Here is a 55859-nt window from a genome sequence, read left to right as displayed (position 1 = left end):
CTCGTCGAGGCGGTACCGCCATCCGCTCACCGCCGGCACCGCGGTACCGGCCGAGATCCGGTCCATCCCGGCCCAGTCGGTCACCCCCGCCACCACGTACGGGTCACCGTCGAGCAGCGGCACGGTCGGGTCCAGTGCCGACCGCAGGTCGTCCCAGACCGGGTCGGCGGCGTCACGCGGTGTGAACACCCCCACCACACGGGCCGGTGCCTGCCGGTTGCCGTCGGCGAACCACAGGTCGGTGCCGGGTCGCAGCGACAACGTCTCGGCCACCTGCACCGACACCGCCAGTTCCGCCGGGCCGCCCACCTGCGTACGCGGCCACCGCCCGGCGGTCACCTCGGCCGCCTCCTCGACGCCGGTCTGGGCGCGTACCCCGAACTCCTTGCGCGCGCCGCCGTCCATCGGCGGGGCGTCGCCGGACGCGAGCAGTTGCTCCGGGTCGATCGAGGACGCGTACCACCGGCGGTCCACCAGGCCCGGCAGTGGCTGCGGCAGGGCGGCGGCGTACCGGTCCAGGTCGTCTCGCCCGGCGGCGGCCGGTGCGGGGCGCGGCACGCTGAGGGAGATGTCACGGACCAGGTGCGGCAGGTGGGCGACATCGGCGCGCAGCCCCCGGTCGGCGTACCCGTCGGCGAGTCTCGGCGCGGCCGTCACCAGCATCGCCGCGACCAGCCCCAGCATCGCCAGCAGCGCCACCTGGCCCGCGTACACCCGGATCCGGCCCGTCATCGGGTCTCTCCGTCCGTGACGGTCAGGCGACGGCGTACACCGGTGGAGACGGCGGCGCTGAACGCCAGGGCCAGGGCGAGCAGGCCCACGCCGGTGGCGAGCACCGGAAGCCAGTCGACGCTCAACAGCGGCGGTGGATGTGGACGCTCGGCGGACGGGGTCAGGATCACCAGCGGGGCCGTCGTCGCGGCCACCCCGACCCCCACCAGCAGACCGACCAGCACGCCCATACCGGCGAGGAACGACTGCTCGGCCAGCAGGGAGCGGGCCACCAGGCGTCGTCCGGCGCCGAGGGTGTGCAGCACCGCCAGTTCGGTGGCGCGCCGCCGCGCGGTGGCGCTGACGTCCACGGCCACCCCCACGGCGGCCAGCAGCACCGCCGCCAGGGCGGCGGCGAACAGGGCGCCCCGCGCACCCACCCCGAACGGGTCGCGGGCCAACTCGGCGGCGACGTCCTCGCGGGCCAGCACCGTCAGGCCGCCGAGCGCACCGGCCGCCTCGGCCACCCGCTCCGCCTCGCCGGGCCGCACCGCCAGCCACCACTCCTGCGGCGACCGGACGAGCCCGTGGTCGTGGAAGAGCCGGGCACCCAGCGAGGGCAGGTCGACCAGCAACGCGGCGTCCTCGGCACCACCGGGCAACGCGGCCACGGTGTCGACCAGCACCACGTCGACCTCGGCCCCGCCCAGGAACAGCCGGGTCTGCGCACCGACGTCCAGGCGCAGCGCGCCGAGGGCCGCCGGGGTGGCCGCCACCGGTACCCGGGTGGCGTCGGCGGTACGGGCCACGGCCACCTGCACCGGCGTGCTGCGGGCGAACCAGCCGCCCGGCACGTCCCGCGCGTAGCGGGCGGTCAGTCCGGCGCCGGAGGCGGTCGACCCGGTGGCGGCACCGGTGCGGTCGACCAGGTGCCACGGGCCGTCCCCGGTCAGCTCGACCGGGCTGCCCGGGGAGGTGTCCGGGCTGGCCCGCAGGTCCGACAACCGCCAGTCCAGGCTCATCCGCGGCGCGCCGAGGGTCTCCGTGGCGAAGCCGGCCAACCGCCACGGGCCGGCACCGGGGGGCAGGTCCACGGTGAACCGTGACGGTGTGCCGTCCCGGTCACTCTCGCCCAACGCCAGCCTCAGATGGGTGCCGTGCGGATCGAGCAGCACCGCGTGGTGGCGGACCGGGGAGTTCGTCCCGGTGTCGTCGACCCGGGTGCTGACCCGACCGGTGAGCTGCCGGGTGCCGGCCGGCAGCGCCGTGCCGGGCGCCTCGACCCGGCCGGCGGTGAGCGTGTCGAGCAGGTCGGCGGTCGAGCCGCCGGCCAGGTCGGCCCGCAGCCGTACCACCGGGCCGGCGGCGTCGGCGTCGACCGCCAGCATGGTGGCCGGGACGGCGGCCGGACCGAGTCGTACCGTGTCGCGCCAGACCGGCAGCGGCACCTGCACGCCCGGCAGCCCGGCGAGCCGGTCGGCCCGGTCGGCGGCGGCGGAGCCGTTGACCTCGGTGAGACGCAGGTCCGCGCCGACCAGATGCGCGGCCTGGTCGTCCAGCGAGCGTCGGGAGGTCCCGGCGAGGGACCAGGCGAGGGTGCCGACCGCCACGGCGAGGGCCAGCAGCAGCACCGGTCCGGCGTGCGGTCGTCGCCCGGCCTGCCAGGTGCCGAGCATGACGGCGGTCCACGGTTTGCGGTCCACCCACCGCTCGGCGAGCCGGACCAGCGGCGGCAGCAGACGCAGCGCCAGCACCGCGCCGGCCAGGACCCCGAGCGTGGGGGCGGCGGCCAGCAGCGGATCCACCCCCAGGTCACCGCCCCGGGACCGGGACAGTGGAGACGAGTAGCGGCTGAGCTGATACCAGGCGAGCAGGGCCAGACCGACCAGCAGCACGTCCAGGCCGGCGCGCTGCACCATGCCGCGACGGCTGGGCCGGGAACGGCTGGCCAGGTCGGCGACGTAGCTGTCGCCCCGGCGCAGGCTCGGTCCGATCATCGCCAGCGCGCAGCCGGCCGCCGCCGCCCCGGCGACCAGCCACACCGTCGCGTCGGGCACCACACCCGGTCGCAGCGACACCGCGCTGAGCCCCGGCAGGCGGCCGACGAGCCCGAGCGCCTGACCCGCGAGCAGCGGGGCGAGTACCGCGGCGGGCAGCACCACCAGGGTGGCCTCCCGGGCGGTCAGCCCCGCCAGTTGCCGACGGGCCGCACCCCGGGCCCGCAGCAGCGCGGTCTCACCCCGGCGGTGCTCGGTGAGCAGCACGGCGACGAGCAGCAACGCGTACCCGCCGAGCACCACCACCAGCAGCATCGGGGTGACCAGCGCCGACCGGCCGACGAGGGTGGCCTGTTGTAGCCGGCGGACCAGGGTGGCGAGGTCGCTGGTGACCATCGCGGACTCGCCGAGCCCGGCCTCGGCCGCCGTGCTGGTGGTGATCCGGCCGGCGGCGTCGGCCACCTGTTCCAGGGCGGTGGGACCGACCGCGGTCAGGTCGGGTTCGACCAGCCAGCCGGCGGAGGCGTTGGGCAGGAAGTGGGTGACGAAGTCCGCGCGGGCCACCGTCATCGGCCCGTACGTGGCCGACTGCGGCAGCGCGCCGGTGGCCGTCTCCGGTGCCAGCCGCCAGTACGCGTCGTCCCGATCCAGTGGCGTGAACAGGCCGGTGACGGTCACCTCGGTGATCCGCCCGGTGAGGCCGTCGGTGATCGGGACACGGTCACCGACGTCGACCCGCAGGGTCCGGGCCGCCGCCTCGGCGAGGGCGGTCTGCACCGGGTCCGCCCCGGCCTGCGGCCAGGTGCCGGCGGCCAGTCGGGCGTGCGCGGGCAGGTCGTCGAGGAACATCACCGACGCGTACACGGTGCCGGTGCGGTCGGCGACGGCGTCGCCGGTGTCGCCGCGCAACTGCCGTCCGGCCGCGTAACCGGCGGCGGTCACCTGCGCGGGCAGCCCGCCCAGGTCGGTGTCGACCTGGGCGCGCAGGGCGGTGTCGCGGTCCCGCAGCGCGTCGGCGGTGCGCCCGGCGGAGGCCCGCACCAGCAGCGACCGTTCCGCGGCGGTGGCCCCGGCGAGCACGTTGCGGGTGCCGGAGTCGACCACGTCCCGGTTGTAGGCGGCCAGTCCGGTCAGGGCGACGGTCGCCACCAGCGCCGCCCCGGACGCGGCGAGCAGCAGGCCCTTCGTGCCCCGGGCACGTCGCCACGCGAACCTCATCCGTCCTGTACCCCCGCCGGTCCGCGGGCCGGTACGGCCCGTGTTCGCCACTCGTCACGCACCGAGAGCGGCGGGCCCCTGGGAAAGGTTCGCAGCAGTGATCGTTTCGTTATCCGACGTGTCGCCGTCGACGGCTCAGGACTCGGGGCAGGTGGCGGCGCGCGGGCCGAGGTCGCCGCTGCGGTGGTGGCGTCGGCACAGCACCTGGTAGCGCACATCGGCGTCGTCGACGGTGTCGCCGATGACCACCTGCTCGCCCTCGCGGACGATCCGTCCGCCCACGACCCGGGCGTTGAGCAGACCCTCCCGGCCGCACCAGCAGAGCACCTCGACCTGGATCCGGGCCACCGAGTCGGCCAGCTCGAACAGCCGCCGGGCGGCCGGGAACAGGCCGGACCGGAAGTCGGTGGCCAGCCCGAAGGCGTACACGTCGACGTCGTAGCTGTCGACCAGGTCGGCCATCTGCTCCACGTGCTCGACGGAGTAGAAGCTGGCCTCGTCGCAGATCAGGTAGTCCACCCGGACCCCGTCGGCCCAGGCGTCGCGGACCAGGGCGCACAGGTCGAGCGCGTCGGTCACCTCGATCGCCTCGTGCGCCAGCCCGATCCGGGTGGTGACCTGCGGGCCGAGCGAACGGTCGATGCGGGTGGTGACCAGTCCCCGGCGGCCCTGCCGGGAGTGGTTGTAGTTCATCTGCAACGCCATCGTGGACTTGCCGCAGTCCATCGGACCCCAGTAGAAGCGCAGCGCGGCGGCGTGCGCGGGCCGCCCGTCGACGCCCCGGGCGGCCACGCACCCACCCGAGGGGTCGCCCGGGGCGGCCATCCGGGGACGGGCCAGGCAGGTGGGTACGGGGTCTGGGGCGCTCGTCACGGACCGGCAGCCTAGCCGATCGACGACGTCCCCCGGTCCACCGACGGCCCGCCGGTGTGCCTCACAGCACCCATGGCGGCGTGTTGCCGGCGGCCACGATCGCGCGCCGGATCGGCACCGCCAGCAGCAGCAGGAACCCGACCACGAAGAAGATCAGCAGGGAGACCAGGCCGACCCGGTAGGAGTTGGTGAGCTGGAACACCAGACCGAACGCGAGCGGCCCCAACCAACTGGTGCCCTTGTCGCTGATCTCGTAGAAGCCGTAGTACTCGCCCTCCTTGCCGGCCGGGATGAGCTGGCTGAACAGCGACCGGCTCAACGCCTGGCTGCCGCCGAGGACCAGACCGATGGCGGCACCGAGCACCATGAACGGCAGGGGCGCCTCGGCCGGCAGCCGGAACGCGCCGAGGATCACCGCGGTCCACAGCACCAGGCTCAGCAGGATGGTCTTCCACGCGCCGATCCGCCCGGCCAGCCACCCGAGGCCGAGCGCGCCGCCGAACGCCAGGAACTGCACCAGCAGGATCGTCACGATCAGGGTGCTCTGGTCCAGCCGCAGTTCCTCGGTGCCGTACTGGCTGGCCAGGGTGATGACGGTCTGGATGCCGTCGTTGTAGACCAGGAACGCCAGCAGGAAGAACAGCGTCAGCGGGTACGCCTTGATCTCCCGCAGGGTGCGGCCAAGTTGCCGGAACCCGTCGGTGAGCACGTTGCCGCCGGGCCCGGCGGCGAGGGCGGCGGCGGTGGGCCGTTCCCGCAGCCAGCGCAACGGCACCAGGGTGAACACCGCCCACCAGACGCCGGCCGAGACGATCGACCAGCGGGCCAGGTCGAGGGTGCGTTCCGGGGTGCCGTTGTCGAACGACTGCACCGCGACCAGGTTGAACGCCAGCAGCAGACCACCGCCGAGGTAGCCCAGCGCCCAGCCGCGACTGGAGATGCCGTCGCGTTCGTCCGGCCCGCCCAACTGCGGCAGGAACGAGTTGTAGACCACGATCGCCGCACCGAAGCTGATGTTGGCGATCATGAACAGCGCGCCGCCGAGCAGGTACCGGTCGCCGGTGACGAAGAGCATCCCGATGGTCGCGCCGGCACCGGTGAACGCGGTGGCGGCCAGCAGCCGCTTCTTGTGCAGCGACCGGTCGGCGATCGCCCCGATCACCGGCAGCACGAAGACGGTCAGCAGCACCGACAGCGAGATCAGGTACGGGTAGTACGAGCCGGCGGCCACCTTGATGCCCAGCGGGTAGACGTACCCGCTGCAGTCGTCGGCGCCGAGTTCGCAGCCGGCGGCCATCTTGGCCACGCTGGTCAGGAACGGGCCGAGGAACACCGTGATGACGGTGGTCTGGAAGGCCGAGTTGGCCCAGTCGTAGAAGTACCAACCGGTGCGCTCGCGGCGCGTGCTGGCGGGTTGCGGGGTGTCGTCCTGCGCGGCAGGGGTCGCCGTCTCGGCCATGTGGGGGTCCTTTGCCCGGAGTGTTCAGGCGGCCCAGTGGCCGCGGCTGCGGTAGACGTCGCGCAGCACGCCGACGTGGTCGGTCATGATGCCATCCACACCGAGATCAAGTAACTCGTGCATCTCGGCAGGTTCGTCGATCGTCCAGACGTGCACCTGCAACCCGAGTCGATGTGCGGTGCGCAGCAGGCGACGGTCCACCACCGGTATCCGGCCGAAACGCACCGGCACCTGCGCGGCCACCACCGACGGCGGTAGCCGCAGCGGCCGACCGGTCAGCGAGGCCCAGCGCAGCCGGGCCACCCCGCGTGCGCCGAGGCTGGTGGCGACGCGCCCGTGGGTGAGGGCACGCAGCCGGGTCAACCGGGCGTCGCTGAACGAGGCGAGCAGCACCCGGTCGGCGGCGCCGGCCCGCGCCACGGTGGACACCGTCGGCGCCACCCCGGGGTCGGACTTCACGTCGATGTTGAAGCGCACCTGCGGCCACGCGTCGAGCACCTCGTCCAGGCGGGGTACGGCGGCGGCCCCGCCGACGCGCACCGTGGCCAGGTCGGCCCAGCGCAGCGCGGACAGCCGTCCCCGCTGCCCGGTGAGTCGTCCGAGGGTGTGGTCGTGGAACACCACGGCGACGCCGTCGGCGGTGCCGTGCACGTCGGTCTCCACGTACCGGTAGCCCAGCTCGACGGCGCGGGCGAAGGCGGCCGTGGTGTTCTCGTCGCCGTCGGCAGCACCGCCCCGGTGCGCGAAGGCCAGCGGCGTCGGGGCGTCGAGGTACGGGTGACCGGGTGCCACGCAGCGCAGTATGCCCGGCGTCGGTGGCCGGCGGACGACCGGCCGGTGACCGGCGCGTACCCGCCTGCGGTGCCGGATTCCGGACAGTGACCGTGCGGGTCCGCTGTGCGACGGTCACCATGTGGCGGTGATGCCGTGGCCGCCGTCCCCGCAGCCCGGGCCGTCGACCGCGCCCCGGTCGACACTGACCGCGCATCCGGTCGACCCGTTGCCGCCCCGGGTCACCCCGCCGGACGAGTCGCCGCAGCCGCGCCGGACACCGGCCGGCGCCTGGTTGTTCGTGGCGGTGGCCGGCGGTAGCCGGTGGGGAGCCGAACTGGTCCGGGGGTGGGCCGCCGACCTGCCCTCCGCCGACGGCGTGCCGGGGCTGGCGGCGGAGCTGCTTCGCGTCCTGCTCTGGGCGGTGACCTGGCCCCGGTGGGAACTGGCACCGGCGCAGCCGCCGATGGTCGGGTACTGGCTCTCGGAGAACCTGCGCACGCTGCTGTTCGTCGTCGGCACGGTGTGGCTGCTGCGCTGGCTGGCGGACCGACCCGCGCCGTCTGCGGCCTACCGGATGTGCGCGGTGGTCGGCGTGGTCGGCGTGGCCACGGTGCTCGCCGCGCTCGGCGGGGCGCTCGTCGGCATGCTGCTCGTCCCCGACGATCTCGTGTTGTCCAGCGACCCGCAGCGGTGGATGAGCGTGACGGTCACCGACGCGCTGCAGGCCGGGCTGTTCTACGGCCCGCTGCTGGCCGTGGCCGCGACACGATCCGAGGCGCGTCCGCGCCGGGTGGACGGGGGATGGCCGGGATGACCGCACGGACGGATCCACCGACGGTACCCGGGCAACGCCCGGCGTCCCCACCGGTGACCAGCGAGGCGACCCGGTACCTGTGCGTGGCCGCGCACACCGACGAACGGTTCGCCGAGCGGGTGCTCGACGAGGTGCTCGGCGACGAGGTGCGGGCGGTGGCGCCCTCGGTGGGCTTCGACGTGTCGCCGGTGGTGCGCCACTGTCTGGTGGCCCGTCACCGGCGTCGCCGCCGGGACCTGCGGCTGCTGGTCTTCGGGGGCCTGGCGGTGCTGCTCGCCCCGCTGTGGACCCTGCTGGTGGTCGGTGCGATGTGGGTCGGCACCTCGCTGGCCCCGTTCCGCCCGACCCGGGAGCGGATGCTCGGTCCGCTGCTCGGCATGATCGTCGCCGCGCTGAGCGCCCTGGTGCTGCTGATCCGGTTCCACCTGATCACCGTCGAGGAGTCCGGCCCGGCCGGGTGGCTGGTCGGGCGACCGTGGCTGGCCCTGCCGGCCGGCATCGCCGCGTTCCTGACCCTGGCGATCCACCTGCACGGCACCCGGTGGCTGCTGGTGACCCGGCTGCGCCGGAACGTGTTCGTGGCGAGCGCACCCGACGAGGTGTCCCTGCCGTCCCGGTACGCCGACCGGCTGGCCGTCGTCGACGAGGCGCAGCACGGCAACGTCACCGTCTACGGCGGGTATCTGCCGTTCGTCGGGCACGGCACGCCGGTGGCCGGGTGGTCGTTCGCCCTGCCGATCCGTCCCGCCGAGCAGGTCGCCGGGTGGAGTCGACCGGAACGGCCGGAGCCGGCCCCGTTCACCGTGCTGGAGCTGATCGACCACGTACGCGGGCGGCTGGCCTCGCTCGACGCCGGGCTGGGGGCGGACCGGCTGGCCGGGCTGACGTTGGAGGATCGGATCTTCGTCGGCGGCCACCTGTTGACCGGGGACCACCGGTTGCTGCCGGACCAGGACCGGGCGCCGCGTCAGCGCTTCACCCCGGAGGAGGTCCGCCAGGTGGCGGCGAACCCGCAGGGCGCGGCCCGGCACTACCTGTGCGCGCTGGTGCCGTCCTGGGGTGCGGAGGTGGTGGCGGGCACGTTCCTGCACTTCTCCACCGACGGGAAGCTGCTCTATCTGGAGTGCGCCCGGACCGTGCTGGAGCCGCCCCGGTGGGCGTACCACGAGGTGGACCGGCTGACCGACTGGATGTCGGCGCGGCAGTTGGTGCAGATGCTCGCGGTCGCCACCGACCGGCTGGTGCCCACGGCCGTCGGTGCCGCCGGGCGGTTGCTGACCGACCTGGGTCACGCGGTGCGCCACCGGCCGCGACAGGCACGCCTGCGGCGGTTGGCCCGTGAGGACCTGGGGTACGACCACGGCGCGCGGGTCGGGGTGCGGGAGTTGGCCACCGGCAGCGACTACCACAACTACTTCCAGGTGCTCGACGCGGCGAAGCACCTGAAGGTGGTGGAGCGGCACGTCCTCGCCGCGATCGTGGACTTCCTCGACGAGCGGGGCCTGGACACCGCCGAGTTCCGCAGCCGCCAGACGATGATCCTCAACCAGGGCATCGTGCAGACCGGCGGCCTCAGCGTGGTCGGCAACCAGGCGGTCGGGTCCGGTGCGCGGGCCGAGCAGCACGGCCAGCCGGCACCGGCCGGTGGTGGTGAGCGGGCACGACCGGTGTGAGACACAGGGGAGAGGCGCATGTCGGAGACGTCGGCGAACTACGGCATCCAGCAGTCCGGCGGGGTCAGTCAGGTCGGTAACCAGGCCGTCGGTCCGGCCGCGTCGGCGGTCGGTGGCACGCTCTGGGCGACCGCGCCCGGCGTGGACGTGGCGGCGCTGGTGACCCGGCTGGTGGAGGTGCTCGACCGGCACCGCGACGAGTTGGACGACCCGGCCCGTGCGGTGGCCGCGGAGTTGCGCGCGCACCTGGCCCGGCCGCATCCGGAACCGGCGCGGGTGACGGCGTTGTTGCAGCGCCTGGCTGCTCTCGCGACGCCGGTCGCGCCGGTGGCCTCGGCGGTCACCGAGGTGCTGCGCGCGATCCAGCAGGCCGGCTGACCGCGACGGCCCGGCGGCGCGCCCCGGCCGGTGGCGGGTCAGCCGGTGGCGGGGCCACGTCGGTGGGAGCGGCCGGTGTCCACCGGTCGGCCCGGGTCGACGTGCCGGGGCCGGTCGGGTTCGTCGGGACGCAGCGGCACCAGGGTGTCGGTGAGGGCGTCGACGATCCGGTCGGTGGCCTGGCGGGCGACGCCGGGCGCACCCGGACGCAGGTCGGTCAGGTCGACCGGGTCGCCGAAGTGCACCCGTACGGTGGGGCGGCGGACCAGCGCGCGGGCGACGCCGCCGAGCAGGCCCTTGGGCGCCCGGTAGGGCAGCACCTCGTGCGAACCCCACTGCGCCACCGGCACGACGGGGGCGCCGCAGGTCAGGGCGAGTCGGGCGGTGCCGGTCTTGCCGCGTTCGGGCCACAGGCCCGGGTCGAGGCCGATGCGTCCCTCGGGGTAGACCAGGATCGGCGCGCCCGCGGCGACCGCGGCGGCGGCGTCGTCCAGGGCCCGGTGCACGCCGGTGGTGCCCCGGTCGACCCGGATGTGTCCGGCGCGTCGCATGGCGGTGCCGATCACCGGTGCGCGGAACAGCCCGCCGGTGGCCATGATCCGGGGTGCCACCCGGCGGCTGCGGCAGGCGGCGGCGAGCACGATCGGGTCGAACGGGCTGATGTGGTTGGCGGCCAGGATCAGCGGCCCGTCCCGCAGGTGCGCGGGGATGTCGCCGGTGACCTCCAGCCGGGCCAGCGCGCCGACCACGACGCGGGCGAGCAACTGGGCGGTGCGCCAGATCAGCGGCGGCTGCCAGGGGGAGTGGGCGTGGTCCACAGCCGGTGATGGTCGCACGGCGGGGCTCGCCGGTGCCGGACAGGGGGGCCGCACGGCAGAGGTGAGCAGGGTCATTGGTCCCGGAGCGGTTCGGGTCCCCCGCCTCTGCCGACCGACGTACGACAGGCTGTAGTATTTACTACGTCTTGTAGTATGAGCAGCCCTGGGGGTCGCAGGTGGACGCGTTGGACGTCGCCCGCTGGCAGTTCGGTGTCACCACCGTCTACCACTTTCTCTTCGTACCGTTGACCATCGGACTCTCCGTCCTGGTCGCCATCCTGCAGACCCTCTGGCACCGCACCGGGGACGAGAAGTACCTCAAGCTGACCAAGTTCTACGGCAAGCTGTTCCTGATCAACTTCGCGATGGGCGTGGTCACCGGCATCGTGCAGGAGTTCCAGTTCGGCATGAACTGGAGCGACTACTCCCGCTTCGTCGGCGACATCTTCGGTGCCCCCCTGGCCATCGAGGCGCTGGTCGCCTTCTTCCTGGAATCCACCTTCATCGGCCTGTGGATCTTCGGCTGGGACCGGCTGCCCAGACGCCTGCACCTGGCCAGCATCTGGGCCGCCGCGATCGGCACCAACCTGTCGGCGTACTTCATCCTCGCCGCGAACTCGTTCATGCAGAACCCGGTCGGCTACTGGATCAACCCGGAGACCGGGCGCGCCGAGCTGACCGACTTCGTCGCCGTGCTCACCAACAAGGTCGCCCTGATCACCTTCCCGCACACCATCGCCGGTGCCTTCCTGGTCGCCGGGTCGCTGCTGGTGGCGGTCGCCCTGTGGCACCTGATCCGCCGCCCCCACAGCGAGGACACCCCGGCCTACCGGTTCGCGGCCCGCTTCGGCTCCTGGGTCACCCTGGTCGCCGCCGCCGTCGTGGTGATCACCGGCGACATCCAAGGCAAGATCATGACCGAGGTGCAGCCGATGAAGATGGCCGCCGCCGAGGGCCTCTACGACACCGAGAGCCCCGCCTCGTTCTCCGTACTCACCGTCGGCAGCCTCGACGGCAGCCGGGAACTGTTCGCCATCAAGATCCCGTACCTGCTGTCGTACCTGGGCACCGGCGACCCCAACGGCACCGTGCACGGCATCAACGACCTCCAGGCCCTCTACACCGCCCAGTACGGCCCCGGCAGCTACACCCCGATCATCCCGGTCACCTACTGGAGCTTCCGGTTCATGATCGGCTTCGGGCTCGCCGCCGCGGCCATCGCGCTGCTCGTGCTCTGGTCGCAGCGCCGGGGCCGTACGCCACGCGGCACGTGGCTGCTGCGCGCCGGCCTGGTCATGCCGATCCTGCCACTGCTGGCCAACTCCTTCGGCTGGATCTTCACCGAGATGGGCCGCCAGCCCTGGATCGTCTTCGGCGAGATGCTCACCCGCGACGGCGTCTCCCGCAGCGTCTCCCTCGGCGAGGTGCTCACCAGCTTCGCCGCCTTCACGATCATCTACGCCGTGCTCGCCGTGGTCGAGGTGAAACTGCTGATCCGCTACGCCAAGGCCGGCGTACCCGACGTCACGCCCGAGCCCGAACCCGACGACACCGACGACGCGGACCGCCCGCTCGCGTTCGCCTACTGACCCGGAGCCCCCACCGTGGAACTGACCACCATCTGGTTTCTCCTCGTCGCCGTGCTGTTCACCGGCTACTTCATCCTGGAGGGCTTCGACTTCGGCGTCGGCATGCTGCTGCCCGTGCTCGGCCGCGACGACCGTGAACGCCGCGTCATGATCAACACGATCGGGCCGGTCTGGGACGGCAACGAGGTCTGGCTGATCACCGCCGGTGGCGCGATGTTCGCCGCCTTCCCCGAGTGGTACGCCACCCTCTTCTCCGGCTTCTACCTGCCGCTGCTGCTCATCCTGCTGGCCCTGATCGCCCGGGGCGTCGCCTTCGAGTACCGCCACAAGCGCCCCGAGGCGTCCTGGAAGAGCCGCTGGGACAAGGCCATCTTCCTCGGCTCGCTCATCCCGGCGATCCTGTGGGGCGTGGCCTTCGCCAACATCCTGCGCGGCGTACCCCTCGACGCCGACCACGAGTTCGTCGGCGGCCTGGTCGACCTGCTGCACCCGTACGCGCTGCTCGGCGGCGCGACCACCGCGGCGCTGTTCGGAACCCACGGCGCGGTGTTCATCGCACTGAAGACCGTCGGCGACATCCGGGGCCGCGCCGCCGCCCTCGCCGTACGCCTCGGCGTGGTCACCGCCGTACTGGCGGTCGCGTTCCTCACCTGGACCCTGACCATCCGCTCCAGCACCGCCGCCGTGGTGCTCGCCACCGGTGCCGCCCTGGCCCTGCTCGGCGGTCTCGCCGCCGCCCGGGTGCGGCGCGAGGGCTGGGCCTTCACCGGCACCGCGCTGGCCATCGGCCTGGCCGTGGCGACCCTGTTCGCCGCGCTGTTCCCCACCGTGCTGCCCTCCACGCTGGACCCGGCCGGCACGCTGACCGCCACCAACGCCGCCTCCACCCCCTACACCCTGAAGATCATGACGTGGGTGGCGGTGTTCTTCACCCCGATCGTGCTGGCCTACCAGGGCTGGACGTACTGGGTGTTCCGCAGGCGCATCGGCGTCAAGCACATCCCGCAGCACTGACCGGATCGGCCCGGGACCCCACGTCCCGGGCCGATCCGGCACCATGAGCTGATGCCCCACCAGCACACCTACCGCACCACCGTGACCTGGACCGGCAACCTCGGCACCGGCACCAGCGGCTACCGCGCCTACCGACGCGACCACGACGTCACCGCCGACGGCCCGCCCCCGATCGCCGGCAGCTCCGACCCGACCTTCCGGGGCGACCGCACCCGCTGGAACCCCGAGCAGCTCCTGCTGGCCGCGCTGTCGCAGTGCCACATGCTGGCCTACCTGCACCTCTGCGCCGACCACGGCATCGTCGTCACCGACTACGTCGACACCGCCACCGGCAGCATGACCACCGACAACAACACGGGCAGCGGCCACTTCACCGAGGTCGTCCTGCGTCCCCGGGTCACCCTCGCCGACCCCACCGACACCGACACCGCGACCGCGCTGCACGACGACGCGCACCGGGTCTGCTTCATCGCCAACTCCGTCAACTTCCCGGTCCGGCACGAGCCGAACACCGTCACCGCCTGACGCCACACGTAGGGCCCGGGACGCATCCGCCCCGGGCCCCGCGCGCACCTGTGCCGACCTCAGCCCGCCTCGCGCAACTCCGCCAGCCGGGCCTCGATCTCGGCCAGCTCGGCCCGCAGCTTCTCGGCCTGCCGTTCGGCCTCGGACCGCTCCGACGCCAGGATCTGCTCCACCGCCTCGTGCACACCGGGCACGTCGACCAGCGCCACCATCCGCAGCGCCTCGGCCGGCTTGAGCACGTACGGCTTGGCCAGCACCTTGCCGCCCTGCTGCGCGGCGACCGTCCACTCGCCCTCGGCGTACGCCAGGGTGACCGTCAACCCGGCCGGTCCCTTCGGCTTGGCCGCCTTCACCGGCCGCCGCGCGGGCTTGGCCTCCACCGTCTCCACCTTCGGCTCCTCCCGTCGACTCGGCTCCTCCGGCCGAGGCTGCGGCACCCGGTCCAGCACGAACTCCGGCTCCGCCACCGGCGGCTCGGCCGGGGTCGGCTCCACCTTCGGCTCGGCCGGTCGACGGCCGGCGCCCCGGGGCGCCACCGCCACGTCGGCGGGGGAGAAGGGCAGCTCGTCCCGGCCGAAACGCACCACCACGTACTCGTCGGACACCGCCGGGTCGGTCAGCTCGACCACCTGGCCGAGCTGCCCGGCGATCTGCCCGGCCGACGCCGTGAACACCACCTTCGGCTTGCGTCCCGCGGCCAACGCCTCCCGGATGCCACGCACCTCGTCATCGGACAAACCCTGGCCAGCGACACCCATCGCGCTCCCTCATCCGTCGTACACGTGTTCAGTCGCCTGCCTTGATACCAGCACCCGGCGACACCGTGAAGATCAGCCCCCCAGCGCCTTCAGCGCCCGGTCCATGACCAGTTCGCTGTGCGCCACGCAGCACCACCGGCCGTGTGCTCGACCACACCCGACTACCGGGGCCGGTGAACGCCCCGGTAACGTCGCCGACACCGGCTCGGGGGCAGGGGAGACGATCAATGGCACCGGTCACCGTCATCACCGGCGGCGGGCGCGGCATCGGCGCGGCCACCGCCCGGCGGCTGGCCCACGCGGGCCATCATCTCGCTCTCGGCTATCGCCGCGACCACGCCGCCGCCGAGGCCGTCGTGGCCGAGCTGCACGCCATCGGCGTACGCGCCGTCGCGGTGCCCGCCGACACCCGCGACCCCGATCGGGTGGCCGCCCTGTTCGACGCCGCCGAGGAGTTCGGCCCGCTCACCGGCCTGGTCAACAACGCCGGTGTGACCAGCCCGATCGGCCCCCTCACCGAGCTGCGCCTGGACGACCTGCGCGAGGTGGTCGACGTCAACCTGGTCGGCTACGTGCTCTGCGCGCAGCAGGCGGCCCGGCGGATGACGGCCGGCGGCGGGATCGTCAACATCTCCTCGGTCGCCGCCACCCTCGGCGGTCCCGGCGAGTACGTCCACTACGCCGCGGTGAAGGGCGGCACCGACGCGCTCACCGTCGGCCTGGCCAAGGAGTTGGCTCCGCGCGGAATCCGGGTCAACGCGGTGGCCCCGGGCATCATCCGTACCGACATCCACGCCCTCTCCGGGCAGCCGGACCGGCCCGAGCGGGCCGCCGGGCGGATCCCGCTGGGGCGTCCCGGCGAACCCGACGAGGTCGCCGCCGCCATCGCCTGGCTGATCGGCCCGGACGCCTCCTACACCAGCGGCGCGGTGCTGCGCGTCGGCGGCGCTCTCTGACCCGGTCCGCTGTTCAACCCTGCCCTGGCGTGCGCGGACGCGCCCGTCGGGTGGGTTGACCATGCCCCGGCGCAACCCCTATCGCTCCAGTACGTCGAACGGCGTACGGCTCAGTCGAACATTCTGAGGGGGTGGCGTGGTCGATACCGCTCTCGGCGTCATCGTCCCGCCAGCCAACCCGACCGCCGAGCCCGAACTACGCCGCCTGGTGGTGGCCACGCCGTTCCGGTTCGAGGACGCGGTGCCCGACCTCAGCTAGGTCGGCTACTGGTCCGGCCCGCGCGGCCGGTTCTCGCTGATCCGCACCCCCGACATCTGGCGCGCCTCGCTGTCCACGGACACCGGGGTCGACGACGAGCCGCCGACCGGCACCCACCTGAGCAGCACCACCGGGGGCATGGGCCTGAACTCCGGCATCCACGACGCGATGGCGGTGGCCGCCGCGTTGGCCGGGTCCGACCAGGACACCGCACTAGGCGCCGGACGCCGGGTGCCCGCCCGCGAAGTGCCGCCCGACGGCACGCACGAGAGGTCACGGTCGAATGGAGTCAGCGGTGCCGGTGAGTGAGCCAGCCGAGGGCCACACGCAGTCCCGAGATGGTCGGGGTGTCCACCGTCGCGCGGGACCTGAGCCTGCCCAAGGCGGTGGCCCACCGCATCCTCAAGGAGCTCACGGCCAACCAGTTCGTCACCTTCGACGAGGGCACCCGGCGCTACCGGCTGGGGCCGGGCGCGCTGGTCGCCGGTTCGTCGTCCAAGGCGATCCTGGCGGCGCTGCCCGACGCCGAGGTCTCCGAATACCTGTCCACGCACGAGCTGGTGTCGATGACGCCGGCCACCATCACCTCGGTCGAGCAGCTCTGGGAGGACCTGCGGGCGGTACGCGGCCAGGGCTACGCGGTGAGCCGGGGCGAACGGCAGGCGGGGGCGGCGAGCGTGGCGGCGGCCATCCGGCTCGCCTCCGGCGAGGTCTACGGGTCGTTGTCGCTGTGCGGCCCGCAGGACCGCTTCTCGGCGCGGTTGCTGGCCGAGTACGGCGACCTGGTGGCTGACGCGGCCCGCCAGGTCAGCGCCGAGCTGGGCTACCAGCCCGCCCCGTAGCAGGCCGAGCCGGCACCGGCCGCGCCGGCGAAGCGTCGCAGTCCCCGTCGTCAGACGGCCCGGGCGGCGGCCGACCAGGCCGACAGCAGTTCGGCCGAGGTCGTCGTCTCGCAGAAGTAGAAGCCGAGGTTGCGGATCGCCGGCTCGGCCAGGTCCGGGCGGGTCCAGCCGACCATGTCGGTCGGCAGGGTGACGGCCAGTCCGCCATGTACGCCTCGCGGACGGTCGAGTCGACGCAGACGTTGGCCGCCGTGCCGACCACCACCACGTGGTCGCGGTCGTGTGCCCGCAGCAGGTGGTGCAGGGGCGTGCCGACGAAGGCGCTGTAACGCGTCTTCTCCAGGTGGCAGTCGCCGGGCGCGGGGGACAGCCCGGCGGCGAGTTCGGCGCCCCAGGAGCCGGCCGCGCAGACGCTGAGCGGGCTGCGGCCCATCGCCTCGGCGCGTGCCCGCCGGGCGGGCGAGACGAGCTGGTCGTGAGCGGGTGTCGCGCACCCCGGGGCCGAAACCCCGTCATCAACGGCCCCGGGGTGCGCGCCTCGACCAGCTCACCGAACCTGGTCCGCCCCATCCGCACGCCCCGGCCCGCCCACCGACCGACCCCGCACCCTCACCGCACCGACTCCCGCAACGCCACCAGACCCGACGCCAACCGCCACACCACACCCGCATCCGGCACCGCCACCGACCCACTCCACGGCAATTCCGCCCGCACCGCCTCCGGCGACGACCCCGCACCCAACAGACCACCCACCAACGCCGCCACCGTGTCCGTGTCCCCACCACACCGCACCGCCGCCACCAACCCACCCCGCACCGAGCCCGCGCCCCGCACACAGTGCAGCACCGCCGCCACCGTCTCCGCCGCGTCCAGACCGACCCCCGACGGCGGGGGAGACCACCCACCCGCCACCACCGCACCCACCAGCTCCGCCAACCTCGGCGCGTCCCCACACACCGGACGCGCCACCTCCACCAACTCCACCGCCCGCCGCAACCACACCGCCACCGGCACACCCGCCACCGACCACGACGCACACCCGGCCATCACCACCGCCGCGCCCAACGCCTCCGGCGCCCGATGCGTCGCCCGCGTCAACTCCACCGTCCGCGCCACCAGCAGATCCACCCGCTCCGGCGGCACCGACCACCCCACCGGCAACGCCCGCATCGGCGCGCCGTTCGTACCACCCTCCCGATCGTCGGGCACCGCCCCGGTGGCCCGGAACGCCGCCAGCGCCGCCCGCGTCGACGGCCCCGCACCCGGCACCGGAGGATCCTGCGCCGCCACCCGCGACAGGAACGTCACCGCGTCCACAGCACCGTCCACCAGACACCGCGCCACCAGCAGCGTCAACGCCGTGTCGTCCGACGTGGCCCCGGCCGCCCACCGGTCACTGGCCCGAGGCGTCTCGATCACGTCGTCGGCGTCACCGGTCGGCGGACGCCCCTCGTACGGCACCCCCAACGCGTCCCCACAGGCGTACGCCGTCAGCGCCCCCGCCACCCGCCGTACCGTCACCGACCCGTCCACGACACTCGACACACCCGAAGCCTAGGCGGCCCGAACGAGGGGAGTGGTCGACTACTCTGAGTGACCGGACCGGGTGAGGCGGAAACCCACGTCGTCCACCGCGAAGCTCGGATGACTGCGCCGCCGCACCGACGCCCGGCAACTCCACCGCTCGTCGAACCAGCCGCCGCCCCGCAGCACCCGGTAGGTGCCGTACACCTCGGGGTCGTACACGTCCCAGCACCAGTCCCAGACGTTGCCCAGCATGTCGTACAGCCCCCAGGCGTTCGGGCGCCTGCCGCCCACGTCGTGCAGCCGCTCACCGGAGTTGCCGCGATACCAGGCGACCTCGTCCAGCGGCCCGTACCGGGGACCGGTCGTGCCCGCCCGGCAGGCGTGCTCCCACTCGGCCTCGGTGGGCAGCCGGTACCCGTCGGCACCGGAGTCCCACCCGACGTCCTCGCCGTCGATCCGGTACGCCGGCCGCAGCCCGTCGACCCGGGACAGGGCGTTGCAGAACCGGACCGCGTCCCACCAGGACACGGTCTCCATCGGACGGCGGCGCTCGCCGGCCGCACAGGGGACACCGACGACCGAGGCGTACCCGGCCCGCGTCACCGGATACGCGGCGAGCCGGTACGGCCCGACGTCGACCGGCCAACTGCGCTGCGTACGCCGATCCGTCAACACCACGCGCCCCGCCGGAACGTTCACCATCACGCTGTCGGAGTCCACGAGGAGCAGATGCTACCGATCCACCTGCCGCTCAACCCATGTTCGATAATTGACATTATGTAAAGTGAACCTTCCGGCGCGTCCCCCGAGGGCGGCACACCGACCGCCGCCGACGGCCTGGGAATGTAAGGAAGGGTCCCCTGCTATACACCAGGCGTTAGCAAGGGGCCCTTCCTTACATCCCGGCGCACCCCGGTGCCGGCGCGACGCCGGTCGGCCTGGTGGGCGCGCCCGACCGGCACGTCCAGCACCCAGCAGCCCCTCGCCCCTATCCCACGCGCCGCATCGCGGTCGCCTGGGAACCCCGTCCGGCCCAGCGGGCCGAGGGTCGGCCGCACGACGCGCAGCCCGGCGCTCGGTGCGGCGCGGCGCGAGCCGACCCCGCTCCCCTGGGTCGGCGGTGAACCCGAAAATCATGCATAATGTCCCTTATGCATGACAAAAGGGATGAAACGGTACGGGTGTTGATCGAGGAGTTCCTGACCTCCCGGGCGACGCGCAAGCCCTCCCCGCACACCCAGGCGGCGTACCGGCGGGACCTGACCGCGGTGGCCGTGCTCGCGGCGGAGCTGGTCGCCCCTCCCCTCCCCCTCGATGCACTGTCCATCGAGGCGCTCTCCCCCAGGCTCATGCGGGCGGCGTTCGCCCGGTTCGCCGCCGACAGGGCCGCCGCCTCGGTGGGGCGCGCCTGGTCGACCTGGAACGGCTTCTTCTCGTTCCTGGTGGCCGAGCAGGTGGTGGCCGGCAATCCGATGCCGGCGGTGGGTCGGCCCCGGACGCCGGTGCCGGTGCCGAAGCCGTTGCGGGGTGAGGACACTCCCGAGCGGTTGCTCGCGGCGGCGGCGCAGGCGCGGGGGCGGCAGCGGGATCCGTGGCCGGAGCGGGACGTGGCGGTGTTGGCGCTGGCGCTGTGTGCCGGGTTGCGGTTGTCGGAGTTGCTGGCGTTGCGGGTCGGTTCGTTGGCGGGGCGGCCGGGTGAGCGCCGGTTGGAGGTGGCCGGGAAGGGTGGGCGTCCTCGGGTGTTGCCGGTGGAGCCGGATCTGGACGCGTTGCTGGCGGACTATCTGGACAGTCGGGTGCGGCGGTTCGGTTCGCGGACGGTGCGGCCGGCCTCGCCGTTGCTGGTGGATCGGCAGGGTGAGGCGTTGCGGCGGGGCGGACTGCAGTATCTGGTGGAGTCCTGTTACCGGCGTGCGGGGATCGGTGACCGGGTGCCGCGTGGGGCGCGGTTGCACGCGTTGCGGCACACGTTCGCGACGCGGTTGGCCGAGGACGGGGCGGGCGCGGCGGAGATCATGCGGTTGTTGGGGCATGCGTCGCTGGCGTCGTCGCAGACGTACATCGAGGTGACGTCGGGGCAGCAGCGGGAGGCGGCGCGGGTGAACCGTACGTACCGGGCGTTGGTGGGGTTGGTACGGCCGTCGTCGTGAGGTGTGGCCTCAGGCGGGGTGGGCGTCGAGGACGGCCGGGAGGATCGCGGCGATGGCGGCGGTGGGGTCGAAGTCGGGGTCGGGGTTGGCGAGTTGGTTGTTGAGGAGGCCGTCGATGAGGGCGAGCAGGAGTCGCAGGGCGGTGCCGGGGTGGCGGGCGCCGAGTGCGGCGAGCAGTGGTGTGGCCCAGGCGGCGAGGTCGTGTTGGCGTCGGCCGATCTGGTGTTGCAGGGCGGGGTGGTGGGCGGCTTCGGCGAAGATCGCGAGTCGGGCGAGGGTGAGGGCGCGGTGGGTGGTGCTGAGGTCGTGGACGAGGGTGCCGAGGGCGGTGGTGAAGGTGGTGGGGTCGATGTGGTCGAGGGTGCCGGCGAGGTGGTTCCAGCCGGTGGTCTCGAGGTCGAGGATGCGGGTGAGGACGCCGGCGATGAGGGCTTCGCGGGTGCGGTAGCGGTTGGAGGTGGAGCCGGTGGGGAGTTCGGCCTGGTCGTCGACGGCGCGGTGGGTGAGGTGGCGGGGGCCGCGGGTGCCGAGGACGGCGATGGCGGCGTCGAGGAGGCGTTGTTGGCGGGCGTCCACGTGCGTGAGACTACAGCAGTAGTGCAGGCAACTACAGTTGCAGTACGGTCGGGTGATGCGAGGATCAGCGGCCGTCATCGGAGGCGGCGTGGGTGGGCTGGCGGTGGCCGTGGGACTGCTGCGCGCCGGGTGGACGGTGACCGTGTTCGAGCGGGCGGCGGGGCTGCCGGAGACGGGCACCGGGTTGGGGATCTGGCCGTCGGCGTTGCGGGCGTTGGATCGCCTCGGTGTGGGTGCGCTCGCGCGGGAACGGGGGCGGGCGCAGCCGGACGGGGCGATGCGTCGCCCGGACGGGACGGTGATCGCCCGGTTGGACGTGGGGCGGATCCGTCGGCGGCACGGTGAGGGGGTGCTGCTGCTGTCGCGGCCGGCGTTGCTGGGTCTGTTGGCGGAGGCGTTGCCGGCGGGCACGGTGCGTTTCGGCGCGCCGGTGGCGGGTCCGGCGGAGCTGGGTGACGGGTACGACATGGTGGTGGGCGCGGACGGGATCCGCAGCGCGACCCGGGCGGCGATGTTCGGTGACCGGTTTCCGCTGCGCTATTCGGGGGTGACGGCGTGGCGTGGCACGGTGCCGTTGGAGGTGGCCTCCGGTGGGGAGACGTGGGGTCCGGGGCGCAAGTTCGGGGTGACGCCGCAGGCTCCCGGGGTGGCCAACTGGTATGCGGCGGTGGCCGCGCCGGAGGGTTTCCGGCCGCCGGAGGGTGATCTGGCGGCGTTGCGGCGGTGGTTCGGTGACTGGCACGATCCGGTGCCGGCGGTGCTGGACCGCGTCGACGCGGCCGGGGTGTTGCAGCACGACGTGCACTACCTGCCGCCGCTGCCGACGTACGTGCGGGGGCGGTGGGTGTTGGTGGGCGACGCGGCGCACGCGATGACGCCGGATCTGGGGCAGGGCGCCTGCCAGGCGTTGATCGACGCGGTGGCGTTGGCGGAGGCGTCGGCGGCGGAGTCGGGCGTGTCGTCGGCGTTGGCCCGGTACGACGGGCACCGGCGGGTGCCGACGCAGCGGATGGCGGCGATGGCGGTGCGGGCGGGCCGGTTGGCGCAGGTGCGGCGGTTCACCGGCGTGCGGGACGTGGCGTTGCGGGTGGCGTTGGCGTTCGGTCCCCCGGGCTGACAAGCGTGTGGTTCCCCGGGGTGGACGGTGCTGGTGGCCGCCTCGGGTGTGCGAGGCTGCGGGTGACGCGACTGGCGGCACCGGGGATGGGATCGACCATCGGGAAGCTCGTCGTGGGGGTCGTCCGCCTGGGCCTCCGCGGTCGAGGTGAGCCATGTCTACGACGTCGACGACGGCCCGGTTGTTGCCCGGTGTGCCGGTGGCGGAGCGGGTTCTGGCCGAGGTGGCCGAGGGTGTGGCGGCGGTGCGGGCGGCGGGGGTGACTCCGGCGTTGGCGACGGTGCTGGTGGGTGACGACGAGGCGAGCGCCCGGTACGTCGGGATCAAGCAGCGGCAGGCGGCGGAGCTGGGTTTCGCGTCGCGGCACGTGCGGTTGCCGGGGTCGGCGTCGCAGGCGGATCTGCATGCGGTGCTGGCGGAGTTGGGCGCGGACCGGGGTGTGCACGGGGTGTTGGTGCAGCATCCGGTGCCGGCGGGGTTGGACTTCGACCGGGCGTTGCAGGTGTTGGACCCGGACAAGGACGTGGACGGGATGCATCCGGTGAACGTGGGGCGGTTGGCGCTGGGGTTGCCGGGTCCGGTGCCGTGTACGCCGGCGGGTGTGGAGGCGTTGTTGGCGTTCCACGGGGTGCCGGTGGCGGGTCGGGAGGTGGTGGTGTTGGGGCGTGGTGCGACGTTGGGGCGGCCGTTGGCGGTGTTGTTGGCGCAGAAGCGGCCGACGGCGAACGCGGCGGTGACGGTGGTGCACACCGGGGTGGCGGACTGGCCGAGGTATACGCGTCGGGCGGAGATCCTGGTGGCGGCGGCGGGGGTGCCGGGGATCGTGCGGCCGGAGCATGTGCGGCCGGGTGCGGTGGTGGTGGGTGGTGGGGTGCGGTATGCGGGGCGGCGGTTGGTGCCGGATGTGGATCCGTCGTGTGCGCGGGTGGCGGGGGCGATCACGCCGCGGGTGGGTGGGGTGGGTCCGGTGACGGTGGCGATGCTGTTCCGCAACGCGCTGCGGGCGGCCCGGGCGGCGGTGGGGTCAGCCGAGGTCGACCAGCAGGGGCCGGTGGTCGGAGATGGTGGCCAGCGGGGTCCGTACGCCGGTGACGGGCGGTAGCCGGTGCAGGTCCTGCCGGTCGGCGAGGATGTGGTCGAGTTGGACGCGGGGTTGCCCGGCGGGGTAGGTGGGGCGGCGGCCGAGGGGTTGCCAGCGGGACACCAGGCGGGCGGCCCAGGTGGGCAGGTTGAGGTCGCCGAGCAGGATGCGCGGGGCGGGCAGGGCGCGGAGGACGCGGACGGCCTGGCGGAGTTGGCGGATGTTCCAGCCGGGCACGAAGGACAGGTGGGTGGCGGCGACGGTGAGGGGTCCGTGCGGGGTGTCCAGGACGGCGGCGAGGACGACGCGGGGTTCGTCGTGCAGGAGGATGAGGCCGCCGCGGGGGCCGGGTACGTAGACCGGGGACCGTAGGGGTGCCGGGCGTAGGCGGGTGATGTGCCAGGCGGTGACCCGGTGGCGGGAGACGAGGCCGATGCCGTAGCAGGGTTCGCCGTGGCCGTCGTCGTCGTGGCGCAGGGGGCGGAACGCTTCGCCGGGGGTGCCGACGACGGCGGCGGCGAAGCGGTGTTCGGTGGCGCCGAGGGCCTGGGCGGCGATGGCGGTGAGGTCGTGGTTGCCGCTGCGGGACTGGTCGCGGTCGACTTCCTGGAGGGCGAGCACGTCGGCGTCGAGGGCGGTGACGGCGGCGGCGAGGCGGGCCGGGTCGACCAGGCCGTCGCTCAGGGATCGGCCGTGCAGCAGGTTGAACGTGGCCAGGCGCACCGTGTCACCTTATCGATGCCGTGGGACAGTTGCCCGATGCTGCGGGTGTTGTTCTGTTCGATGGTGGTGTTCGTGGCGGTGGGTGCGGCCGGGGTGTGGTTGCGGCGGCGTCGGGGCCGGTGAGGCTGGCCACAGGCGGCGGCGTGGGGTGCCTCGGGGTGGGAAGAATGCCGCCGTGGAGCTGGATCCGTCGACGGTCGCGCTGCTGCTGACCGCTGCCGTGTTGGCCGGTTGGGTGGACGCGGTGGTGGGTGGCGGCGGGTTGTTGTTGTTGCCGGCGTTGTTGGTGGCGGCGCCGGGTGTGCCGCCGGCGACGGCGTTGGGCACGAACAAGTTGGCGGCGATCGCGGGCACGTCGGCGGCGGCGGTGACGTATGCGCGGCGTACGCGGGTGGATTGGGCGGTGGCGGGGCCGGCGGCGGGTCTGGCGGTGTTGTTCGCGGGGGTGGGTGCGGCGTTGGCGGGTGCGGTGCCGCCGTCGGCGTACCGGCCGGTGGTGTTGGTGGTGTTGGTGTCGGTGGCGGTGTTTGTGGTGTTGCGGCCGAGGTTGGGGGTGTCGTCGTTTCCGGGGCGGCGTACCCGGGGGCGGATCGTGGTGGCGGTGTTGGTGGCGGGGGTGGGTATCGCCCTGTACGACGGGTTGATCGGGCCGGGTACCGGCACGTTCCTGGTGGTGGCGTTCACCGCGGTGGTGGGGGCGGATTTTCTGCACGGGTCGGCGATGGCGAAGGTGGTGAACGCGGGGACGAACGCGGGGGCGTTGGCGGTGTTCGCGGTGACCGGGCACGTGTGGTGGTTGTTGGGGGCCGCGATGGCGGTGTGCAACATCGTCGGGGCGCTGGTGGGGGCGCGGATGGCGTTGCGGCGGGGGGCGGGGTTCGTGCGGGCGGTGCTGTTGCTGGTGGTGGTGGCGTTGGTGGCGAGGTTGGGTTACGACCAGTGGCTGGCGGGGTGAGCGGCGTGCCGCGGCGCGTGTGATCATCGGCGGGTGTCGGTGCGCGTGGAACACGACCGGGCCGTCCTGGCGGGTCTGTTGGGGCGGGATCCGTTGTTCTTCTGGCCGTACACGTCGTGGTTTCGGGGTGGGGACGCGGTGGTGTTGCCGTGTCGGTGCGGTGTCGCCGACGGTGGTGGCGGCGACCGCTGGCCGCGATGATGACGCGCGTGTCCCAGGTGGTTCTGCGTACCGCGCGGTTGGTGTTGGTGCCGTTGGCTGATGTGCATCTGCCGCACGAGGTGGCGTTGGACGCCGACGCGGAGGTGATGCGGTTCCTGGCGCCGGTGCGGTCGGCGGCGCAGGTGGCGCGGTTGCACCGGGAGCGGTTGGCGGTGGCGCGGCGGTCGCCGGGGTTGGGGTTCTGGGCCGGGTCGACCGAGGGCGAGTTCGTCGGCTGGTGGTTGTTGGAGCCGCCGTCGCGGGCCGATCAGGGGCCGGTGGTGGGTCAGGCCGAGTTGGGGTACCGGTTGGCGCGTCGGTTCTGGCGGCGGGGTCTGGCGTCGGAGGGGCCCGGGAGTTGATCCGGCACGGTTTCGTCGACCTGGGGTTGTCGCGGATCTTCGCCGAGACGATGGCGGTCAACGTGGGGTCGCGGGCGACGATGGCGGCGGTGGGGATGCGTCAGGTGCGTGCGTTCCACCTGTCGTGGTCGGATCCGTTGCCGGGGGCGCAGGCCGGTGAGGTGGAGTACGCGATCACCCGGGACGAGTGGGTGGCGGCGGGCGGGTCAGGTGCGGCGGGGTGAGGTGAAGCGGCCGGCGCGGATCTCCCGCAGGGCTCGGCGGCGCACGTCGCCGCGCAGGGTGTCGACGTAGAGGCGGCCGGCGAGGTGGTCGGTCTCGTGTTGCAGGGCGCGGGCGAGGAAGCCGCTGCCGGCGATGGTGAGGGGTTCGCCGTGCTGGTCGTAGCCGTGTGCGGTGGCGTGCAGGGCGCGGGGGGTCGGGAAGTACAGGCCGGGGATGGACAGGCAGCCCTCGTCGTCGTCGGCGAGTTCGTCGGACAGTTCGAGGGTGGGGTTGATCATGTGGCCGCGGTGGCCGTCGGCGTCGTAGACGAACACCTGGGCGTTGACGCCGATCTGGGGTGCGGCGACGCCGGCGCGGCCGGGTGCGCCGAGCAGGGTGTCCATCAGGTCGGTGACCAGGGCGCGTAGGTCGGCGTCGAAGCTGGTGACGGCTTCGCTGGGGGTGCGCAGCACCGGGTCGCCGATGATTCGGATGTCCCGCATGGTCATGTCGGCAAGGTTATCGGTCGGTGGTGCCGGCGGTGGGGCGGCCAGGGCGGGTCGGGTCGAGGGCGGCGCGGACCGGGGCGGTCTTGGCGGCGGCTTCGGCGACTTCGGCGTCCGGGTCGCTGTCCCAGGTGATGCCGCCGCCGGCCCAGACGTGGACGCGGTGGCGGTCGGTGGCGGCGGTGCGGATGGTCAGTCCGAGGTCGAGGTGGTCGGGGCCGACCCAGCCGAGGGCGCCCATGCCGGCGCCGCGGCCGACGGGTTCGAGGGCGGCGATGTGGTGTAGGGCGGCGAGTTTGGGGGCGCCGGTGACGGAGCCGCCGGGGCAGACGGCGCGCAGCAGGTCGGCGAGGCCGAGTCCGTCGGCGGCGTCGGCGCGGACGGTCGATTCGGCCTGCCACAGGTCGCACCAGCGGCGTACGGCGAACAGGTCGTCGACGCGGACGCTGCCGGTGCGGGCGACGCGGGCCAGGTCGTTGCGTTCCAGGTCGACGATCATGATGTGTTCGGCGCGTTCCTTGGCGGAGGTGAGCAGGTCGGCGCGGCCGGCGGCGGTGGCGGGTCGGGTGCCTTTGATGGGGCGGGTGGTGAGGGTGCCGGCGCGGACCTCGACGAGGGTTTCGGGGCTGGCGCAGCCGATGGCCCAGCCGTTGCCGGTCAGGACGCCGCCGTAGCGGGCGCCGGGGAGGCGGCCGAGGCGGGCCAGGGCGGGTCGGGGGTCGCCTCGGTAGGGGGCGGCGGCGTGGCCGACGACGTTGACCTGGTAGACGTCGCCGTGGCCGATGGCGGTGCGGACGGCGCGGACGGCGTCGGCGTGGGCGGCGGGGGTCCAGCTCTCGGTCCAGGGGCCGCGCCACCACGTCCCGGTCGGGGTGGGGGTGGTGGGGGTGTCGGTGTGGCCGTAGACGACGACGGCGACCTCGGGTAGGTCGGCGGGGTTGGCGGCGCCGGGGTCGCCGCCGGCGAGTAGGGCGCCGGCGGCGGCGGAGACGTACAGGGCGGCGCCGCAGACGGGGTCGTCGCGGTGGTGGGGGCGGGTGGGGCGGGCCAGGTCGTGCAGGGGCAGGCCGTGGGCGGCGAGGAAGTCCTGCACGGCGGTGGCGGGGTCGCCGCCGTCGGTGGGGCGCCACTGCCAGCGGGCGCGTTCGACGCGGTGGCCGCGGCAGGGTGTGGGGGCGGCCGGCGGGTCGAGCGGTAAGGGATCGACCACCGTCCGTGGGAGCGCTTCCACGACGTCTGGGTGGTTGTGGCTCATCCGTTCAGCGGATTTCCCACGGACCACGCGCACTTCTGCTCGATGCGCCGTGCGTTTGCTTGGTACTGTGCGTCACTGGTCATGTGAACCATGACACAGTGCCCCCACAGTCCGGAGAACCCGATGTGCCAGCACCAACCCACCTGTCCCTCCGCCGAAGCCACCGACCGGGAAGCCGCCAAGGTCATCGCCTGCTTCCGTGAGCAGGGCTGGAGTCTGCTCTGCAACGGCGTCATCGTTTTCGAGGACACCGGCGAACTGCTGCCCGACGGCAGCAGCATCGCACCGCACCGCGGCCCCGCCCGACACGCCCTCGCCGCCTGACCTGATCACGAACCGTCACGACTGTTCCCGCGTCGACCCAGGCTAGTCCTCCCACCGGGGAGCGTCACCAGCAGGTCGAGCGCGACGCCGGGGCGGCACCGACCGCCCCGGCGCGGCTGCCGTCAGCTCTCGTACGCCTGCGGCGACGGACACGAGCAGACCAGGTTCCGGTCGCCGTAGCCGCCGTCGACCCGACGCACCGGCGGCCAGTACTTCCCCGCCCGGTCCACGCCGCCCGGGTAGCCGGCCACCGACCTCGGATACGGGTGCGGCCACTCGTCGCCGGCCACCATCGCCGCCGTGTGCGGCGCGTTGGCCAGGGGGTTGTCCCCGGCCGGCCAGCGGCCCGCCGCCACCTCGTCGATCTCCGCCCGGATGGCGATCATCGCGTCGCAGAACCGGTCCAGCTCGGCCAGGTCCTCGCTCTCGGTCGGCTCCACCATCAGCGTCCCCGCCACCGGGAACGACATCGTCGGCGCGTGGAACCCGTAGTCGATCAACCGCTTGGCGACGTCGTCGACGCTCACGCCGGTCGCCTTCGTCATCGGCCGCAGGTCCAGGATGCACTCGTGGGCCACCAGACCCTTGTTGCCCGCGTACAGCACCGGGAAGTGCTCCCGCAGTCGCGCCGCCACGTAGTTGGCCGCCAGCACCGCCACCCCGGTGGCCCGGGCCAGCCCGTCGGCGCCCATCATCCGCAGGTACACCCACGGGATCGGCAGGATGCCCGCCGACCCGTACCGGGCCGCCGAGATCGCCGGCCGCCCGTCGACCGGGACACCACCGGGGTCACCGGGCAGGAACGGCGCCAGGTGCGCACGCACCGCCACCGGCCCCACCCCCGGGCCACCACCGCCGTGCGGGATGCAGAACGTCTTGTGCAGGTTCAGGTGCGACACGTCAGCCCCGAACCGGCCCGGCTTGGCGAACCCGACCAGCGCGTTGAGGTTCGCGCCGTCGACGTACACCTGGCCACCGGCGTCGTGCACCTTCGCGCACAGCGACGCGATGCCGGTCTCGTACACGCCGTGCGTCGACGGGTACGTCACCATGATCGCCGCCAGGGCGTCCCGATGCCGGTCGATCTTGGCGTCCAGGTCGACCAGGTCGACGTTGCCGTCGTCGTCGCAGCCGACCACCACCACCCGCATCCCGGCCATCACCGCGCTGGCGGCGTTCGTGCCGTGCGCCGACGACGGGATCAGACACACGTCCCGGTGCCCCTCACCCCGGTCACGGTGGTACGCGCGGATCGCCAACAACCCGGCCAACTCCCCCTGCGACCCGGCGTTGGGTTGCACACTGACCGCGTCGTAGCCGGTCACCTCGGCCAGCCACCCCTCCAACTGGCCGATCATCTCCCGGTAGCCGGCGGTCTGCTCCGCCGGGGCGAACGGGTGCATGTGGGCGAACTCCGCCCAGCTCACCGGCTCCATCTCGGTGGTGGCGTTCAGTTTCATCGTGCACGACCCCAACGGGATCATGCCCCGGTCCAGGGCGTAGTCGAAGTCGGCCAGCCGCCGCAGGTAGCGCAGCATCGCCGTCTCCGAGTGGTGCGACCGGAACACCGGGTGGGTGAGGAACTCGTCGGTACGCCGCAACCCGTCCGGCAGCGCCGCCGTCACCGCGCCGTCGACCCCGTCGACCCCGAACGCCGCCCACACCGCGTCCAGGTGCTGCGCCGTGGTGGTCTCGTCGCAGGAGATGCCCACCCGGTCGTCGTCGACCAGCCGCAGGTTCACCCCACGCGCCGCCGCGTCGGCCACCACCTGGGCGGCCCGCCCCGGCACCGTCGCCGTCACCGTGTCGAAGAACGGCACGTCGGCCACGTCGACGCCACCGGCCCGCAGCCCGGCGGCCAGCCGCACCGCCGCCTCGTGGGTGCGCGTCGCGATCGCCCGCAGCCCGTCCGGACCGTGGTAGACGGCGTACATGCCGGCCATCACCGCCAGTAGCACCTGCGCGGTGCAGATGTTGCTGGTCGCCTTCTCCCGACGGATGTGCTGCTCCCGGGTCTGCAACGCCAGCCGGTACGCCGGGTCGCCCGCCGTGTCGCGGGACACCCCGACCAGCCGGCCGGGCAGCATCCGCTCCAACCCGGCCCGCACCGCCAGGTAGCCGGCGTGCGGCCCACCGAAGCCCATCGGCACCCCGAAACGCTGGGTGGTGCCGGCGGCGATGTCCGCGCCGATGTGCCCCGGCGCCCGCAGCACCGTCAACGCCAGCAGGTCCGCCGCCACCGTCACCAACGCGCCGACCTCGTGCGCCGCCGCCACCAGCGCCGCCTGGTCACGGACCGCCCCGGACGCGCCCGGATACTGCAGGTGCAGGCCGAAGAACTCCGCCGGCAGCTCCTGCGCGGTCAGGTCCAGCACCCGCACCTCGATGCCGAGCGGCTCGGCCCGACCGGCGATCACCGCGATGGTCTGCGGCAGGGCGTCGGCGTCGACCACGTACACCGGGCTGCTGCTCTTCGACGCCCGCCGCGCCAACGTCATCGCCTCGGCCGCCGCGGTGCCCTCGTCGAGCATCGACGCGTTCGCCGTCGCCAGACCGGTCAGGTCCGACACCATGGTCTGGAAGTTCAGCAGCGCCTCCAACCGGCCCTGGCTGATCTCCGGCTGGTACGGCGTGTACGCGGTGTACCAGGCCGGGTTCTCCAGCACGTTACGGCGGATCACCGCCGGGGTGTACGTGCCGTGGTAGCCCAGACCGATCATCGACACGGCCACGGTGTTGCGGTCGGCGAGGGCCCGCAACTCGGTCAGGGTCTCGTGCTCACCAGAGGGCTCCGGCAGGTCCAGACGGCCGTGCCAGCGGATCACCTCGGGAATCGCCGCGTCCATCAGCTCGTCGATCGAGGCGTACCCGACCGTGGCCAACATCCGGCGTTCGTCGTCCGGGCCCGGACCGATGTGACGGTCGGCGAACTCTGAGGTCATGAGGGGCGCTCCTGCGGGGGGCGGGGTCGACAGGTCGGCCCTCCCCCTCTGTCACACCCCACGGGCGCTCCACAGTGCCTGCCCCACGCGGTCCTTTTGCCTGAGAGGTTCCGGGGAGGATTTGCCCCTTCGGCGCCGCCCCGGCTGCCGCCAGGCGGTCTCTCCCACGCGGGTGCTACCGGCACGATCAACGCTACCAGCGTCCCCGCCCGCCCACACCGAAGCCCCGGGCCACCGGCTCAGGAGACGGCGGTCACCACGGTGTCCGCCCCCGCCGGGCAGAGCCGGTCGGCCAGCGCCGGCACCAGCCGCCCCAGTGGGGCGTCGACCCGCAGCCGCGCGTACCCGTCACCGCGCGTCGGCCCCTGGTTGACGATCACCACCGGTACGTCCTGCCGGGCCGCCGCCGACACGAACCGCCGCCCCGACATCACCGTCAGCGACGAGCCCAGCACCAGCAGCAGCCGCGCCTGCCGCACCATCGTGAAACACCGCGCCACCCGCGGCGCCGGCACCGTCTCGCCGAAGAACACCACGTCCGGTTTCAGCATCCCGCCACACGCCCCGCAGTCCACCACCCGGAACCCGGCCACCTGCGCGTCGTCGAGATCCACGTCACCGTCCGGGTTGATCGTGGTGGCCTGCGCGTCGAACCCCGGATTGGCCCGCCGCAGCCGCCCGTCCACCTCCAGCCGGGTCGTCCGCCGCCCACAGCCCAGACACACCACCTCGTCGAGGCGGCCGTGCAGATCCACCACCCCGGCGCTGCCGGCGGTCGTGTGCAGCCCGTCCACGTTCTGCGTGATGATCCCCGTCACCACACCGGCCCGCTGCAACCGGGTCACCGCCCGATGCCCGTCGTTGGGGTCCGCCTGCGCGATCAACCGCCACCCCAGGTGGCTGCGCGCCCAGTAGCGGCGGCGGGCCTGCGCGTCACCGGTGAACATCTGGTACGTCATCGGGGTGTGCCGGCGCGCCACCCCGCTGGGCCCCCGGTAGTCGGGGATACCCGACTCGGTGGACAAGCCCGCGCCGCTGAGCACCACCACCGCGCCACCGGCCGCCAACCCCGCCACCTGCTCGATCACGTCGTCCACCCGTACCATGCTGCCCCACCCGGCGGTCCCTCGGCGAGCGAGCCGCGGCGGCCCGCACCCGGGGCCGGATAGGTTCGAGCCTCGCCGCGCACCTCACCGACGCCGACGCGGTGGTCTTCGCCGCCGGCGCCGGACCGGGCAGCGGCACCGCCCGCAAGGACACCGTCGACCGGGCCGCCGCCGCACTGCTCGCCGACGCCGCCCGCACCGCCGGCGTACGCCGCTACCTGCTGGTCTCCTCGATGGGCGTGGACGGCGACCCGCCGCCGGACACCGACGAGGTGTTCGTCGCCTACCTGCGGGCCAAGAAGGCCGCCGAGGACGACCTGACCCGCCGGGACCTCGACTGGACCGTGCTGCGACCCGGCCGGCTCACCGACGACCCGCCCACCGGCCACGTCACCCTCGACCGGTACGCCCCCCGAGGCCCGATCAGCCGCGCCGATGTCGCCGCCGTCCTCGCCGCCCTGCTCGACACCCCCGCCACCGCCGGCCTGACCCTGGAGACCGTCGCCGGTCCCACCCCGATCACCGCCGCGGTGACCGCCCACACCGGCCGCTGAGGACCCGGACCGGCCTCAGGGCTGCTGGTGGCGCGGCAGTGGACGGGACGGTGGCCCGTCCACTGCCGCCGGCCCACCGATGCGTTCCATCGTGCGCGCCAACTGCGCCCTGCCGTCGTCGAGATGCCGCGCCGCCGCCTGCATGTGCGAGATCATCATCTCGCCGTAGATGCGCAGCGCCTCCCGCGCGGCCACCCCGTCGTCGAACGACGGCCCCGCCGACGCCCGGTACTCCTGCACCGCCCGTTCCGCCTGCTGCCGGGCCTCCTCCACCGCCGCCCGCACGTAACTCTCGTACTGGGTGCGGGCGTACTCGGCGACCCGCCGCGCGTAGTCGTGCGCCTGCGCGATGATCTGCTCGGCCTCCCGCTGCGCCGCCGACAGCAGGTTCACCTCCTTGGCCGCCGGAGTCACCGTCGCCGGACCCGCGCTCGGGATCACCCCGTGCCGATGCAACTCCACATGACCGGTGAGCATCTCGTTGTCCGCCCGCAGGTCCGCCACCCGCGTGGTGAGCCGATCCAACTCGTCGGCCACCTGCATCCGGAACCGGTCCACCGCGGTCGGGTCGTAGCCGCGCCGGGTGAACGACGCCGAACCGAACTCCCACCGCCGCACCCGGTCGGCGGTCAACCGCACCTGCGCCCCACCGGACACCGGGGTGCCGTCGTACCGGCCGATCGGGGCCGTACCCACCGAACCGGCCCGCCACTGGTCACTGCGGGGTTCACTCACCGGGCACCTCCGGAATCGTCAGGGACGGAAGGACCACGCATCGCCGTCCGCCACGCGGGGCCGTACCACTGCGCGCCCGGGCCCTCGTGGTGCACCTGCCCCGGATGGAAACCGGCGCGGGTCAACGCCGACACCGCGTACGCCACCATGTCGTCGGACCCGCACACGTACACGTGCCGGGACCGCCAGTCGCCGTCGGCGAGCGCCCGGTCCACCGGATGCAGGAACTCCCCCGGCCGGTCCAGGTCCACCCCCACCACCCGGGTCACCCGCAACCACGGGTACGAGGACGCCAACTTGTCCAGCAGGTCACCGTCGTAGTACTCGGTCCGCGACCGCGCCCCCACGTACAGGTCGACCTGCCGGCCCGCGCCCTCCGCCGACACCTGCTCCACCAACGCCTTCAACGGCGCCCACCCGGTGCCCCCGGCCAGCAGCAGCAGATCCGCCGCCCCGGCCGCCCGCAACGTCAACGACTCCCCCACCGCCGCCGCCAGGTGCACCTGGTCACCCACCGCGCAGCCGTACACCAACCGCGACGACACCGCACCACCCGGCGCCGCCCGCACGTGCAACTCCAGGGTGCCGTCCGGACGGGGCGCGTTCGCCGGCGAGTAGTACCGCCACGCCCGCACCGCCGGATGCGACACCCCGATCGACTGTCCCGCCGTGAACGGCAGCAGATACTGCGGACGCACCGTCAGGACCGCCACGTCGAAGCCACGCCGCTCATGGCCGACGATCTCCGCCACCCACCACGGTGGATTCACCGCCTCGGCGGCCTGCGCCGCCTCCACCATCACCTTCGCCACCAACCCGTACGCCGCCACCCAGTCCTGCGCCAACTCCTCGGTCCACTGGTCACCGAGGAAGTGCCGCAGCGTCGCCAGCAACGCCTCACCCACCGCCGGATAGTGCTCCGCCCGCACCGCGAACTTGCGGTGGTCGGCGCCGAGATCCTGGAGGAACCCCACCAGGCGGTCCACCTGGTCCACCTGCGACACGATGTGACCCAACGCGGTGACCAGCCGGTCCCGTTGCCCCGCCATGTTCGTCGGGAACATCTGCCGGGTCTCGGGATGCGTCAGGAACAGCGTCGAGTAGAAGTACAGCGGGACCTGGTCGCCGTGCGCCGTGACCAGCGCCCAACTCCGCTTGAGGCCGGAGACGTCCACGCTCAGGCGTCCGCCCGGCCGCCGTCGACCACCACCTGGTCCTGCACCTGCGCCAGCACCGCCTGCACGTCGGTGATGACGTCGGCGGGCACCCCCAACTGCGTCAACGTGGCCGTCAGGTGCTCACCCACCCGCACGTAGTGCGCCACCGGGATGTGCAACGGACGGTGCGCGGTGGCGAGGTCCCGGCCCGCGTACTCGTTCGGGCCACCCAGCACCACGGTCAGCATCGACGCCATGTGCCGACGCTGCGTCGCCATGTCGACCTCGGTGAAGTAGCCGGCCAGCTCCGCGTCGGCCCACACCCGGTCGTAGAACAGCTCGACGGCGGCCCGCACCGAGGCGGCCCCACCGATCCGTTCGAAGTGCGACACGGGGGTGGTCTCGTCGGTGACCGTCACAGGTCAGTCCTTCCGCCGGGGAGAAGTGAACGAGCGCGCGACATTCGGCGCGACGTCCGCCGCACGACCCTCGCCGTCGCGGCGCGGTGTCAGGCGAACCGTGTCGGACGATAGCGTGCCGCGCCGCGCCCGTCAGTCCCGAACAATCCACCACGGGCCAACACGCGAACACACAGCGTCACAGCTCCAGGAGAGTCGGCCACATGACGTGATCGCAGGATCACGGACGGCGAGCGTAACCGGCTATCGGGTCAAGCCGGACAACCGTCACAGAACACGCCGCTGAGCAGGACCGACACGACCACCCCGACGCGCCGACACCCCACCGCGCCACGACGCTCCCCGAGCCGTCCCGAGACACAGCGTGATCGACGAAACGGGCGCAGAAAACCTCGCCCACACCCGGCGGGCGGACGAACCTCAGCCGGCCCGCCGCCGCGCCCGACGCGCCGCCAACTCGTCACCCACCGGATCCCCGCCCGCGGGAACCTCCGGCTCCGACTCCGACACGCTCCCCACCGGCTCCGCCGGCAGGTGCGACAACGACCCCTGGATCTCCTTGAACGCGCCACCGATCGCGATACCGAACACGCCCTGGCCGCCCTGCAACAGATCGACCACCTCCTCCGGGGACCGACACTCGTACACCGTCGTCCCATCGGAGATCAGCGTGATGCCCGCCAGATCCTCCACGCCACGCGACCGCAACGCCTCGATCGCCTTCCGGATGTTCTGCAACGACACCCCGGCGTCCAACAGCCGCTTCACGACCTTCAACACCACCAGGTCGCGGAACGAGTACAACCGCTGCGTACCCGAACCCGAAGCGTCCCGCACACTCGGCACCACCAGCGTCGTCCGCGCCCAGTAGTCCAACTGGCGGTAACTGATCCCCACCGCATGGCAGGCCGTCACACCCCGGTACCCCACCGCACCGTCACTGTCAGTCGCCGAACCGGGCATCCCACCCGACTCGTCCCACCCCGTAACCGGATCGGAATCTCGCGGCTCGTGCATCCGGACAACCTCCCCGTCAGTGCGGTGACACGTCGCTTCCGGGACGCGCACCCCTCGACACGGCAACCCTATAGCGACCGACCAGGGTTACCACGGAGAAACCACCGCGACACGCCGCGCATCGACAGCGACAACCATCACCATCACGGACCGTAACGCCCCGATGGTGGCCACGCACACCGCCCGGACGACACCACCCGGGCCACCGATCAACCGGCGAAGTCCTCCGGACGCACCTGCTCCAGGAACTCCCGGAACTTCTCCACCTCGTCCTCCTGCTCGTCGGGAATCACGATCCCCGCCTCACTGAGGACCTGCTCGGCACAACGAATCGGCGCACCCACCCGCAACGCCAACGCGATCGAATCACTCGGCCGCGCCGAGACCCGCACCCCGTCGCCGATCAACAGATCGGCGAAGAACACGTTCTCCTTCAGCTCGGTGATCTCCACCGCCCGCAACGGCGCCTTCAACGCCGCCAACACATCCCGCAGAAGATCATGGGTCAACGGCCGGGCCGGCTTGACACCCTGCTGCTCGTAAGCGATCGCCGTCGCCTCGACCGCGCCGATCCAAATCGGCAGATAGCGGTCCCCCTCGACCTCCCTGAGCAGGACGATCGGCTGGTTACTGGGCAACTCCACCCGAACCCCGACCACGCTCAGCTCGCGCACCGCCGCCTCCGTGTCGTTGTCACCTACGCCGCACCGCGCCCTTCCCTGCACGGTACACGGACCGCGACACGGCCATCTCACGCGCTCCGCGCACCACGCCCGTGCCCAGAAGAGGGGTTACCCCCGCAAGCCTACGCCACTCACCAACCCGCCGATCAGCGCGCACACGCACCTCACCGACCCAACGTCGACCGCAACCCCACCCGCACCAACGCCGCATGCAACTGCTGCGACAACGCCACCAACTCCCGCGCCGTCTCCGCCGCCCGCGCCCGCGCCGCCGGATCACTCTGCCGCGCCAACGGCGCCACCAACTGCGCGAACAGACCGACCTCCCGATCCGCCGCCGTCCGATAACCCCGCAGATGCCGAGGCTGGAACCCGTACGCCGCCAGACCGGCAACCGCCTTCGCGATGATCAACGCATCCCCGTCATACCAACCCGGCGGATCCGACACCACCAACCCGAGCCGCTCCAACTCCCCCAACGTCGACTCGTCCAGCCCACTGCGCGCCACCAACTGCGTACGGTCCAGCCGCACCTGACCCGACTCGACCGACGACGCCGCACCACGCCCCGGCACCTCACCGTCCGGGCCCACCGCCACCAACGCCGGCCGCGACCGCTCCAGCGCCGCACCGTCGGCATCCCACTGCGCCAACTGCTCACGAATCACCCGCAACGGCAGATACTGATCCCGCTGCGCCGTCAACACGAACCGCAGCCGCGACACGTCGTCCCAGCTGTACTTCCGGTAACCAGCCGCCGTACGCTGCGGCTCCACCAGACCCTCGGCCTCGAGGAACCGCAGCTTCGAAATCGTCACGTCAGGAAAATCCACCCGCAACTGGGCCAGCACCTCGCCGATACTCATCAACGGCTGGGCACGACCCACCCCGGACGGCGGAGAAGCCGCAGGCTCGTTCACCCCCGGCCGGCCTCCCCCTCCGGGCGCGGACCGGCGATGAACACGACCCGGAACTTGCCGATCTGCACCTCGTCACCATTGCTCAACGTGGCCGCCTCGACCCGCTCCCGGTTCACGTACGTGCCGTTCAAACTGCCCACGTCCCGCACCGTGAACGTCCCACCGTCCCGGTGGAACTCCGCGTGCCGACGCGACACCGTCACGTCATCGAGGAAGATGTCACTGTCCGGATGCCGCCCACTCGTTGTCACATCATGATCCAGCAGGAACCGCGCACCCGCGTTCGGACCACGACGAACCACCAGCAGCGCCATCCCCGGCGGCAGCGAACCGGACATCCGGCTCGGCACCACATCGGTGTCCGGCCCCTCCAGCGCTTCCTCGAGCGAACCCAGATTGAGCGTCGACGTGACGTCGAGCGGGGGGAACTCGTCGCCTGGGCGAGTCATGGGGACCACCTCACGGATCTGTTTCGGTCGGCGTCGAGGAAACGGCGGGTCTGGCCGCCGGGCTACACACCACCCGGCGGCTGGCTCTCCGTGCCCGGAAAGGCTGTCCGCGACGCACAACTAATTGGGTTCTCGGTCGACTGGGCGAGCCTAGCCAGCGCCGAAAAACAGGGCAACCGGACGCGCGGCACACACACCGACCGCGCCCGGGAAACCGAATCAGCTCTCGGTCAACTCGCGATACGCGTCCGCCGACAGCAGACCCTCCACCGCCGCCGGATCCACCTCGGCGATCTCCACCAACCAACCCGCACCGTACGGATCCGTGTTGATCACCTCAGGCGTGTCGACCAGCGCCTCGTTGCGCGCCGACACCGTACCGCCCACCGGGGCGTAGATCTCCGACACACTCTTGGTCGACTCGATCTCACCCAACGACTCACCAGCCGCCACCACCGCACCGGACTCCGGCAACTGCACGAACACGATGTCGCCCAACGCGTCCTGCGCGAAATGAGTGATGCCCACCCGCACGGCACCGCCGTCCACGGTCGCCACCCACTCGTGCTCAGCGGAGTAACGCAGTTCCTCAGGAATCACCAGCAGCGTCCTCATCCATCGGTGGCACCGGACCGACCGGTGCCGGCCCCACCCGACCTCACGAGACCGGACGGGCGTGTTCCAGCGTGCTCGGCACGTGCAGCGCCGAAACCTCGGCAACCTCACGATCCTCGACGATCACGTTACCGCCGTCGCGCGCCACCACCGCCACCACCCCGCCAGGAATGTTGAGCGCCGTACGCATCGTCGACGGATCCCCGATCACCGTGATCGTGAACGGACCCGTCAACCGACGCCCGTCCACGATCAACGACCCGTTCTCCCCGTCCAGGAAATACGTCGACGCCACAATCCGCACCGACGCGCGGTCACCACCGGAGATCTGCATCGCCTCCGCCCCCGCGCCCCGCAACTCCTGCACCGCGTCCAACACCCCGCTCGCCGAGATCGGCTTCGCCGGACCCGCCTGGAACCGCACCGCCAACCCCGGCCCCCGCGCCGGCAACGTACCCGCCAGGATCCCCAACTCGTCCGCCCGCCGGGTCGCCTCCTCCAACGCCGCCTGACGCCCCTGCTCACCCGAACGCAACTGACGCTGGCTCTCCTCCAACGTCGTGATGTCCTGCCGCAGACGCATCTCCCGCGCCTCCAGGTCGTACAGGATCCGGACCAGGTCCTCCTGCCGCGCCGCCGCCAACGACGAATCCGTCGACGTCGTCTTCAACTGCACCGCCAGCGTGAAACCCAACAACACCAGCAGCACACCGATCATCACCGCCGCCGAACTGAGCCGCCGCAGCGGACCACCCGCACCCGCCGCAGCCGCGCTCCCCGCAACCTCGTCCCGCTCGACAGCCTCGCCCCGCTCACCGGAACCGTCCCGCTCCACCGGCTCGGCCGGCGTCACCTCGTCGCCCGACTCCGGCCGAGCCGGCGGCGACAACGGACTCAACTCGTCGGGATCCGGCGCGTCCGGACGCGGGTCCGGCTCCCCCGCCGGCCCACCCGGCCGAGCCGGACCCGCCGGCTGCGGCCACCCCGTGCCCGTCTCGGTGTGCTCGTCAGTCACGACACCAACCTACGCCCGGAACAGGTGCCGGCGGATCGCCGCCACATTGCCGAAGATGCGAACCCCCAACACGACCACCACACCGGTGGACAACTGACCACCCACGCCCAACTGGTCACCCAGATACACGATCAACGCCGCCACCAGCACGTTCGAGATGAACGACACCACGAACTGCTTGTCGTCGAAGATCCGGTCCAACTTGGCCCGCACCCCACCGAAGACCGCGTCCAACGCCGCCACCACCGCGATCGGCAGATACGGCTGCAACGCCGCCGGCACCGTCGGATCCAGCCACAACCCGAGCACCACACCGGCCAGCAGAGCCAGCACCGCGATCATCGACCACCTCCGGAAGGGCTGGGTGACGTACCCGAGTCGGACGACTCGTCACCACCCGACGGCGACACACTCGGACTCACCGCGGGCTCCGCGTAGCGTAGCCGCGGCTCCGGCGCCGCCGGCAACGTGAGCCGGTCCGCGTCCCGCACCTCGAACGACAACCCGTTCGCCTGCGACACGCGGCGCATCGTCAACGCACTGCGACTACCCTCGTACGCCTCACGCATCGACCCCGGACCGATCGCCGACACCTCGTACGGCCCGGTCACCGGCCGGAAGTCCACCAGGATCGCCTCGCCCGCCGACCGGATCGTCGACGTCGCCGTCAACCGCTGCCCGTTGATCGCGATCGCCTCCGCCCCGGCCCCCCACAGGTCGTTGGCCACCCCCTGTAGATCGCTGTAGAGCACCCGCGACGGACCCACCTTCGCCCCGTTCAACGACTCCCCGCCGTCCGGCCCGTCGGCCAACCGCACCACCACACCGTCCCCGCGCACCCGACCCAGCCCCGCCCGCGCCTCCAGGTCCCGCAGCCGCGCCGCCTGCGAACCACCCAGCGCCGCCTCCCGCTGCCGGGTCACCTCCGCACGCAACTCGTCCGCCCGCACGGACAGGTTGTCCGTCTCACCCTGCCGCTGCTTGATCTGCCCGACCAACCCCGACCGCGCCTGCGCGCGCCCCGGCTCCTCCGCCATCGTCTGCCGGTACGCCACCGCACACAGGAAACCCAGCAGCAGCACGACCACCAGCGTGACCGGCCCCACCGACCACCCCGGACGCGCCGTCTTCCCGGTCTTCGCCCGCCGCGCCGCGGCGTCGGCGTACCCCGGATCCAACGGATTCTGGAACAGCTCGGTGAGGAAGTCCGGACTGAACCCCGGCCTGCGCTCGCTCATGCCGTCGCTCCGCTACGCTGCGCGCCCGCATCACCGCGACATCGATGACTCGCTCGCCTGCGCTCGCTCATGCCGTCTCTCCCCGACCAACCGTGCGGACCAGCTGACGCGCCTGGACCACGTAGAGCGCTCCGGCCACCCAGTAGAGCACCAGTCCCCACCAGGCCAGCGCCCAGCCCATCGCACCGGCCACCGCCGACGCGGCCGGCACCGTCGCGGCCAGCAGCAGCGTCGGGAACGCCGCCAACAGCAGGAACGTCGCCGTCTTGCCGACGTAGTGCACCGGCGGCGGGCCGTAGCCGTAGCGGCGCAGCACCACCAGCGAGCCGGCCAGTAGCAGCTCCCGGGCCAGCAGCGCGGCGGTGAACTGCCAGGGCACCACCTCGCGGGCGGTGAGGGCCACCAGCGTGGCGAGGATGTAGAGCCGGTCGGCGAGCGGGTCGAGCAGCTCACCGAGGCGACTGACCTGCCGCATCCGGCGGGCGATCCACCCGTCCACCCAGTCGCTGGTGCCGCCGACCGCCAGTACCACGATCGCGGCCACGTCGGCGCGGGCCACCAGGAACAGATACAGGAAGACCGGTACGCCCAGCAGACGGACGAAGCTGATCAGGTTCGGCAGGGTGAGGACCCGGTCGTCGGAGCGCCGCGCGTCGACCTCGGGGGCCTGTGGTTGCTCTGCCCGAGCCGGTCGACGCGCCACCGAACCTCCTCCGCGGCACGCGGCCCACCTCGGCCCCTGGGTCCGCCATGGAACGCCGTGCGCGCTGTCGGGCCGGCTGGCGCCGGCACCCCCTGCGATCCCGATCCGGGATCCACCCTGGCCCGCCGCCCCACCGTTGATGATCACAGGTCGGTCGGATGCGCTGCCACTATAGCGGGCCGCCACCCCGCCTCGACCCGCTCGGCTCACGCCGGTGTCGGTGATGTTCGTCCGGTGACGGTGTGAGCACCGTCACCGCCGCTACGGCATCCTAGGATGATGGGTGGAGGTCGGGCGTCAGGCGCTGCGGGCCGAGGAGTCCGGCGGCGGGGCGGTCGCGGCCTGACCGAAGGCCTTGAGGGCCCGCAGCAGGTCATGCTGGACCCGCGCCGGCATCCGCTCCAGGACCACCCGCACGGCGTCGTGGCGGCGCGAACGCACCTCCCCCAGCAGCACCTCCGCCGCGGCGGTCGGTGTCAGGCGGACCTCACGCCGGTCCCTCGGGTCGGCCTCCCGGCGTACCAGGCCGATCGCCTCCAAGCGGTCGCAGAGCCGACTGGCCGAGGAGGGGACGACGTCCAGCAGCTCCGCCAGGCCGTTGATGTTGGTCTCCGGTCGGCTGCTGAGCAGCGACAGCACCCGCAACTGGGTGGGCGAGACGGCCCACCGGTGCCGGGCGACGGCGGAGTCGAGCACACCCACCAACGACTCGGCGGCTGCGTCGATCGCCGCGGCGAGATCCGGTCGTTCCACCCGACGTCCCCTGCGATTGTCCCGCTCGTACCGGCCGGGGCCGTCAGTCCTGCGTCCGGCCGTCGGCACCGTGCCAGTCCAGGCAGACCACCACGGCGTCGTCACGTAGGTCGGCGTCCGCGTGGAATGCCTGCAACTCGCGCATCACCGTACCAACCGCCTCCGGCGGCGGCTGCAACCGTGTGGCCCGCATGGACCGCGCCATCGCCCGCTCGCCGTACGTCTCGCGGCCACTGGGGTCGGCGCCCCACACCCCGTCGGAGACCACGAACAGCCGGTCCCCCGGGTCCAGGTCGAACTCCTGGAGCGCGTACCGGGTCTCGGCGAACATGCCCAACGGCAGTTGCTGCTCCAACGGGACCCGGGAGACGGTGCCGCCGCGCAGCCGCAGCAGGTGCGGCGAACCGGCGTCCACCGCCTGCACCCGGCCGGTGGCGCAGTCCAGTTCGAGGAGGACGGTGGCCACGTGCCGGTGACCCCGATGCTGGTAGTAGACCGTGTCGGAGGCCAGTTCGGCCTGCTCTACCAGGCCACCGTCGGACCGGCGGGCGTTGCGCATCGCGTTCACCGTCACCGCGGTCAGCAGGGCGGCGGTCAGCCCGATCCCGTCGCCGTTGAGCACGGTCACGGTGAGCCGGCCGTCGTCCAGCGACCAGTCGAAGTGGTCACCGCCCACCGTGTACGCCGGCTCCAGTTGACCGGCCAACTGGAACGAGCCGTGACTGACGCTGCGTCCCGGCAGCAGTTCCCACTGCAACTCGGCGGCCATGCTCAGGCGCTCCTGCCGACGTGCCCGTCGGTAGCGGTCGGTCTCCCGGTCGGCGGCGTGCATCGCCAGCGCGACCTCACCGGCGATGTCCGCGGCCCGACGCACCACGCTCTCCGGCGGCTCCTCGGGCATCTCCACCACCAGCACACCGAGCCGCTCACCCCACACCGACAGTGGCAGATAGAGCTGGCAGCGGCCGTCGGTCCCGCCGTCCCGGACCGGCTGCTGACTGCTGAAGCAGCGTTGCAGCGGCCCCGGCAGGGCGTGCGCGGCGGCGTCCGGCTGCCGCGAGTCGAGCACCGGCCAGAGGCCGCTGATCCGGTAGTCGGCGACGAACACGACGGTGCCCGACGCCCCCAGGACCGACCGGATGGCCCGGTCGGCGGCCTCGACCACGCGATCGGGCGGAGCCTCGCGCAGGGCACGCGAAACCCCCGTGGGCGCATCCGGCATGTCGCTCCTCCGAAGATACTTGCTCTGGGGCAAGCATCATACGGAGGCGGTTCCATCCATGGTCACCCGGCCGACCGCACCGCCACCGCGCCGTGGAACGCGTCCGGCACCGCCTCCGGCGGGCCCTGCGGACGCCAGTGGGTCACCGGCACGATGCCGTCCTCGGTCGGCGTCCACCGGCCCAACAGCGGCCCGAACGTCGCCGGTGCGCGCATCCGGAACGCCGGACCCATCATGGCCAGCGCCTCCGGATGGCCGGCGAGTTCCTCGGTGTCGAAATCGATCGCCAGGCGACTGCCGGACGCGGCGGCCGTGTAGAGCTCGTCGAGGGTCCGGGCGAGCGTCTCGTCGTCGAGGAAGGCGGCGAGCCCGAGGAACACCACCCCCACCGGCCGCCGACCCCAGCCCGGCACGAACCGGTGCAGCAACGCCGGGTCGATCGTGCCGACGTCCGTGGCGTCACCGAAGCCGTACCCGGCCCGGTCGCTGCCGGAGAGGATCTGCTGCCCCAGCCGGATGGTCACCGGGTCCACATCGGTGTAGAGCACGGTCGCGTCGGGGGCCGCCTCGTGCACGGTACCCATCGTCGGCACCCCGGCCCCGAAGACCAGGAAGCCGTCCACACCGGTGGCGGCGATCGCGCGGACCGCCCGACCGAGGAAGGCGCGCAGCGCCCGGAACACCGGGGCGCAGGGCCCGTACGCCTGCTCGAAGGCGCGGGCCGCCGCCACGTCGACCGGGTAGTGGTGCTCCCCGCCGAGCCAGAAATCGATCATCCGTGCGGTGCTCGGCTGGTCGGGCTCCACCATCGACGACGCTCCCTCCCCGGGCATTCGCCGTCAGCGTACCGACCCGGTGCCCCTCACCGGTATCGCCCCGCCGGGCCCCCACGGGCCGCGATACTGGCCCCGACGACGACCGGCGGCGGGAGGGTGCCCGTGGACCCGATCAACGGCGCGGCGGTGGTGGTCGGTGTGGACGGCTCGGAGCCGTCCCGCGCCGCGATCCGGCTCGCCGCCACCGAGGCGGCCCGACAGGACCTGCCGCTGCGGGTACGGCACGCCTTCATCTGGCCGCTGCTGCGTACCCCGGTCACCGCGGTGACCGACGACCGGCCCGGCACCGGGCTGCGGGAGCAGGCCGAGCAGGTGGTGGCCGACGCGGTCGACGAGGCCGGTGCGGTCGCGCCCGACCTGCGGGTCACCGGCGAGATCGTCGACGGTGAGGCCGCCGCGGTGCTGCTGGACGCCGCGCCCACCGCCGCGATGATCGTCCTCGGCCATCAGGGCCTGGGGGGTCTCGGTGCCCTGGTGGTGGGGTCGGTGACGGTCACGGTGGCCGCGTCGGCCGGCTGCCCGGTGCTGGTGGCCCGCGGCACGGAGCACGCCGACGGGCCGGTCGTGGTCGGGGTGGACGGCACCGAGACGTCCCGGTACGCGATCGAGTTCGCGGTCCGCACCGCCGCCCTGCGCGGCACCTCCGTCGTCGCGACACACGCCTACCGGCATCCGGTCTCCACCCGCCCCGGCGACATGCAGCCGCTGGTGTACGACGAGTCGGAGCTGCGCGCCGACACCGACCGGGTGCTCGCCGAGTCGCTCGCCGGGCTGGCGCAGCGCTACCCGGAGGTGTCGGTCACCCGCGACTCGGTACGCGGACGGGCCGGCACCGTGCTGACCGACGCCTCGCGCGGCGCCCAACTCCTCGTGGTCGGTGGTGCCGGACACGGTCCGGTCGGCGGCCTGCTGCACGGCTCGGTGAGCCAGGCGGCGCTGCGCCACAGCCACTGCCCCGTGGCGATGGTCCGCGCGCCGGGGGTTGGCGGCGGACCAGGCGGGTAGACGCGCACGTCCGTCACCGCGACGACTCGGAGGAGACAGCGATGCCAGGACCGCGTCCGGGTAGCAACGCCTACGACAAGCAGCGTGCCCGCATCCGCAACGCCGTCGACGACTCGGGTCGGCGCACCTCGGACCAGAAGGCCGACGAGACCGCCAACCGGATCCTCCAGGAGGATCGGGGACAACGCGGTGTGGTCCGGGGTGAGCGCACCTACGGCCCGAAGGGCAACCGCGAACCGGGCGACCCGAAGAAGTGAGGGGCGCACACCTGGCCGACGGGCTCATCGCCGGTGCGGTGGGCACCCTGGCGCTGAACACGGTGACGTACCTGGACATCGTGGTGCGGGCCCGCGCGGCCAGCCAGACCCCGGAGGAGAGCGCCGGTCGGGTGGCCGACGCGGCCCACCTGCACCTGGGTGCGCCGCCGCAGGCCGCCAACCGGCGCTCCGGGCTCGGCGCGCTGATGGGGTACGGCCTCGGGGTGGCCGCCGCCGTCGGTTTCGCCGCGCTGACCCGGGGTCGACGCCAGCCGCTGCTGCGGGCGACCGCGCTGCTCGGCGGTGGGGCGATGACGCTCTCCGACGGGTCGTTGACGCTGCTCGGTGTCACCGATCCGCGGACCTGGCGGCGCGTCGACTGGCTCGCCGATCTCGTCCCGCACCTCGCGTACGGGGTGACGGCCGCAGCCACCTGGAACCGGCTGCGGCCGTGGGGGCACCGGTAGCGCGGTGCCCCGAGCAGGGCTAGGCCGGGCCACAGCGGGTACTCCGGCGAGATGGGCGATCACCGCGAGATGGCACGGGCCCTGCTGACCCGGCGCACGTACGCCGAGGAGGCGGGGATCACCCTCGCCGACCGGCCCGCGCCGCTGTACCAGTTGCTGGTGCTCGTCACGCTGCTGAGCACCCGGATCCGGGCCGGGGTGGCGGTGGCGGCGGCCCGGGAACTGTTCGCCGCCGGCTACCGCACCCCGCAGGCGATGGAGGCGGCCCGCTGGCAGCAGCGCGTCGACGCGCTCGGACGCGGCCACTACCGCCGCTACGACGAGCGGACCGCGACGATGCTCGGCACCGGCGCCCGGCTGTGCCTGGACCGGTGGCACGGCGACCTGCGTCGGCTGCACCGGGAGGCGGGCGGCGACCGCACCGCGCTGCGTCGGCTGCTCACCGAGTTCCCCGGCATCGGCCCCACCGGGGCGGACATCTTCCTGCGCGAGGTGCAGAGCGTCTGGCCGGAGCTGCGTCCGTACGCCGACCGGCGGGCGGTCGCCGGGGCCAAGCGGCTCGGGCTGCCGGCCGCCCCGGACCGGCTGGCCGGGCTGGTCGACGACGACGACTTCGGTCGGTTGGCCTCGGCGCTGGTGCGGGTGGCGCTCGGCGAGGAGTCGGCCGGGCAGCTCAACCGGAGCGTGGCGGCCCGCTGACCGGCGTCACTAAGCGTCGCCGGGTTTGGTCAGGTGCCACACGAGCAGGGCGGCGAGCAGGGCCAGCACCACCAGTCCCCCGGAGATCCCGCTGCCCTCGGTCTCCGACCGGCCGGTGGTGCCGAAGTAGAGCACCGCCAGGCCCGCCAGCACCGCGACGACCTTGCGGATACCTCGGTCCCTCATCCGTCGCACGTTAGGTGCGGCCACATCGGTTTGTCGGCTTTCACCTGGCCTGTCCCCCGACTGGGCGATCAGTCGGTCTCCAGGTCGTCCAGCGAGATCTTGTGACTCATCAGCCAACGGGCCAGCGCCGACATCCCGAACAGCCACAGCGGCGCCGACTCGGTGGTGCCGTTGGTGGCGAAGATCGCGAACCGCAGGTCCGGCGCCCGGTACGCCTCGATCCGCCAGCGGTGCTGCCGGTCCCGCCAGACCGCGGAGGGGTCCATGGCGTCACGGTAGGCGTCCGGAACGCCCACCTGCCGGTGGATCGGCCGAATCCGCGTCGACCACCATCCGGGCGTCGTCCGGCATGCGGCGGGTCCGCCCCTGCCGGTCCAGCAGCTCCAACAGCGGCACCGCCACCCGGCGGGTGGTGTCCAGCGCCTGCCGGGCGGCGCTGAGCGTGAACGGCTGCGGCAACCCGGCGAGCACCCGGGCCGCCTGCTGCGGCGCACCGGGCAACAGCAGCACGTTGCCGGTCAGGCGCAGCAGCGCACCGGCCCGTACCGCCGCGCCGATCTCCCGGACCCCGAGCCCGACGGCGGCCAACCGGTCGGCGTCCGGAGCCCGGAACGGGTACGCCGCGAGATCGTCGCGGACCAGCGCCACCGCGCGGGCCACCGGCTCCGGCAGCGGATCCGCCCCGGCCGCGCCGACCCGGCCGGCGGCCAGCCGCAGCGGCGCCCGCACCAGCGCCTCGACCAGCACCCGGTCGGGCAGGTCGAGGCGGCGGCGCAGCACCTCCACCGGGGCGCCCGGCTCCAGCGGATGCTCCCGGGCGTAGCGGGCCACCGCGTCGGCGAGCCGCACCGCCAGCCGCGCCCAGTGATCGGGATCGGCCAGCCAGTCGCCCGCCACCGGCGCGACGGGCACCGGCACCCCCGCGCGGACCAGGTCCCCGACCCGCACCAGGCCACGTCGCCGCAGTTCACCGGCGAGATCCGGCCGACCGTCCAGGGTCGCCAGCACGGTCGCCCGCGCGGCTGCCGCGCCCCGGCGACGCAACGGCGGCGGCAGCACGTCCAGCACGGTCACCGCACCGGCGACGTGGTGCCGTCCCGGGTCGCGCAGCACCGCGCGGTCGCCGACGAGCAGCGGCACCGGACGTCCCAGCCGCAGCCGGACCGTGTCGCCGCCCAGCGGACGCAGCCGCACCGGCACCGCCGCCGCGCCCACGTGCAGGGTCAGCGCGGCCGGCAGCGCGGCCACCGCGTCGCCGGTCAGCCGCACGTCGACCAGGTCGGTCGACCGGAACCGGCCCGGGGTCAGCAACGCGTCGCCGCGTCCGATCCGGTCCCGGGGCACCCCGCGCAGGTTGACCGCCACCCGGGCGACCGGGTCGACGGTGTCGCGGGCCTCGCCCAGACGGTGCAGGCCACGCACCCGCACCGTCTCGCCGCTGTCGGCCAGTTCCAGCTCGTCACCGACCCGCAACCGGCCCGCGCCGAGGGTGCCGGTGACCACCGTGCCGCTGCCGCGCACCGTGAAGCTGCGGTCGACCCAGAGCCGCACCGGCGCCTGCGGATCGGCGGCGGGCACCCGGGCGGCCAGCCGGTCCAGGGCGGCACGCAGCTCCGGCAGACCGACGCCGGTGAGCCCGCTGACCACCACCGCCTCGACCGCACCCAACGTGGTCGGGGCCAGCTCCGCCCGGGCCCGCGCCAGCGCCGGTCCCGGATCGGCCAGGTCCGCGCGGGTCACCACGAGCAGGCCGTGGCGGACACCGAGCGCGTCCAGCGCGGCCAGGTGCTCGGCGGACTGCGGCATCCAGCCCTCGTCGGCGGCGACGACGACCGCCACGGCGGGCACCGGACCCACCCCGGCCAGCATGTTCGGCACGAACCGTTCGTGCCCGGGTACGTCCACGAAGGCGACGACGGCCCCGGACGGCAACGTGGTCCAGGCGAACCCCAGGTCGATGGTCATGCCCCGGCGGCGTTCCTCGGCCCACCGGTCCGGTTCCATCCCGGTCAGCGTCCGCACCAGCGTCGACTTGCCGTGGTCGACGTGCCCGGCGGTGGCCACCACCAGCATGGTCAGTCGCCGTCCGGTACGGCGAGCACGGCGACGCGGACGGCCGCGTCGGCGTGCTCCGGCACGCACCGCAGGTCCAGCAGCAACCGCCCCCGCGCCACCCGACCGAGCACCGGCGGGTCACCGGCACGCAGTGGGCCGGCGTAGCGCTCCGGCAGGCTCAACGCCCACGAGTCCAGCTCCACGCCGGGAGCACCGCCACCGCCCACCACCGCCACCGACGGCACCACGTCGGCCTTGCACCCCTCGGCGGCCAGGCCGTCGCGCAGCAGCTCGGTCCGGGTCCGCAGCACCGCCGGGTCGGCGTGCAGCGCCGTCCGGGTGGGGGTGTCCCGATCGCCCAGGGTGGCGGCGAGCGCGGCCAGGGTCAGCTTGTCCACCCGCAGCGCGCGGGCCAGTGGAGACCGCCGCAGCCGCTCCACCAGCGCGGCCGAGCCCAGCAGCAGCCCGGCCTGCGGGCCACCCAGCAACTTGTCGCCGCTGGCGGTGACCAGATCCGCCCCGGCCCGCAGGGTCGTCGTGGCGTCCGGCTCGTCGGGCAGCAGCGGATCGGGCGCGAGCAGACCCGACCCGATGTCCACCACCACCGGTACGCCGAGCGCGGCCAGCCGCCGGACCGGCACCGCCGACGTGAAGCCGGTGACCCGGAAGTTCGACGGGTGCACCTTGAGCACGAAACCGGTGCGGGGACCGATCGCCGCCGCGTAGTCCGCCGGGGTGGTGCGGTTGGTGGTGCCGACCTCCCGCAGCCGGGCCCCGGTGCTGGTCAGCAGGTCCGGCAGGCGGAACCCGTCCCCGATCTCGACCAGCTCGCCCCGGCTGACCACGATCTCGGCGTCGGCGGCCAGCACGGTGGCGGCCAGCACCAGGGCGGCGGCGCCGTTGTTGACCACGTGCACCGCCTCGGCCGCCGGCACGGCGGCGGCGAGCGCGTCGACGGCGGCGCGGCCCCGCCGGGCCCGGCGGCCGGTGCCCAGGTCCAGCTCGACGTCGGTGTGACCGGCGGCGGCGACCACGGCGGCCACCGCCGCGTCGGAGAGGGCGGCCCGCCCGAGGTTGGTGTGCAACAGCACGCCGGTGGCGTTGAGCACGGCACGCGGGGCCGCCGACGGCAGCGCGGCCAGCGCCGCGACGGGCACCGCCTCGGGGGTGATCTCGCCGCGCCGGGCCTGGTCCTGCGCCTGCCGGACGGCGGCCTTCACCCGGTTCCGGCCGACGGCGGCGGCAGCCGCGACCAGCCGGGGATCGGCCAGCACCGCGTCGGTACGCGGCACCCGACGCCGCGGGTCGACGCCGCCCATCGCGTCATCTCCTCACCGTGTGGCGGAGACGGACGGGAATCGAACCCGCCTGGCCCGGATCCCGGACCACACCGGTTTTGAAGACCGGGAGGGGCACCAGCCGCCTGAACGCCTCCACCGAGCATTGGATCACAGCAGCCCGCCGGTCGTGGGGCCGAGTCGGCACCGGTCACCGCCCGGTCGGCTCCCCGGCGCGCCGCGCCAGACGTTCCCGCTGCGGCAGCACCGTGTACTTCGGATCCCGGGCCGAGGCCACCCCGGCGTGGAACACCCCGAAGCGGGTCGCCACCGACGCGGCCAGCAACGCCGTGCCGGAGAGCGCCGACAGTGCCCGGCTGCGGGCACCCAGCAGCGCACCGGCCACCCCGGCCACGGTCAACGCCCGCCCGACCCGCAGCAACCGGCCAGCGCGACCGGTGCGGTACGGCTCACCGAGCAACCCCGACCCGGTCTCCATCCGATGCGCGCCGAACAGCTCCAGACCGGCGCCGGCCACCGCCATCCGCCGCGCCGGACCGGCCTGCGCGGGCGGCACGGCGAGCAGCCCCACCCCGGCACCGCTGGCCAGGGCGCTGCCGGCGAAGACGAACGGCAGGTGCGGGTACGCCTCGTGCCACGACGGCACGGCCGTGTCCGCCAACAGCACCGCCGTGTACGTGCCCAGGGCCGGTGCGGTGGCCGCGGCGGCCAGCCCGGCGGCGTGCCCCACCGGCGGCAACACCCGACCGACCAGCCCCAGCGGACCGCGCTCGGGCAGCAGCGGTGCCGCCTCGGCGATCGCGGCCAGCCCGGCGACCGGGCCGTACGCGCTCAGGATCCACGTACCCACCGACATCGGCGACGTCGGTTTCGCCACCCGCAGCATGTGATGGAAGCGCTCCGGCCGACCCAGGTCCTTGACCAGCAGGCCCGCGCTGGCGGTCACCGCGGCCAGCGCGGCGACCCGACCGACCCGGCGCAGCGCCGGACGGCCGGTCACCTGCCCACCTGCCGCCAGCAGCGACGAGCCGGCCGCCAACCCACCGGTGAACAGGTAGGCGGCGATCTCCCAGGTCCACACCGGCGGTTTCAGGATCGGCCGCCCGTAGTAGGAGCGGAACTCGGCCGGGGGCACCGCCGACTCCTCGCCACCGCGCCTCCCGCGCCCACCGCCCCGCCTCCCGCGCCCACCGCCCCGCCGCCCGCCGGTGCCGCCATCGGCCGCCTGGTCGCCGGTCCTGCCACGAGCCGCCTGGTCGCGGAAGCGACGGAACTTGTCACCCACCTCCGGGTCGCGGGGATTCACCGCCGGCCACCGAGGAACGCGCCGACCGCCACCGCCGCCATGGCCAGCGCGGCGACCCCGGCCCGCTGCCACATCCTCGGCAGGTCCCGGGTGGTGACCTGCGGATCCGGTGGCAGGCCGTACACCTCCGGTTCGTCGAGCAGCAGGAAGAACGCGCCGTCGCCGCCGACCCCGTCGGCCGGGTCGTGGCCGTAGAGCCGCGCCTCCGGCGCACCCCGCTCGTGCAGGGTGGCGACCCGCTCGGCGGCGCGTTCCCGCAACTCGTCGAGCGGGCCGTACTGGATGGACTCGGTCGGGCACGCCTGCGCGCAGGCCGGCGTCAGACCGGCGCCGATGCGGTCGTAGCACAGCGTGCACTTCCACACCCGCCCGTCGTCGACCCGACGGTCGATGACGCCGTACGGGCAGGCCGACACGCAGTAGCCGCAGCCGTTGCAGATATCCTCCTGCACCACCACCGTGCCGAACTCGGTACGGAACAGCGAGCCGGTCGGGCAGACGTCCAGGCAGGCCGCGTGGGTGCAGTGCTTGCACACGTCGGACATCATCAGCCAGCGGAAGTCGGACCGGCCCTGCGCGCTGCCGGTACGCCCCGGCGGCCCGGCGGCCGGCATGCCCAGGAACTCGGTCATCCGGGCCGCGGCCCCCGGGTCACCCGACGGCAGGCCCGGATCGGTACCGGTCGGGTTGCTCGTGCCCGCCGGGCTGCCGGTGGCGGCGGTCGCCGCCGAGGCGGCGCTGACAGGGTCGCCGGTGGGTGTGCCGGCGAAGGGCGCGTCGCGGTGACCGGAGGGACGGGGCTGCTCCACGAAGGCCACGTGCCGCCAGGAGTTCGCGGTCAACGCGCCGGTGTTGTCGTACGACATGCCGAGCAGGTCCAGGCCGGAGGCGGGCACCCCGTTCCACTCCTTGCAGGCCACCTCGCACGCCTTGCAGCCGATGCAGACGCTGGTGTCGGTGAAGAAGCCCATCCGTGGCGGCGCGTCGACCCACCCGGACGCCGACGCCGGCTGGTACGCCGGGCTCGGCGACGCGGACGGGCCCGACCGGTGCTGCGGGTCGACCATCAGTGCTTCCCCTCCTCGTCGCCGGCCCCGTCGGGCGGGGTCGGCACGCCGGGCGTGACCGCCGGCGGCGTGCGGCCCGGCACGATGCCGGCCCGGTCACCGTAGTCCCGGACCAACGCGCGCAGGGCCGCTCCGACGGGACGCCGCCCCGGCCGCACGTCACACGTGCCGATCTTGCTCTCCTGGATCAGCACGTTCGGGTCCAGGGTGATGCCGAACAGGTCGTTGGCCGAGTCCCCGGTGACCAGCCCCTCGTACCCGAAGTGGTACGGCAGCCAGAGCTGGTGGATCACCCGCCCGTCCACCCGCAACGGCACGATCCGGTCGGTGACCAACACCTTCGCCTCGATCACCGCACGGGAGGTGACCAGGTGCGCCCAGCCCAGATGGGTCAGCCCCACCAGGCGGGCCAACTCCGGCGACACCTCCACGAACATCTCCGGCTGCAACTCCGCCAACGGGCGTACGGTGCGGCTCATCCCGCCCGCCGTGTGGTGCTCGGTCAGTCGGCTGACCGTGAACACGTACGGGAAGACCTGACTGTGCGGCGCGGGCGGACTCGGGTTCGTCGGGTTGACCGGATCCGCGTACATCTTGCGGGTCGGGTTGGCCTGCTGCCCGTAGAGCGGATTGCGCACCGGAGACTCGGCCGGCTCGTAGTGGGTGGGCAACGGCCCGTCCAGCACCCCGCTCGGCGCGTACAACCAGCCCTTCCCGTCGGACTGCATCACGAACGGGTCGTCCCCGGCCAGCGCCGCCGGACCGGAGGCACCCTCCGGCGGCCGGTACGACGGTGGCTTCGTCACCTCGAAGTCCGGCACGTCACGCCCGGTCCACCGGCCCGCCTCGGCGTCCCACCACACGTAGCGCTTCCGCTCGCTCCACGGCCGCCCCTGCGGATCCGCCGACGCGCGGTTGTAGAGCAGCCGCCGGTTCGCCGGCCACGCCCACCCCCACTCGGCGGCCACCCAGTCCTGCTCGTGGCCGGGCCGCCGCCGGGCCGCCTGGTTCACCCCGTCGGCGTACACACCGGTGTAGATCCAGCAGCCCACCGCGGTCGTACCGTCGTCGCGGGCCTCGGTGAACGCGGACAGCGGGCGGCCGGTCGTGGTGTCGTACCCGTTGATCTCCCGCAGCACCGCCTCGGCGTCCGGCTCCTCGCGCGGGCCGTGCGTGGGGTAGTCCCAGGCCAGGTCCAGCAGCGCCCGGTCGCGCGGCAGCGACGAACCGGCCAGCTTCTCCCGCAGCCGACGCCCCAGGTGATAGAAGAACCACAGCTCGGAGCGGGCGTCGCCGGGCGGCTCGACCGCCTTCTCCCGCCACTGCACCAGCCGCTGGGTCTGGGTGAACGTGCCCTCCTTCTCCACGTGCGCGGCGGCGGGCAGGAAGAACACCTCGGTACGGCACTCCTGCGGCACGATCTCCCCGGTGGCGACCTCGGGACCGCGCTGCCAGAAGGTCGCACTCTCGATCATGAACAGGTCGCGGACCACCAGCCAGTCCAGGTTCGCCATACCGAGCCGCTGCGCCCGCCCGTGCGCCGACCCCACCGCCGGGTTCTGCCCGAGCAGGAAGTACCCCTTGATCTTGCCCGCGATCATGTCCAGCACCTGCTGGTACGTGCCGTGGTCCCCGGTCATCCGGGGCAGGTGGCCGTAACAGAAGTCGTTCTCCGGCGTCGCCGCGTCACCCCAGTACGCCTTGAGCAGACTCGCCGCGTACGCGCGGGCGTTGCCCCAGAAGCCCTTCTGCCCCGGATGCCGGATGCCGTCCACCCAGTCGTCGAACGTCACGTGCTTGGCGTGGTGCGGCATCGGCAGATAACCCGGCAGCAGGTTGAACAACGTCGGGATGTCCGTGGACCCCTGGATGCTGGCGTGCCCGCGCAGCGCCAACACCCCACCACCCGGACGACCCACGTTGCCCAGCAGCAACTGGATGATCGCCCCGGTGCGGATGTACTGCACGCCCACGGTGTGCTGGGTCCACCCCACCGAGTAGATCAGACACCCGGTCCGCTCCCGACCCGAGTTCTGCGTCCAGGCCCGGGCCAACTCCAGGAACCGCTCCCGGGGCAGGCCACACACCCGCTCCACCATCTCCGGCGTGTAGCGGGCGAAGTGCCGCTTCAGGATCTGGTAGACGCAGCGCGGATGTCGCAGCGTCTCGTCCCGGTCCGTCCGACCCGACACCGGCGCACCGTGCGACTCGTGCCGCAGCCCCGCGGCGGTGTCCCGCTCGTCGGCGGTGCCACCGCTGCCCGAGTCCCGCTCGTGGCCCGCGTACTGCCAACTGTCCTGCACGTAGCTGCCGGACTCCGGGTCCCACCCGGAGAACAGCCCCTCGGCGTCCTCGGCGTCGACGAAGTCGTCACTGACGATCGTCGCCGCGTTCGTGTACGCCAACACGTACTCGCGGAAGTCCAACTCGTTGACGAGGATGTGGTTCACCACCGCACCCAGCAACACGATGTCGGTCCCGGCCCGGATCGGCAGGTACGCGTCGGCCACCGCACTGGTCCGGGTGAACCGCGGATCGACGTGGAAGACCTTCGCCCCGCGCTTCTTGGCCTCCATCACCCACTGGAAACCCACCGGATGGGCCTCGGCCATGTTCGAGCCCTGGATGACGATGACGTCAGCGTTCGCCACGTCCTGTTGGAAGACCGTCGCACCACCGCGACCGAAACTGGCTCCCAGACCGGGAACCGTGGCGGAGTGTCAAATCCGGGCCTGGTTCTCGATCTGCAACGCGCCCGCCGCCGTGAACAACTTCTTGATGAGGTAGTTCTCCTCGTTGTCCAGCGTCGCGCCACCCAGGCTGGCGAAGCCCAGCGTGCGGTTCAGCGGACGCCCCTGCGCGTCGACGTCCTCCCAGGTCTGCGCCCGCGCCGCCAACACCCGATCGGCGATCATGTCCAGTGCGGTGTCGAGGTCCAGGTCCTCCCACTCGGTCCCGTACGGCCGGCGGTACCGCACCGTCGTCTGCCGCAGCGGACTCGTCACCAGACTCTTGCTGGCCGCACCCTTGGGGCACAGCCGCCCCCGGGAGATCGGGCTGTCCGGGTCGCCCTCGATCTGCGTCACCCGGCCGTCGCGGACGAAGACCCGCTGACCACAGCCCACCGCGCAGTACGGGCAGACCGACCTGGCCACCTCGTCGGCGTCCTCGGTGCGGGCGGTGAGCCCGGCGCTGCGCGCGGACTGGACGGCGGCACCCCGGCCCAGCGGGTCGGTGCCGGTGAGCTGCCGGTAGACCGGCCAGCCCAGCAACCTGTCCCGCAGTCCCACGTCCGCCTCCTCGCTCGCCGCCCTGCCCTGACCTTAGGGCAGCACCGGCAGGGCAGCGAGCCGGTGCGGCAGAAACCGCCCCGGAACGGACGCCGCCCCCGACCCGTATCGGGCCGGGGGCGGCGGTGGGTGTCGGTGTGCAGGTCGCCTCTCGGCGAGTGGCGCGACGCGGCTCCAGCCGAACGGTATTCCGCGACGGCAATTTAGGTGAGGCCCGGGGACACTG

59 protein-coding genes, 1 tRNA gene, 2 pseudogenes and 1 riboswitch (1 of these 63 running past the window's edge) are annotated in these 55859 nt (G+C 73.2%); of the genes and pseudogenes, 21 read left to right on the top strand and 41 right to left on the bottom strand.

Going from position 1 to position 55859, the window contains the following annotated elements:
* From ACIBMZ_RS19080 to ACIBMZ_RS19060, 5 genes are all read right to left on the bottom strand, one after another.
* A protein-coding gene (locus tag ACIBMZ_RS19080; protein ID WP_396695468.1) for an ABC transporter permease crosses the window boundary here: on the bottom strand, positions 1-732 show its start. Its footprint begins 1947 nt before the window's first position; only the first 732 of its 2679 coding nucleotides appear in the window; its start codon is at positions 730-732; its stop codon lies off the left edge, out of view.
* On the bottom strand, positions 729-3926 hold the full coding sequence (locus ACIBMZ_RS19075) for an FtsX-like permease family protein (protein ID WP_396695466.1): 3198 nt from the start codon (positions 3924-3926) through the stop codon (positions 729-731). The genes ACIBMZ_RS19080 and ACIBMZ_RS19075 overlap by 4 nt, the downstream gene beginning before the upstream one ends.
* A 135-nt stretch (positions 3927-4061) precedes the next feature.
* Positions 4062-4751: a thymidine kinase gene (locus ACIBMZ_RS19070; RefSeq protein ID WP_396695850.1), complete on the bottom strand. Its 690-nt coding sequence runs from the start codon at positions 4749-4751 to the stop codon at positions 4062-4064.
* 109 nt (positions 4752-4860) lie between these two features.
* Positions 4861-6258, bottom strand: a complete 1398-nt coding sequence (locus ACIBMZ_RS19065) for an MFS transporter (protein ID WP_396695464.1) — start codon at positions 6256-6258, stop codon at positions 4861-4863.
* A 24-nt stretch (positions 6259-6282) separates the two neighbouring features.
* The gene (locus ACIBMZ_RS19060) at positions 6283-7050 is read right to left on the bottom strand and encodes a glycerophosphodiester phosphodiesterase (protein WP_396695462.1); all 768 of its coding nucleotides are present in this window, start codon (positions 7048-7050) and stop codon (positions 6283-6285) included.
* A gap of 127 nt (positions 7051-7177) precedes the next feature.
* On the opposite strand from ACIBMZ_RS19060, the gene ACIBMZ_RS19055 reads away from it, so the two are divergent.
* The 3 genes from ACIBMZ_RS19055 to ACIBMZ_RS19045 are packed head-to-tail and all read left to right on the top strand — an operon-like array spanning position 7178 to position 9897.
* On the top strand, positions 7178-7846 hold the full coding sequence (locus tag ACIBMZ_RS19055; RefSeq protein WP_396695460.1) for a hypothetical protein: 669 nt from the start codon (positions 7178-7180) through the stop codon (positions 7844-7846).
* A complete protein-coding gene (locus ACIBMZ_RS19050; RefSeq protein ID WP_396695458.1) occupies positions 7843-9519 on the top strand; it encodes a hypothetical protein in 1677 nt (558 codons plus the stop codon). Before ACIBMZ_RS19055 ends, ACIBMZ_RS19050 begins: the two co-directional genes overlap by 4 nt.
* Positions 9520-9537: 18 nt before the next feature.
* Entirely contained in the window at positions 9538-9897 is a 360-nt protein-coding gene (locus ACIBMZ_RS19045) for a hypothetical protein (protein ID WP_396695456.1), read from the top strand.
* Between the two features lie 38 nt (positions 9898-9935).
* On the opposite strand, the gene ACIBMZ_RS19040 is transcribed toward ACIBMZ_RS19045, so the two are convergent.
* Positions 9936-10715, bottom strand: a complete 780-nt coding sequence (locus ACIBMZ_RS19040) for a lysophospholipid acyltransferase family protein (RefSeq protein ID WP_396695454.1) — start codon at positions 10713-10715, stop codon at positions 9936-9938.
* Between the two features lie 176 nt (positions 10716-10891).
* Between ACIBMZ_RS19040 and ACIBMZ_RS19035 the strand changes: the two genes are divergently transcribed.
* Genes ACIBMZ_RS19035 through ACIBMZ_RS19025 form a run of 3 tightly spaced genes read left to right on the top strand, consistent with a single transcriptional unit; the run spans position 10892 to position 13843 of the window.
* The gene (locus tag ACIBMZ_RS19035) at positions 10892-12304 is read left to right on the top strand and encodes a cytochrome ubiquinol oxidase subunit I (protein WP_396695452.1); all 1413 of its coding nucleotides are present in this window, start codon (positions 10892-10894) and stop codon (positions 12302-12304) included.
* 15 nt (positions 12305-12319) lie between these two features.
* Positions 12320-13318, top strand: coding sequence for a cytochrome d ubiquinol oxidase subunit II (gene cydB, locus ACIBMZ_RS19030; protein ID WP_396695450.1), 999 nt, complete (start codon positions 12320-12322; stop codon positions 13316-13318).
* A gap of 51 nt (positions 13319-13369) precedes the next feature.
* Entirely contained in the window at positions 13370-13843 is a 474-nt protein-coding gene (locus tag ACIBMZ_RS19025; protein WP_396695448.1) for an OsmC family protein, read from the top strand.
* A 59-nt stretch (positions 13844-13902) separates the two neighbouring features.
* Here the strand turns inward: ACIBMZ_RS19025 and ACIBMZ_RS19020 are convergent, their stop codons facing one another.
* On the bottom strand, positions 13903-14601 hold the full coding sequence (locus ACIBMZ_RS19020) for a hypothetical protein (RefSeq protein WP_396695446.1): 699 nt from the start codon (positions 14599-14601) through the stop codon (positions 13903-13905).
* A gap of 227 nt (positions 14602-14828) precedes the next feature.
* Between ACIBMZ_RS19020 and ACIBMZ_RS19015 the strand changes: the two genes are divergently transcribed.
* Complete coding sequence (locus tag ACIBMZ_RS19015) at positions 14829-15557, top strand: SDR family NAD(P)-dependent oxidoreductase (RefSeq protein WP_396695444.1); 729 nt, start codon at positions 14829-14831, stop codon at positions 15555-15557.
* Between the two features lie 136 nt (positions 15558-15693).
* Positions 15694-15816, top strand: a complete 123-nt coding sequence (locus ACIBMZ_RS19010; RefSeq protein WP_396695442.1) for a hypothetical protein — start codon at positions 15694-15696, stop codon at positions 15814-15816.
* A 5-nt stretch (positions 15817-15821) separates the two neighbouring features.
* Here ACIBMZ_RS19010 and ACIBMZ_RS19005 read toward each other — a convergent pair whose 3' ends face one another.
* Positions 15822-15956, bottom strand: a complete 135-nt coding sequence (locus ACIBMZ_RS19005; protein WP_396695440.1) for a hypothetical protein — start codon at positions 15954-15956, stop codon at positions 15822-15824.
* Between ACIBMZ_RS19005 and ACIBMZ_RS19000 the strand changes: the two genes are divergently transcribed.
* Both ACIBMZ_RS19000 and ACIBMZ_RS18995 read left to right on the top strand, forming a co-directional pair.
* Entirely contained in the window at positions 15955-16125 is a 171-nt protein-coding gene (locus tag ACIBMZ_RS19000) for a hypothetical protein (protein WP_396695438.1), read from the top strand. The two genes, ACIBMZ_RS19005 and ACIBMZ_RS19000, sit on opposite strands and share 2 nt — an antisense overlap.
* A gap of 29 nt (positions 16126-16154) precedes the next feature.
* Positions 16155-16658: an IclR family transcriptional regulator gene (locus ACIBMZ_RS18995; protein WP_396695848.1), complete on the top strand. Its 504-nt coding sequence runs from the start codon at positions 16155-16157 to the stop codon at positions 16656-16658.
* Between the two features lie 50 nt (positions 16659-16708).
* Here ACIBMZ_RS18995 and ACIBMZ_RS18990 read toward each other — a convergent pair whose 3' ends face one another.
* From ACIBMZ_RS18990 to ACIBMZ_RS18975, 4 genes and pseudogenes are all read right to left on the bottom strand, one after another.
* Positions 16709-16834: a hypothetical protein gene (locus ACIBMZ_RS18990; protein WP_396695870.1), complete on the bottom strand. Its 126-nt coding sequence runs from the start codon at positions 16832-16834 to the stop codon at positions 16709-16711.
* A 35-nt stretch (positions 16835-16869) separates the two neighbouring features.
* Positions 16870-17091 (bottom strand): annotated as a pseudogene (locus ACIBMZ_RS18985) (cysteine hydrolase family protein); the annotation flags it as partial.
* 176 nt (positions 17092-17267) lie between these two features.
* The gene (locus tag ACIBMZ_RS18980; protein ID WP_396695436.1) at positions 17268-18203 is read right to left on the bottom strand and encodes an ADP-ribosylglycohydrolase family protein; all 936 of its coding nucleotides are present in this window, start codon (positions 18201-18203) and stop codon (positions 17268-17270) included.
* A gap of 39 nt (positions 18204-18242) precedes the next feature.
* Entirely contained in the window at positions 18243-18887 is a 645-nt protein-coding gene (locus ACIBMZ_RS18975; protein WP_396695846.1) for a formylglycine-generating enzyme family protein, read from the bottom strand.
* A 449-nt stretch (positions 18888-19336) separates the two neighbouring features.
* Here ACIBMZ_RS18975 and ACIBMZ_RS18970 point away from each other — a divergent pair, with 449 nt between their 5' ends.
* Positions 19337-20335, top strand: a complete 999-nt coding sequence (locus ACIBMZ_RS18970) for a tyrosine-type recombinase/integrase (RefSeq protein ID WP_396695434.1) — start codon at positions 19337-19339, stop codon at positions 20333-20335.
* A gap of 9 nt (positions 20336-20344) precedes the next feature.
* Here the strand turns inward: ACIBMZ_RS18970 and ACIBMZ_RS18965 are convergent, their stop codons facing one another.
* Entirely contained in the window at positions 20345-20911 is a 567-nt protein-coding gene (locus ACIBMZ_RS18965) for a TetR/AcrR family transcriptional regulator (protein ID WP_396695432.1), read from the bottom strand.
* A gap of 55 nt (positions 20912-20966) precedes the next feature.
* Here ACIBMZ_RS18965 and ACIBMZ_RS18960 point away from each other — a divergent pair, with 55 nt between their 5' ends.
* Both ACIBMZ_RS18960 and ACIBMZ_RS18955 read left to right on the top strand, forming a co-directional pair.
* Positions 20967-22028: an FAD-dependent monooxygenase gene (locus ACIBMZ_RS18960; RefSeq protein ID WP_396695430.1), complete on the top strand. Its 1062-nt coding sequence runs from the start codon at positions 20967-20969 to the stop codon at positions 22026-22028.
* Positions 22029-22182: 154 nt separating this feature from the next.
* Positions 22183-23130: a bifunctional 5,10-methylenetetrahydrofolate dehydrogenase/5,10-methenyltetrahydrofolate cyclohydrolase gene (locus tag ACIBMZ_RS18955; protein WP_396695428.1), complete on the top strand. Its 948-nt coding sequence runs from the start codon at positions 22183-22185 to the stop codon at positions 23128-23130.
* On the opposite strand, the gene ACIBMZ_RS18950 is transcribed toward ACIBMZ_RS18955, so the two are convergent.
* Complete coding sequence (locus ACIBMZ_RS18950) at positions 23053-23832, bottom strand: endonuclease/exonuclease/phosphatase family protein (RefSeq protein ID WP_396695425.1); 780 nt, start codon at positions 23830-23832, stop codon at positions 23053-23055. The two genes, ACIBMZ_RS18955 and ACIBMZ_RS18950, sit on opposite strands and share 78 nt — an antisense overlap.
* Before the next feature lie 175 nt (positions 23833-24007).
* On the opposite strand from ACIBMZ_RS18950, the gene ACIBMZ_RS18945 reads away from it, so the two are divergent.
* Positions 24008-24787: a sulfite exporter TauE/SafE family protein gene (locus tag ACIBMZ_RS18945; protein WP_396695423.1), complete on the top strand. Its 780-nt coding sequence runs from the start codon at positions 24008-24010 to the stop codon at positions 24785-24787.
* A 200-nt stretch (positions 24788-24987) separates the two neighbouring features.
* A pseudogene (locus ACIBMZ_RS18940) lies at positions 24988-25574 on the top strand (GNAT family N-acetyltransferase).
* On the opposite strand, the gene def reads toward ACIBMZ_RS18940, so the two are convergent.
* Together def and ACIBMZ_RS18930 are read right to left on the bottom strand one after the other, a co-directional pair.
* Positions 25557-26063: a peptide deformylase gene (def, locus tag ACIBMZ_RS18935; RefSeq protein WP_396695421.1), complete on the bottom strand. Its 507-nt coding sequence runs from the start codon at positions 26061-26063 to the stop codon at positions 25557-25559. The pseudogene ACIBMZ_RS18940 and the gene def overlap by 18 nt on opposite strands.
* A gap of 10 nt (positions 26064-26073) precedes the next feature.
* The gene (locus tag ACIBMZ_RS18930; protein ID WP_396695419.1) at positions 26074-27342 is read right to left on the bottom strand and encodes a chorismate-binding protein; all 1269 of its coding nucleotides are present in this window, start codon (positions 27340-27342) and stop codon (positions 26074-26076) included.
* Between the two features lie 96 nt (positions 27343-27438).
* Between ACIBMZ_RS18930 and ACIBMZ_RS18925 the strand changes: the two genes are divergently transcribed.
* Entirely contained in the window at positions 27439-27639 is a 201-nt protein-coding gene (locus ACIBMZ_RS18925) for a DUF5999 family protein (protein WP_131057861.1), read from the top strand.
* Between the two features lie 122 nt (positions 27640-27761).
* Here the strand turns inward: ACIBMZ_RS18925 and gcvP are convergent, their stop codons facing one another.
* A complete protein-coding gene (gene gcvP / locus ACIBMZ_RS18920; protein ID WP_396695416.1) occupies positions 27762-30581 on the bottom strand; it encodes an aminomethyl-transferring glycine dehydrogenase in 2820 nt (939 codons plus the stop codon).
* 78 nt (positions 30582-30659) lie between these two features.
* A riboswitch (glycine riboswitch) is annotated at positions 30660-30758 on the bottom strand.
* 62 nt (positions 30759-30820) lie between these two features.
* Positions 30821-31687, bottom strand: a complete 867-nt coding sequence (locus ACIBMZ_RS18915) for an NAD-dependent protein deacetylase (RefSeq protein ID WP_396695414.1) — start codon at positions 31685-31687, stop codon at positions 30821-30823.
* Positions 31688-31746: 59 nt separating this feature from the next.
* On the opposite strand from ACIBMZ_RS18915, the gene ACIBMZ_RS18910 reads away from it, so the two are divergent.
* Positions 31747-32241, top strand: a complete 495-nt coding sequence (locus tag ACIBMZ_RS18910; protein WP_396695844.1) for an NAD(P)-binding oxidoreductase — start codon at positions 31747-31749, stop codon at positions 32239-32241.
* A 15-nt stretch (positions 32242-32256) separates the two neighbouring features.
* Here the strand turns inward: ACIBMZ_RS18910 and ACIBMZ_RS18905 are convergent, their stop codons facing one another.
* The 15 genes from ACIBMZ_RS18905 to ACIBMZ_RS18835 all read right to left on the bottom strand — a co-directional run bounded on the left by ACIBMZ_RS18905 (position 32257) and on the right by ACIBMZ_RS18835 (position 43976).
* Complete coding sequence (locus ACIBMZ_RS18905) at positions 32257-32976, bottom strand: DivIVA domain-containing protein (RefSeq protein WP_396695412.1); 720 nt, start codon at positions 32974-32976, stop codon at positions 32257-32259.
* Positions 32973-34151: a globin domain-containing protein gene (locus tag ACIBMZ_RS18900; RefSeq protein ID WP_396695410.1), complete on the bottom strand. Its 1179-nt coding sequence runs from the start codon at positions 34149-34151 to the stop codon at positions 32973-32975. Before ACIBMZ_RS18900 ends, ACIBMZ_RS18905 begins: the two co-directional genes overlap by 4 nt.
* 2 nt (positions 34152-34153) lie before the next feature.
* Entirely contained in the window at positions 34154-34552 is a 399-nt protein-coding gene (locus ACIBMZ_RS18895; RefSeq protein ID WP_396695408.1) for a group 1 truncated hemoglobin, read from the bottom strand.
* 420 nt (positions 34553-34972) lie between these two features.
* Positions 34973-35569, bottom strand: a complete 597-nt coding sequence (locus ACIBMZ_RS18890; protein WP_396695406.1) for a MerR family transcriptional regulator — start codon at positions 35567-35569, stop codon at positions 34973-34975.
* A gap of 209 nt (positions 35570-35778) precedes the next feature.
* A complete protein-coding gene (locus tag ACIBMZ_RS18885; RefSeq protein ID WP_013733914.1) occupies positions 35779-36243 on the bottom strand; it encodes a bifunctional nuclease family protein in 465 nt (154 codons plus the stop codon).
* Positions 36244-36416: 173 nt separating this feature from the next.
* Entirely contained in the window at positions 36417-37118 is a 702-nt protein-coding gene (locus ACIBMZ_RS18880) for a MerR family transcriptional regulator (protein WP_396695842.1), read from the bottom strand.
* A gap of 50 nt (positions 37119-37168) precedes the next feature.
* The gene (locus ACIBMZ_RS18875) at positions 37169-37621 is read right to left on the bottom strand and encodes an FHA domain-containing protein (protein WP_093402417.1); all 453 of its coding nucleotides are present in this window, start codon (positions 37619-37621) and stop codon (positions 37169-37171) included.
* A 219-nt stretch (positions 37622-37840) separates the two neighbouring features.
* The gene (gene gcvH, locus ACIBMZ_RS18870; RefSeq protein WP_396695403.1) at positions 37841-38221 is read right to left on the bottom strand and encodes a glycine cleavage system protein GcvH; all 381 of its coding nucleotides are present in this window, start codon (positions 38219-38221) and stop codon (positions 37841-37843) included.
* Positions 38222-38279: 58 nt separating this feature from the next.
* On the bottom strand, positions 38280-39251 hold the full coding sequence (locus ACIBMZ_RS18865) for a DUF881 domain-containing protein (RefSeq protein ID WP_396695401.1): 972 nt from the start codon (positions 39249-39251) through the stop codon (positions 38280-38282).
* Between the two features lie 9 nt (positions 39252-39260).
* A complete protein-coding gene (locus ACIBMZ_RS18860; protein ID WP_013733919.1) occupies positions 39261-39593 on the bottom strand; it encodes a small basic family protein in 333 nt (110 codons plus the stop codon).
* The gene (locus ACIBMZ_RS18855) at positions 39590-40489 is read right to left on the bottom strand and encodes a DUF881 domain-containing protein (protein WP_396695398.1); all 900 of its coding nucleotides are present in this window, start codon (positions 40487-40489) and stop codon (positions 39590-39592) included. Before ACIBMZ_RS18855 ends, ACIBMZ_RS18860 begins: the two co-directional genes overlap by 4 nt.
* 67 nt (positions 40490-40556) lie before the next feature.
* Positions 40557-41192, bottom strand: coding sequence for a CDP-alcohol phosphatidyltransferase family protein (locus ACIBMZ_RS18850; RefSeq protein ID WP_396695396.1), 636 nt, complete (start codon positions 41190-41192; stop codon positions 40557-40559).
* Positions 41193-41489: 297 nt separating this feature from the next.
* A complete protein-coding gene (locus ACIBMZ_RS18845) occupies positions 41490-41945 on the bottom strand; it encodes a MarR family winged helix-turn-helix transcriptional regulator (protein ID WP_396695394.1) in 456 nt (151 codons plus the stop codon).
* Positions 41946-41988: 43 nt separating this feature from the next.
* Positions 41989-43167: a PP2C family protein-serine/threonine phosphatase gene (locus ACIBMZ_RS18840; RefSeq protein ID WP_396695392.1), complete on the bottom strand. Its 1179-nt coding sequence runs from the start codon at positions 43165-43167 to the stop codon at positions 41989-41991.
* Positions 43168-43229: 62 nt separating this feature from the next.
* On the bottom strand, positions 43230-43976 hold the full coding sequence (locus tag ACIBMZ_RS18835) for an SAM-dependent methyltransferase (RefSeq protein ID WP_396695390.1): 747 nt from the start codon (positions 43974-43976) through the stop codon (positions 43230-43232).
* A gap of 129 nt (positions 43977-44105) precedes the next feature.
* Here ACIBMZ_RS18835 and ACIBMZ_RS18830 point away from each other — a divergent pair, with 129 nt between their 5' ends.
* Genes ACIBMZ_RS18830 through ACIBMZ_RS18815 form a run of 4 tightly spaced genes read left to right on the top strand, consistent with a single transcriptional unit; the run spans position 44106 to position 46431 of the window.
* Positions 44106-45008: a universal stress protein gene (locus ACIBMZ_RS18830; protein ID WP_396695388.1), complete on the top strand. Its 903-nt coding sequence runs from the start codon at positions 44106-44108 to the stop codon at positions 45006-45008.
* A gap of 41 nt (positions 45009-45049) precedes the next feature.
* A complete protein-coding gene (locus ACIBMZ_RS18825) occupies positions 45050-45265 on the top strand; it encodes a phosphatidylethanolamine-binding protein (protein ID WP_396695386.1) in 216 nt (71 codons plus the stop codon).
* Positions 45262-45732 (top strand): hypothetical protein, encoded by a 471-nt coding sequence (locus ACIBMZ_RS18820; RefSeq protein WP_396695385.1) that lies wholly within the window; start codon positions 45262-45264, stop codon positions 45730-45732. Before ACIBMZ_RS18825 ends, ACIBMZ_RS18820 begins: the two co-directional genes overlap by 4 nt.
* Positions 45733-45783: 51 nt before the next feature.
* A complete protein-coding gene (locus ACIBMZ_RS18815; RefSeq protein WP_396695383.1) occupies positions 45784-46431 on the top strand; it encodes a hypothetical protein in 648 nt (215 codons plus the stop codon).
* 9 nt (positions 46432-46440) lie between these two features.
* On the opposite strand, the gene ACIBMZ_RS18810 is transcribed toward ACIBMZ_RS18815, so the two are convergent.
* The 8 genes from ACIBMZ_RS18810 to fdh all read right to left on the bottom strand — a co-directional run bounded on the left by ACIBMZ_RS18810 (position 46441) and on the right by fdh (position 55633).
* Complete coding sequence (locus ACIBMZ_RS18810) at positions 46441-46617, bottom strand: hypothetical protein (RefSeq protein ID WP_396695868.1); 177 nt, start codon at positions 46615-46617, stop codon at positions 46441-46443.
* Positions 46618-46685: 68 nt separating this feature from the next.
* On the bottom strand, positions 46686-46883 hold the full coding sequence (locus ACIBMZ_RS18805) for a hypothetical protein (RefSeq protein ID WP_013733930.1): 198 nt from the start codon (positions 46881-46883) through the stop codon (positions 46686-46688).
* Between the two features lie 4 nt (positions 46884-46887).
* Positions 46888-48690, bottom strand: a complete 1803-nt coding sequence (gene selB / locus ACIBMZ_RS18800) for a selenocysteine-specific translation elongation factor (protein ID WP_396695840.1) — start codon at positions 48688-48690, stop codon at positions 46888-46890.
* Positions 48691-48692: 2 nt separating this feature from the next.
* The gene (gene selA / locus ACIBMZ_RS18795; protein ID WP_396695381.1) at positions 48693-49991 is read right to left on the bottom strand and encodes an L-seryl-tRNA(Sec) selenium transferase; all 1299 of its coding nucleotides are present in this window, start codon (positions 49989-49991) and stop codon (positions 48693-48695) included.
* A gap of 20 nt (positions 49992-50011) precedes the next feature.
* Positions 50012-50107, bottom strand: a tRNA-Sec gene (locus tag ACIBMZ_RS18790).
* A gap of 53 nt (positions 50108-50160) precedes the next feature.
* Positions 50161-51105: an NrfD/PsrC family molybdoenzyme membrane anchor subunit gene (nrfD, locus tag ACIBMZ_RS18785; RefSeq protein ID WP_396695379.1), complete on the bottom strand. Its 945-nt coding sequence runs from the start codon at positions 51103-51105 to the stop codon at positions 50161-50163.
* Positions 51106-51272: 167 nt separating this feature from the next.
* Positions 51273-52343: a 4Fe-4S dicluster domain-containing protein gene (locus tag ACIBMZ_RS18780; protein ID WP_396695377.1), complete on the bottom strand. Its 1071-nt coding sequence runs from the start codon at positions 52341-52343 to the stop codon at positions 51273-51275.
* Positions 52343-55633, bottom strand: coding sequence for a formate dehydrogenase (fdh, locus tag ACIBMZ_RS18775; protein WP_396695375.1), 3291 nt, complete (start codon positions 55631-55633; stop codon positions 52343-52345). Before fdh ends, ACIBMZ_RS18780 begins: the two co-directional genes overlap by 1 nt.
* Positions 55634-55859 lie beyond the last annotated feature (226 nt).

Source organism: Micromonospora sp. NPDC049900 (assembly GCF_044461025.1).
Classification (GTDB): Bacteria; Actinomycetota; Actinomycetes; order Mycobacteriales; family Micromonosporaceae; genus Micromonospora.
This window is presented reverse-complemented; position numbering and strand designations above follow the sequence as displayed.

Bases quoted from the DNA above. Each gene is read 5' to 3' on its own strand.
- ACIBMZ_RS18875 (WP_093402417.1), bottom strand. From the start codon at position 37,621: ATGACTCGCCCAGGCGACGAGTTCCCCCCGCTCGACGTCACGTCGACG.
- ACIBMZ_RS18975 (WP_396695846.1), bottom strand. From the start codon at position 18,887: ATGGTGAACGTTCCGGCGGGGCGCGTGGTGTTGACGGATCGGCGTACG.
- ACIBMZ_RS18995 (WP_396695848.1), top strand. From the start codon at position 16,155: ATGGTCGGGGTGTCCACCGTCGCGCGGGACCTGAGCCTGCCCAAGGCG.
- ACIBMZ_RS18815 (WP_396695383.1), top strand. From the start codon at position 45,784: ATGGGCGATCACCGCGAGATGGCACGGGCCCTGCTGACCCGGCGCACG.
- ACIBMZ_RS19005 (WP_396695440.1), bottom strand. From the start codon at position 15,956: ATGCCCCCGGTGGTGCTGCTCAGGTGGGTGCCGGTCGGCGGCTCGTCG.
- ACIBMZ_RS19070 (WP_396695850.1), bottom strand. From the start codon at position 4,751: ATGGCCGCCCCGGGCGACCCCTCGGGTGGGTGCGTGGCCGCCCGGGGC.
- ACIBMZ_RS18890 (WP_396695406.1), bottom strand. From the start codon at position 35,569: ATGCACGAGCCGCGAGATTCCGATCCGGTTACGGGGTGGGACGAGTCG.
- ACIBMZ_RS18925 (WP_131057861.1), top strand. From the start codon at position 27,439: ATGTGCCAGCACCAACCCACCTGTCCCTCCGCCGAAGCCACCGACCGG.
- ACIBMZ_RS18840 (WP_396695392.1), bottom strand. From the start codon at position 43,167: ATGCCGGATGCGCCCACGGGGGTTTCGCGTGCCCTGCGCGAGGCTCCG.
- ACIBMZ_RS18780 (WP_396695377.1), bottom strand. From the start codon at position 52,343: ATGGTCGACCCGCAGCACCGGTCGGGCCCGTCCGCGTCGCCGAGCCCG.
- selB (WP_396695840.1), bottom strand. From the start codon at position 48,690: ATGCTGGTGGTGGCCACCGCCGGGCACGTCGACCACGGCAAGTCGACG.
- ACIBMZ_RS19025 (WP_396695448.1), top strand. From the start codon at position 13,370: ATGCCCCACCAGCACACCTACCGCACCACCGTGACCTGGACCGGCAAC.
- ACIBMZ_RS18970 (WP_396695434.1), top strand. From the start codon at position 19,337: ATGCATGACAAAAGGGATGAAACGGTACGGGTGTTGATCGAGGAGTTC.
- selA (WP_396695381.1), bottom strand. From the start codon at position 49,991: ATGGGCGGCGTCGACCCGCGGCGTCGGGTGCCGCGTACCGACGCGGTG.
- ACIBMZ_RS19020 (WP_396695446.1), bottom strand. From the start codon at position 14,601: ATGGGTGTCGCTGGCCAGGGTTTGTCCGATGACGAGGTGCGTGGCATC.
- ACIBMZ_RS18825 (WP_396695386.1), top strand. From the start codon at position 45,050: ATGCCAGGACCGCGTCCGGGTAGCAACGCCTACGACAAGCAGCGTGCC.
- ACIBMZ_RS18990 (WP_396695870.1), bottom strand. From the start codon at position 16,834: ATGGTCGGCTGGACCCGCCCGGACCTGGCCGAGCCGGCGATCCGCAAC.
- ACIBMZ_RS18810 (WP_396695868.1), bottom strand. From the start codon at position 46,617: ATGAGGGACCGAGGTATCCGCAAGGTCGTCGCGGTGCTGGCGGGCCTG.
- ACIBMZ_RS18805 (WP_013733930.1), bottom strand. From the start codon at position 46,883: ATGGACCCCTCCGCGGTCTGGCGGGACCGGCAGCACCGCTGGCGGATC.
- ACIBMZ_RS18860 (WP_013733919.1), bottom strand. From the start codon at position 39,593: ATGATCGCGGTGCTGGCTCTGCTGGCCGGTGTGGTGCTCGGGTTGTGG.
- ACIBMZ_RS18835 (WP_396695390.1), bottom strand. From the start codon at position 43,976: ATGGTGGAGCCCGACCAGCCGAGCACCGCACGGATGATCGATTTCTGG.
- ACIBMZ_RS19015 (WP_396695444.1), top strand. From the start codon at position 14,829: ATGGCACCGGTCACCGTCATCACCGGCGGCGGGCGCGGCATCGGCGCG.
- ACIBMZ_RS18880 (WP_396695842.1), bottom strand. From the start codon at position 37,118: ATGAGTATCGGCGAGGTGCTGGCCCAGTTGCGGGTGGATTTTCCTGAC.
- ACIBMZ_RS19000 (WP_396695438.1), top strand. From the start codon at position 15,955: ATGGGCCTGAACTCCGGCATCCACGACGCGATGGCGGTGGCCGCCGCG.
- ACIBMZ_RS18855 (WP_396695398.1), bottom strand. From the start codon at position 40,489: ATGAGCGAGCGCAGGCCGGGGTTCAGTCCGGACTTCCTCACCGAGCTG.
- ACIBMZ_RS19050 (WP_396695458.1), top strand. From the start codon at position 7,843: ATGACCGCACGGACGGATCCACCGACGGTACCCGGGCAACGCCCGGCG.
- ACIBMZ_RS19065 (WP_396695464.1), bottom strand. From the start codon at position 6,258: ATGGCCGAGACGGCGACCCCTGCCGCGCAGGACGACACCCCGCAACCC.
- ACIBMZ_RS18915 (WP_396695414.1), bottom strand. From the start codon at position 31,687: ATGGTACGGGTGGACGACGTGATCGAGCAGGTGGCGGGGTTGGCGGCC.
- ACIBMZ_RS19045 (WP_396695456.1), top strand. From the start codon at position 9,538: ATGTCGGAGACGTCGGCGAACTACGGCATCCAGCAGTCCGGCGGGGTC.
- ACIBMZ_RS18960 (WP_396695430.1), top strand. From the start codon at position 20,967: ATGCGAGGATCAGCGGCCGTCATCGGAGGCGGCGTGGGTGGGCTGGCG.
- ACIBMZ_RS19075 (WP_396695466.1), bottom strand. From the start codon at position 3,926: ATGAGGTTCGCGTGGCGACGTGCCCGGGGCACGAAGGGCCTGCTGCTC.
- def (WP_396695421.1), bottom strand. From the start codon at position 26,063: ATGACCATGCGGGACATCCGAATCATCGGCGACCCGGTGCTGCGCACC.
- ACIBMZ_RS18955 (WP_396695428.1), top strand. From the start codon at position 22,183: ATGTCTACGACGTCGACGACGGCCCGGTTGTTGCCCGGTGTGCCGGTG.
- gcvP (WP_396695416.1), bottom strand. From the start codon at position 30,581: ATGACCTCAGAGTTCGCCGACCGTCACATCGGTCCGGGCCCGGACGAC.